Source organism: Bradyrhizobium sp. (genome assembly GCF_035935975.1).
GTDB lineage: Bacteria > Pseudomonadota > Alphaproteobacteria > Rhizobiales > Xanthobacteraceae > Bradyrhizobium.
Genome location: NZ_DASYWN010000062.1, coordinates 1 through 56,673, shown reverse-complemented (window position 1 = coordinate 56,673; position 56,673 = coordinate 1). Strand labels below are relative to the sequence as shown.

General features: G+C 65.9%; 49 protein-coding genes and 1 pseudogene (1 of these 50 only partly in view). 24 read left to right on the top strand and 26 right to left on the bottom strand.

Features of this window, described 5'->3' with window-relative positions; genetic code table 11:
• On the bottom strand, window positions 1-836 hold the 5' portion of the coding sequence (locus VGR99_RS38665) for an NAD-dependent succinate-semialdehyde dehydrogenase (RefSeq protein ID WP_326905196.1). The gene continues 658 nt to the left of window position 1, outside the view; the window shows 836 of its 1,494 coding nt (coding positions 1-836); its start codon is at window positions 834-836; the stop codon falls past the left edge of the window.
• Between the two features lie 108 nt (window positions 837-944).
• Window positions 945-1,265 carry a hypothetical protein gene (locus VGR99_RS38660; RefSeq protein ID WP_326905195.1) on the bottom strand — a complete coding sequence of 107 codons (321 nt, stop codon included), beginning with the start codon at window positions 1,263-1,265 and terminating at the stop codon, window positions 945-947.
• Between the two features lie 345 nt (window positions 1,266-1,610).
• Between VGR99_RS38660 and VGR99_RS38655 the strand changes: the two genes are divergently transcribed.
• Together VGR99_RS38655 and VGR99_RS38650 are read left to right on the top strand one after the other, a co-directional pair.
• Entirely contained in the window at window positions 1,611-2,804 is a 1,194-nt protein-coding gene (locus VGR99_RS38655) for a serine hydrolase domain-containing protein (RefSeq protein ID WP_326905194.1), read from the top strand.
• A gap of 109 nt (window positions 2,805-2,913) precedes the next feature.
• A complete protein-coding gene (locus VGR99_RS38650) occupies window positions 2,914-4,620 on the top strand; it encodes an AMP-binding protein (protein WP_326905193.1) in 1,707 nt (568 codons plus the stop codon).
• Window positions 4,621-4,793: 173 nt separating this feature from the next.
• Here the strand turns inward: VGR99_RS38650 and VGR99_RS38645 are convergent, their stop codons facing one another.
• Window positions 4,794-5,795, bottom strand: coding sequence for an adenosine kinase (locus VGR99_RS38645; protein WP_326905192.1), 1,002 nt, complete (start codon window positions 5,793-5,795; stop codon window positions 4,794-4,796).
• Window positions 5,796-5,921: 126 nt separating this feature from the next.
• On the opposite strand from VGR99_RS38645, the gene murJ reads away from it, so the two are divergent.
• The 4 genes from murJ to VGR99_RS38625 all read left to right on the top strand — a co-directional run bounded on the left by murJ (window position 5,922) and on the right by VGR99_RS38625 (window position 9,942).
• Window positions 5,922-7,454: a murein biosynthesis integral membrane protein MurJ gene (murJ, locus tag VGR99_RS38640; protein ID WP_326905191.1), complete on the top strand. Its 1,533-nt coding sequence runs from the start codon at window positions 5,922-5,924 to the stop codon at window positions 7,452-7,454.
• 92 nt (window positions 7,455-7,546) lie between these two features.
• A complete protein-coding gene (gene trpS, locus VGR99_RS38635) occupies window positions 7,547-8,599 on the top strand; it encodes a tryptophan--tRNA ligase (protein WP_326905190.1) in 1,053 nt (350 codons plus the stop codon).
• A gap of 107 nt (window positions 8,600-8,706) precedes the next feature.
• Entirely contained in the window at window positions 8,707-9,201 is a 495-nt protein-coding gene (locus VGR99_RS38630; protein WP_326905189.1) for a universal stress protein, read from the top strand.
• Between the two features lie 171 nt (window positions 9,202-9,372).
• Window positions 9,373-9,942, top strand: coding sequence for a NifU family protein (locus VGR99_RS38625; protein ID WP_326905188.1), 570 nt, complete (start codon window positions 9,373-9,375; stop codon window positions 9,940-9,942).
• 19 nt (window positions 9,943-9,961) lie between these two features.
• Here VGR99_RS38625 and VGR99_RS38620 read toward each other — a convergent pair whose 3' ends face one another.
• From VGR99_RS38620 to VGR99_RS38600, 5 genes are all read right to left on the bottom strand, one after another.
• On the bottom strand, window positions 9,962-10,915 hold the full coding sequence (locus tag VGR99_RS38620; protein WP_326905187.1) for an IS110 family transposase: 954 nt from the start codon (window positions 10,913-10,915) through the stop codon (window positions 9,962-9,964).
• Window positions 10,916-11,229: 314 nt separating this feature from the next.
• Window positions 11,230-11,421 (bottom strand): hypothetical protein, encoded by a 192-nt coding sequence (locus VGR99_RS38615; protein ID WP_326905186.1) that lies wholly within the window; start codon window positions 11,419-11,421, stop codon window positions 11,230-11,232.
• A gap of 105 nt (window positions 11,422-11,526) precedes the next feature.
• Window positions 11,527-12,435 carry a S49 family peptidase gene (locus VGR99_RS38610; protein ID WP_326905185.1) on the bottom strand — a complete coding sequence of 303 codons (909 nt, stop codon included), beginning with the start codon at window positions 12,433-12,435 and terminating at the stop codon, window positions 11,527-11,529.
• Window positions 12,436-12,651: 216 nt separating this feature from the next.
• Window positions 12,652-13,413, bottom strand: a complete 762-nt coding sequence (locus tag VGR99_RS38605; protein ID WP_326905184.1) for a tRNA1(Val) (adenine(37)-N6)-methyltransferase — start codon at window positions 13,411-13,413, stop codon at window positions 12,652-12,654.
• Complete coding sequence (locus tag VGR99_RS38600; RefSeq protein WP_008131471.1) at window positions 13,406-13,633, bottom strand: DUF2007 domain-containing protein; 228 nt, start codon at window positions 13,631-13,633, stop codon at window positions 13,406-13,408. Before VGR99_RS38600 ends, VGR99_RS38605 begins: the two co-directional genes overlap by 8 nt.
• A 133-nt stretch (window positions 13,634-13,766) precedes the next feature.
• Between VGR99_RS38600 and VGR99_RS38595 the strand changes: the two genes are divergently transcribed.
• From VGR99_RS38595 to VGR99_RS38575, 5 genes are all read left to right on the top strand, one after another.
• Window positions 13,767-14,774, top strand: coding sequence for a polyprenyl synthetase family protein (locus VGR99_RS38595; RefSeq protein ID WP_326905183.1), 1,008 nt, complete (start codon window positions 13,767-13,769; stop codon window positions 14,772-14,774).
• Between the two features lie 512 nt (window positions 14,775-15,286).
• Complete coding sequence (locus VGR99_RS38590; RefSeq protein WP_326905182.1) at window positions 15,287-15,802, top strand: helix-turn-helix domain-containing protein; 516 nt, start codon at window positions 15,287-15,289, stop codon at window positions 15,800-15,802.
• Window position 15,803: 1 nt separating this feature from the next.
• Window positions 15,804-17,066 carry a beta-ketoacyl-ACP synthase II gene (gene fabF / locus VGR99_RS38585; protein WP_326905181.1) on the top strand — a complete coding sequence of 421 codons (1,263 nt, stop codon included), beginning with the start codon at window positions 15,804-15,806 and terminating at the stop codon, window positions 17,064-17,066.
• Between the two features lie 44 nt (window positions 17,067-17,110).
• Window positions 17,111-17,743 (top strand): LysE family translocator, encoded by a 633-nt coding sequence (locus VGR99_RS38580; RefSeq protein WP_326905180.1) that lies wholly within the window; start codon window positions 17,111-17,113, stop codon window positions 17,741-17,743.
• Window positions 17,736-18,614: an alpha/beta hydrolase gene (locus VGR99_RS38575; RefSeq protein ID WP_326905179.1), complete on the top strand. Its 879-nt coding sequence runs from the start codon at window positions 17,736-17,738 to the stop codon at window positions 18,612-18,614. The genes VGR99_RS38580 and VGR99_RS38575 overlap by 8 nt, the downstream gene beginning before the upstream one ends.
• 83 nt (window positions 18,615-18,697) lie before the next feature.
• Here VGR99_RS38575 and VGR99_RS38570 read toward each other — a convergent pair whose 3' ends face one another.
• Window positions 18,698-19,588, bottom strand: a complete 891-nt coding sequence (locus tag VGR99_RS38570; RefSeq protein WP_326905178.1) for a LysR family transcriptional regulator — start codon at window positions 19,586-19,588, stop codon at window positions 18,698-18,700.
• Between the two features lie 101 nt (window positions 19,589-19,689).
• Here VGR99_RS38570 and VGR99_RS38565 point away from each other — a divergent pair, with 101 nt between their 5' ends.
• Window positions 19,690-20,625 carry an AEC family transporter gene (locus tag VGR99_RS38565; protein WP_326905177.1) on the top strand — a complete coding sequence of 312 codons (936 nt, stop codon included), beginning with the start codon at window positions 19,690-19,692 and terminating at the stop codon, window positions 20,623-20,625.
• A gap of 217 nt (window positions 20,626-20,842) precedes the next feature.
• On the opposite strand, the gene VGR99_RS38560 is transcribed toward VGR99_RS38565, so the two are convergent.
• From VGR99_RS38560 to VGR99_RS38550, 3 genes are all read right to left on the bottom strand, one after another.
• Entirely contained in the window at window positions 20,843-21,727 is an 885-nt protein-coding gene (locus VGR99_RS38560; RefSeq protein ID WP_326905176.1) for a 4-(cytidine 5'-diphospho)-2-C-methyl-D-erythritol kinase, read from the bottom strand.
• A 25-nt stretch (window positions 21,728-21,752) separates the two neighbouring features.
• Complete coding sequence (locus VGR99_RS38555; protein ID WP_326905175.1) at window positions 21,753-23,549, bottom strand: tetratricopeptide repeat protein; 1,797 nt, start codon at window positions 23,547-23,549, stop codon at window positions 21,753-21,755.
• Between the two features lie 301 nt (window positions 23,550-23,850).
• A complete protein-coding gene (locus VGR99_RS38550) occupies window positions 23,851-25,512 on the bottom strand; it encodes an electron transfer flavoprotein-ubiquinone oxidoreductase (RefSeq protein ID WP_326905174.1) in 1,662 nt (553 codons plus the stop codon).
• Window positions 25,513-25,648: 136 nt separating this feature from the next.
• Here VGR99_RS38550 and VGR99_RS38545 point away from each other — a divergent pair, with 136 nt between their 5' ends.
• Window positions 25,649-26,455 (top strand): uracil-DNA glycosylase, encoded by an 807-nt coding sequence (locus VGR99_RS38545; protein ID WP_326905173.1) that lies wholly within the window; start codon window positions 25,649-25,651, stop codon window positions 26,453-26,455.
• A gap of 153 nt (window positions 26,456-26,608) precedes the next feature.
• Here the strand turns inward: VGR99_RS38545 and VGR99_RS38540 are convergent, their stop codons facing one another.
• The 4 genes from VGR99_RS38540 to VGR99_RS38525 all read right to left on the bottom strand — a co-directional run bounded on the left by VGR99_RS38540 (window position 26,609) and on the right by VGR99_RS38525 (window position 30,722).
• Window positions 26,609-28,117 (bottom strand): glycosyltransferase family 39 protein, encoded by a 1,509-nt coding sequence (locus VGR99_RS38540; RefSeq protein WP_326905172.1) that lies wholly within the window; start codon window positions 28,115-28,117, stop codon window positions 26,609-26,611.
• A gap of 99 nt (window positions 28,118-28,216) precedes the next feature.
• The gene (locus VGR99_RS38535; protein WP_326905171.1) at window positions 28,217-29,002 is read right to left on the bottom strand and encodes a ribonuclease HII; all 786 of its coding nucleotides are present in this window, start codon (window positions 29,000-29,002) and stop codon (window positions 28,217-28,219) included.
• 73 nt (window positions 29,003-29,075) lie between these two features.
• On the bottom strand, window positions 29,076-29,531 hold the full coding sequence (locus VGR99_RS38530) for a VOC family protein (protein WP_326905170.1): 456 nt from the start codon (window positions 29,529-29,531) through the stop codon (window positions 29,076-29,078).
• 24 nt (window positions 29,532-29,555) lie between these two features.
• Window positions 29,556-30,722 carry a PA0069 family radical SAM protein gene (locus VGR99_RS38525; protein ID WP_326905169.1) on the bottom strand — a complete coding sequence of 389 codons (1,167 nt, stop codon included), beginning with the start codon at window positions 30,720-30,722 and terminating at the stop codon, window positions 29,556-29,558.
• Window positions 30,723-30,932: 210 nt separating this feature from the next.
• Between VGR99_RS38525 and VGR99_RS38520 the strand changes: the two genes are divergently transcribed.
• Together VGR99_RS38520 and VGR99_RS38515 are read left to right on the top strand one after the other, a co-directional pair.
• Window positions 30,933-33,320 (top strand): phosphoketolase family protein, encoded by a 2,388-nt coding sequence (locus tag VGR99_RS38520; protein ID WP_326905168.1) that lies wholly within the window; start codon window positions 30,933-30,935, stop codon window positions 33,318-33,320.
• A gap of 4 nt (window positions 33,321-33,324) precedes the next feature.
• Window positions 33,325-34,506 (top strand): acetate/propionate family kinase, encoded by a 1,182-nt coding sequence (locus VGR99_RS38515; RefSeq protein ID WP_326905167.1) that lies wholly within the window; start codon window positions 33,325-33,327, stop codon window positions 34,504-34,506.
• A 626-nt stretch (window positions 34,507-35,132) separates the two neighbouring features.
• Here VGR99_RS38515 and VGR99_RS38510 read toward each other — a convergent pair.
• Window positions 35,133-35,315: pseudogene (locus VGR99_RS38510) on the bottom strand (hypothetical protein); the annotation flags it as partial.
• 114 nt (window positions 35,316-35,429) lie between these two features.
• On the opposite strand from VGR99_RS38510, the gene VGR99_RS38505 reads away from it, so the two are divergent.
• Both VGR99_RS38505 and VGR99_RS38500 read left to right on the top strand, forming a co-directional pair.
• Entirely contained in the window at window positions 35,430-37,358 is a 1,929-nt protein-coding gene (locus VGR99_RS38505) for a hypothetical protein (RefSeq protein ID WP_326905166.1), read from the top strand.
• A 10-nt stretch (window positions 37,359-37,368) separates the two neighbouring features.
• Window positions 37,369-38,979 carry a PEP/pyruvate-binding domain-containing protein gene (locus VGR99_RS38500; protein WP_326905165.1) on the top strand — a complete coding sequence of 537 codons (1,611 nt, stop codon included), beginning with the start codon at window positions 37,369-37,371 and terminating at the stop codon, window positions 38,977-38,979.
• Here VGR99_RS38500 and VGR99_RS38495 read toward each other — a convergent pair.
• On the bottom strand, window positions 38,973-39,812 hold the full coding sequence (locus tag VGR99_RS38495) for an RMD1 family protein (protein ID WP_326905199.1): 840 nt from the start codon (window positions 39,810-39,812) through the stop codon (window positions 38,973-38,975). The genes VGR99_RS38500 and VGR99_RS38495 overlap by 7 nt on opposite strands.
• A 305-nt stretch (window positions 39,813-40,117) precedes the next feature.
• On the opposite strand from VGR99_RS38495, the gene VGR99_RS38490 reads away from it, so the two are divergent.
• From VGR99_RS38490 to VGR99_RS38480, 3 genes are all read left to right on the top strand, one after another.
• A complete protein-coding gene (locus VGR99_RS38490; protein ID WP_326905164.1) occupies window positions 40,118-40,693 on the top strand; it encodes a glycosyl transferase in 576 nt (191 codons plus the stop codon).
• A 64-nt stretch (window positions 40,694-40,757) separates the two neighbouring features.
• A complete protein-coding gene (locus tag VGR99_RS38485; protein WP_326905163.1) occupies window positions 40,758-41,687 on the top strand; it encodes a helix-turn-helix domain-containing GNAT family N-acetyltransferase in 930 nt (309 codons plus the stop codon).
• A 128-nt stretch (window positions 41,688-41,815) separates the two neighbouring features.
• Window positions 41,816-42,133 (top strand): hypothetical protein, encoded by a 318-nt coding sequence (locus VGR99_RS38480; protein ID WP_326905162.1) that lies wholly within the window; start codon window positions 41,816-41,818, stop codon window positions 42,131-42,133.
• Window positions 42,134-42,181: 48 nt separating this feature from the next.
• Here VGR99_RS38480 and moaB read toward each other — a convergent pair whose 3' ends face one another.
• Window positions 42,182-42,745 (bottom strand): molybdenum cofactor biosynthesis protein B, encoded by a 564-nt coding sequence (gene moaB, locus VGR99_RS38475; RefSeq protein ID WP_326905161.1) that lies wholly within the window; start codon window positions 42,743-42,745, stop codon window positions 42,182-42,184.
• A gap of 162 nt (window positions 42,746-42,907) precedes the next feature.
• On the bottom strand, window positions 42,908-43,855 hold the full coding sequence (gene ypfJ / locus VGR99_RS38470; protein WP_326905160.1) for a neutral zinc metallopeptidase: 948 nt from the start codon (window positions 43,853-43,855) through the stop codon (window positions 42,908-42,910).
• Window positions 43,856-44,269: 414 nt separating this feature from the next.
• Here ypfJ and VGR99_RS38465 point away from each other — a divergent pair, with 414 nt between their 5' ends.
• The 3 genes from VGR99_RS38465 (at window position 44,270) to VGR99_RS38455 (ending at window position 46,768) form a co-directional block, all read left to right on the top strand.
• Window positions 44,270-45,400, top strand: a complete 1,131-nt coding sequence (locus VGR99_RS38465; RefSeq protein WP_326905159.1) for a site-specific DNA-methyltransferase — start codon at window positions 44,270-44,272, stop codon at window positions 45,398-45,400.
• A 211-nt stretch (window positions 45,401-45,611) separates the two neighbouring features.
• On the top strand, window positions 45,612-45,938 hold the full coding sequence (locus VGR99_RS38460) for a hypothetical protein (RefSeq protein WP_326905158.1): 327 nt from the start codon (window positions 45,612-45,614) through the stop codon (window positions 45,936-45,938).
• Between the two features lie 143 nt (window positions 45,939-46,081).
• Window positions 46,082-46,768, top strand: a complete 687-nt coding sequence (locus tag VGR99_RS38455) for a glutathione S-transferase family protein (RefSeq protein ID WP_326905157.1) — start codon at window positions 46,082-46,084, stop codon at window positions 46,766-46,768.
• Between the two features lie 70 nt (window positions 46,769-46,838).
• Here VGR99_RS38455 and VGR99_RS38450 read toward each other — a convergent pair whose 3' ends face one another.
• The 6 genes from VGR99_RS38450 to VGR99_RS38425 form a co-directional block, all read right to left on the bottom strand.
• Window positions 46,839-48,848 carry a HAMP domain-containing methyl-accepting chemotaxis protein gene (locus tag VGR99_RS38450; protein ID WP_326905156.1) on the bottom strand — a complete coding sequence of 670 codons (2,010 nt, stop codon included), beginning with the start codon at window positions 48,846-48,848 and terminating at the stop codon, window positions 46,839-46,841.
• Window positions 48,849-49,183: 335 nt separating this feature from the next.
• On the bottom strand, window positions 49,184-51,193 hold the full coding sequence (locus VGR99_RS38445) for a methyl-accepting chemotaxis protein (protein WP_326905155.1): 2,010 nt from the start codon (window positions 51,191-51,193) through the stop codon (window positions 49,184-49,186).
• 273 nt (window positions 51,194-51,466) lie between these two features.
• Window positions 51,467-54,013: an HWE histidine kinase domain-containing protein gene (locus VGR99_RS38440; protein ID WP_326905154.1), complete on the bottom strand. Its 2,547-nt coding sequence runs from the start codon at window positions 54,011-54,013 to the stop codon at window positions 51,467-51,469.
• On the bottom strand, window positions 54,010-54,594 hold the full coding sequence (locus tag VGR99_RS38435; protein WP_326905153.1) for a biliverdin-producing heme oxygenase: 585 nt from the start codon (window positions 54,592-54,594) through the stop codon (window positions 54,010-54,012). The genes VGR99_RS38440 and VGR99_RS38435 overlap by 4 nt, the downstream gene beginning before the upstream one ends.
• Before the next feature lie 133 nt (window positions 54,595-54,727).
• Window positions 54,728-54,862 carry a DUF1127 domain-containing protein gene (locus VGR99_RS38430; RefSeq protein WP_326905198.1) on the bottom strand — a complete coding sequence of 45 codons (135 nt, stop codon included), beginning with the start codon at window positions 54,860-54,862 and terminating at the stop codon, window positions 54,728-54,730.
• A gap of 86 nt (window positions 54,863-54,948) precedes the next feature.
• On the bottom strand, window positions 54,949-55,392 hold the full coding sequence (locus VGR99_RS38425) for a nuclear transport factor 2 family protein (protein WP_326905152.1): 444 nt from the start codon (window positions 55,390-55,392) through the stop codon (window positions 54,949-54,951).
• 91 nt (window positions 55,393-55,483) lie between these two features.
• Here VGR99_RS38425 and VGR99_RS38420 point away from each other — a divergent pair, with 91 nt between their 5' ends.
• Window positions 55,484-56,407: a LysR family transcriptional regulator gene (locus VGR99_RS38420; protein WP_326905151.1), complete on the top strand. Its 924-nt coding sequence runs from the start codon at window positions 55,484-55,486 to the stop codon at window positions 56,405-56,407.
• Window positions 56,408-56,673 lie beyond the last annotated feature (266 nt).

Genomic DNA, 56,673 nt, shown 5'->3' with positions numbered 1-56,673 from the left:
AACACCACGAAGGGCGCATTGCCGCCGAGCTCGAGGCCGAGCCGCTTCACGCCGACGGAGGCCTGCTGGTAGAGAATCTTGCCGACCGCGGTCGAGCCGGTGAAGCCGACGAAGCGCACCGCCGGATGCTCGCACAGCACCTTGCCGATCGGCGGCGCGTCACCGGTGATGATGTTGAGCACGCCCTTGGGGATGCCGGCCTTCTCGGCGAGCACGGCCAGCGCCAGCGCCGACAGCGGCGTCTCGTTGGCGGGCTTCAGCACCACGGTGCAGCCCGCGGCCAGCGCCGGCGACACTTTTCGCGTGATCATGGAGTTCGGGAAATTCCACGGCGTGATCGCGCCGCAGACGCCGATCGGCTGCTTGATCGCGAGCAGCCGCGCATCGGGCCGCTGCGAGGGGATGGTCTCGCCATAGACGCGGCGGGCTTCCTCGGCGAAAAACTCGATATAGGCGGCGCCGATGTCGACCTCGCCGAGCGCCTCGGAGAGCGGCTTGCCCTGCTCGGAGGTCAGGATCAGCGCGAGATCCTCGCGGTTGGCGGTGATCAGCTCGAACCATTTGCGCAAGATGTTGGAGCGCTGTTTTGCGGTGTGCTTGGCCCAGGCCGGAAACGCACGCTGGGCGGCCTCGACCGCTCTGGTGGTGTCGTCGGCCCCAAGCTGCGGGACCTTGGCAAGCTCGACGCCGGTGGCGGGGTTGTTGACGGCGAAGACCGGCGTGCCGACCCAGGCGCCGTCGATATAGCAGGCCTCCTTCAGCAGCGAGGGGTCCTTCAGCCGGTCGCGCAGGGTGGCGGTGGCTTGCGTGGCGCGGGCGGCGGCGGTCGGGGTCATGGCGTTACTCCCTGGGGGCGATCGGATCGGCCCGGAATATAGGGGCAGGCGGTGCGCAATGCACCGCCCCGCAACGCACATCAGATGGGAGCTAAGCTAGGAGCGGCCTTAGGCCGCGCCGCTCATATAGGTCTCGCGCCGGCCGATCATGCGCTCGGCGGCCGCCTTGGCATCGGCCTTCGAGGAGGTCGCGCAGGTCCGGTATTCGAGATCGGGCGCATCAGAGGTGTCGCGGCGACCGAACCAGTTTTTCGAGCCGACCGGCAGCAGCGCCAGCGACTGCGCCAGATTGTCGACCGCGCCGAACGAATACAGCGCGCCGGTGCCGGCGATACGGACCTCGTAAATACCGGGCGAGATCGGCGCCTCGAGGTTGTCGCCCCGTCCGGGACGGGGATAGCGCTTCCATTCGCTCCAGGTCGAAATCATTTGAGATCCCCTCGCGGTCGTGACCGACCGCCAACATTTGCATCAAGTGTTAACTTCGGCCGCGGCTCGGCCCAAGGCCAAACGCCGCAACGCACAAAATGTTTCAAGTATTTCAAACACTCGAAACATAACGCCGAGCCCATCCGAGGTCACGGCGAAATGCAGCCATCCACCGCAGATTGTGACGGACTATTGCAGGTCAGCCCCCTTCTCGTCCTGCGCGGGACGCAGGCCGTCAAGTCACGACATCGCGACCGGTGCGGGCATCTGGACGCGCTTGCCGCGCGACGCGTGCGGGAGGACAATCGATCGCTTCCAACAATAATCAAACCGGAGGAAACGCGTATGCAAAGCAAGGCCCAGATCGACGAGATCCTGCGCAAGACGAGCGACGCCAAGGAGATTCCCGGCGTCGTCGCGATCGCCGCCAGCGGTAGCGACGTGATTTACCAGGGCGCATTCGGCAAGCGCGACCTGTCGAAGCCCGATGCGATGACGGCCGACAGCGTGTTCTGGATCGCCTCGATGACGAAGGCGGTGACGTCGGCGGGCGCGATGCAGCTGGTCGAGCAGGGCAAATTGTCACTGGACGCAGAGATCAGCGAGGTGCTGCCCGATCTCGCCAAGCCGCAGGTGCTCGAAGGCTTTGACGCCAAGGGCGAACCGAAGCTGCGGCCGGCCAAGACCGCGATCACGTTGCGCCAGCTCATGACCCACACCGCCGGCTTCGCCTACGATATGTGGAACGGCAATCTCGGCATCTATCTCGAAAAGACCGGAACGCCTGGCATCATCACCTGCCAGAACGCCGCGCTGAAGACGCCTGTCATGACCGATCCCGGCACACGCTGGGAATACGGCACCAATATCGACTTCATCGGCAAGGCCGTGGAGGCCGTCAGCGGCAAGCGGCTCGACGCCTATCTGCGCGACAATATGTTCGCGCCGCTCGGCATGTCCGACACCGGCTTCAAGATCACCGACGACATGCGCAAGCGCCTCGTCGGCATGCATGCCCGTGGCGAGGACGGCCAGCTCGCCGCGATGCCGTTCGAGCTCGAGCAGAACCCGGAATTCCACATGGGCGGCGGCGGCCTCTACTCGACTGCCGGTGACTACATCAAGTTCACCCAGATGATCCTCAACAAGGGCCGCGGCAACGGCAACCAGGTGCTCAAGGCCGAGACGGTCGCCATGATGGGGCAGAACCAGATGGGCGATCTCAACATGACCAAGCTTGCGACGGCAGCGCCGATGTATACCAACGACGTCGATCTCTATCCCGATCAGGTGAAGAAATGGGGCCTCAGCTTCATGATCAACACCGCCAAGACCGCGGAGGGTCGCAGCGCCGGCAGCCTCGCCTGGGCCGGCCTTGCCAACACCTATTACTGGATCGATCCCGCGCGCGACGTTACCGGCGTGATCCTGATGCAGCTTTTACCGTTCGCGGACGCGAAATGCCTGCAGGCTTTCGCGGGATTCGAACGTGGCGTCTATGCCGGGCTCGATGCGGGCAGCGGCAAGAAGGCGGCCTAGCCACTTAGTATGAGGCGCGCAACGTCACGCGCCTTCCCGGCAAGGGATAACCTCGTGCCCCAAAGCCAACGGCTTCAGGGCACGAGGCACCAATCTTGAGGAGACGAAGGTGGCGGACGGTCTTGCAGGCAAAGCCGACAGTTACGTTTGCGGCGTCTCGGACGCGCCGCTGCTCGGCGACACCATTGGCCGCAGTCTCGACCATGCGGTGCGGCAATGGGGCAGTCGCGAGGCGCTGATCTCGCCCAGCCACGGCGTGCGATGGACCTGGACGGAATTCGCCGAGCGGGTCGACGCGCTCGCCGCCGGCTTTCTCGCGCTCGGTCTTGCGCGCGGGGATCGGATCGGCATCTGGTCGCTGAACCGGCCGGAATGGACGCTGACCCAATTCGCCGCCGCCAGGGCCGGCCTGATCCTGGTGACGATCAATCCCGCCTACAGGCTCAGCGAGCTCGAATTCGCGCTGAAGAAGGTCGGCTGCGCCGCGATCGTCACCGCGACGGCGTTCAAGACTAGCCAATACATGGAAATGCTCAACACGCTGCTGCCGGAGCTGGCGAGCGCCAGGCCCGGACAGTTGCAGGCGGCGCGGCTGCCGGCGTTGCGGATGGTGATCCAGATCGGCGGTCCCGCAGCATCCGGCACGATCCCTTTCGAGGACGTCGCACGCATGGGCAAAGCGGAGCATCGCGAGCAGCTTGCCACGCTCGGCGCCGCGCTTCAGTTCGACGATCCCGTCAACATCCAGTTCACCAGCGGCACCACCGGCTCGCCCAAAGGCGTGACGCTGACGCATCACAACATCCTCAACAACGGCTACTTCACGGGACGCGCGATGCGCCTGACGGAAGCGGATCGCATCTGCATTCCCGTGCCGCTCTATCATTGCTTCGGCATGGTGATGGGCAACCTCGCCTCCGTCACGCTCGGCGCGACCATGGTCTATCCCGGCGAAGGGTTCGATCCGCTGGCGACGCTGCGCGCGGTCGAGCAGGAAAAATGCACCGCGCTGTATGGCGTGCCGACCATGTTCATCGCCGAGCTCGATCATCCCGAGTTCAAGACGTTCAACCTGAAATCGCTGCGCACCGGCATCATGGCGGGCGCGCCCTGCCCGATCGAGGTGATGAAGCGCGTCAACACCGAGATGAACATGAGCGAGGTCACCATCGCCTACGGCATGACCGAGACCAGCCCGGTCAGCTTCCAGAGCGCGACGGACGACCCGCTGGAACGGCGCGTCTCCACGGTCGGGCGGATTCATCCGCATGTCCAGGTGAAGGTCGTCGATCTCGAAGGCAGGATCGTCAAGCGCGGCGAACGCGGCGAGCTCTGCACCCGCGGCTACAGCGTCATGCTCGGCTATTGGGAGGAGAAGGAAAAGACCGGCGACGTGCTCGATGCCAATGGCTGGATGCACACCGGCGATCTCGCCACCATCGACGACGCGGGCTATTGCAACATCGTCGGCCGCATCAAGGACCTGGTGATCCGCGGCGGCGAGAACCTCTATCCGCGCGAGATCGAGGAATTTCTGTACCGTCACCCCAAGATCCAGGACGTGCAGATCTTCGGCGTGGCCGACACCCGTTATGGCGAGGAGCTCTGCGCCTGGATCCGCGTCAGGCCGGGCGAGACGCTGACCGCCGAGGAGGTCCGCGCCTTCTGCGACGGCCAGATCGCCCACAACAAGATCCCGCGCTACGTCGAGTTCGTCGACGAATTTCCGATGACCGTGACCGGCAAGATCCAGAAATTCGTGATGCGCGAGGCCGTGGAGCAGCGGCTGGGATTGAAGGCGGCCAAGACGGCGTGAGGGGTTTTGCGCTGCCGCTCCGATCTCGCTGTCATTCCCCGCGAAAGCGGGGAATCCAGTACGCCGCGGCTTCTCAGCTAAACCACCGGCGTCTCTGGAATACTGGATCGCCCGCCTTCGCGGGCGATGACAGTTGTGAATGAGGCGCGCCTGCCTCGCGTTATCAGCGAGCCCTAAACCGTCAGCCCGCGCTGCTGGGCGAGCTGCTTCAGCGACACCTGCGGACGGGCGCCGATGTGCTGGATGACTTCGGCGGCTGCGAGCGCGCCGAGCTCGCCGCACTGCTTGTGCGACAGATTGCGCGAGAGGCCGTAGAGGAAGCCGGCGGCGAAGAGATCGCCGGCACCGGTGGTGTCCACCAGTTGCGTGATCGGCGAAGCCGGCGCTGCGACGGCGTCGGTCGGCGTCACCACCACGCAACCCTTCTCGCTGCGGGTGACCACACCGAGCTTGACGTCGTTGCGGAGCTGCTTGAGCGCGGTGTCGAAGTCCGAGGTCATGTAGAGCGAATGCAGCTCGGACTCGTTGGCGAACACGATGTCGACGGTACCGTTGCGCATCAGCCCCAGGAACTCGTCGCGATAGCGGTCGACGCAGAAGGAATCCGACAGCGTCAGCGCCACCTTGCGCTTGGCCTCGTGAGCGATCCCGGCCGCCTTGACGAAGGCGTCCTTGGCGTTCTTGGGGTCCCAGAGATAGCCCTCGAGATAGACGATGCCGGCAGCGGCGATCTCGGCCGGATCGATGTCGGCGGGCGAGAGGTCCTGCGCGGCGCCGAGATAGGTGTTCATGGTGCGCTCGCCGTCACCCGTGACCAGGATATAGGAGCAGCCGGTGGCGGGGCCGTCCGTGGCAGCGGGCGTGTTGAAGGCAACGCCGGCGGCGCGGATGTCGTGGACGTAGAGCTTGCCGATCTGGTCGTCCTTGACCTTGCCGACATAGGCGGCGCGCGCCCCCAGGCTGCCGATGCCGACGATGGTGTTGGCGGCAGATCCCCCCGAGACTTCCGTCGCCGGGCCCATGTCGCTGTAGATGGCGGCGGCCCGCGCCTCGTCGATCAGGGACATGCTGCCCTTGGTCATGCCGTGCTTGGCCAAAAAGGCCTCGTCGGTCCTGACCAGCACGTCGAACAGCGCGTTGCCGATGCCGAGAACGTCATATTTCACGTCAGCCATTCACCTTGATCCTGTTTGCCGGATTGCGAACCCAGAGGAAATCCGCTTCCTGTCGGCCTGAAATCTGGCTCGCGGCCTATCACGACCGGCCCTTCGCGGGCAAGCAACGGTATTATAACAACCCCGATGATCCGCTCCTTCCTGACCGTCTCGACGGGAACATTGGCCTCGCGGCTGCTGGGCTTTGCCCGCGATTCCCTGATCGCGGCACTGCTCGGCACCGGAGCGGTGGCGGATGCGTTTCTGGCTGCTTTCCAGCTCGTCAATGTGGTGCGGCGCCTGCTCAGCGAAGGGGCACTCAATGCGGCGCTGATCCCGGCCTGGCTGCGCGTCCGGGAGCGCGATGGCGAAAGGGCCGCATCGGCCTTCGCGGGGCGTGTGCTCGGCACGGTCAGCGTGTCCCTGATCGCGATCTCGATCGTCATTGCGCTTCTGATGCCGCTGATCGTCACGATCATCGCGCCCGGCTTCCTCGGCAGCGGCACGCTCGACCTCGCGGTCCAGAATGCGCGGCTGATGCTGCCCTATCTCGCCTTCGCCGGACCGGTCACGGTGCTGATGGGGCTGCTGAACGCGCAAGGCCGCTTCGCTCTCACGGCGTTCTCGCCGCTGCTGTTCAACATCGCGCTGATCGCCGCGATCGGGCTGCTGCTGGTCTGGCACGCGGATGCCGGCTTCGCCGCGTGGATGCTGGCCGCGACTGTCGGCGTGGCCGGGCTGCTGCAATTACTGATGTTGCTGTCGCAGCGAAGTGCAAGCCTCGCGGCGCCGCTGCGTGTCAGCTTCGACAAGGAAATGCGCGGCTTCTTCGCCAAGGCGATCCCCGGCATGATCGCGAGCTCGGGGCCGCAATGGCTGATGATCGCCGGTGCGATCATCGCCTCCGCGACGCCCTCCGCCGTGTCCTGGCTCTATTTCGCCAATCGCCTGATCGAGCTGCCGCTCGGCATCGTCGGCGTCGCCATGGGCACGGTGCTGGTGCCGGAGCTGACGCGCGCCGTCACCAGCGGCGACCGCGACGCCGTGGCGCATGCGGAATCGCGCGCGCTGGAGCTCGCGACAGGGCTGGCGCTGCCCGCCACGCTTGGCCTCGCCGTGCTGGCCGAACCGATCGTGCGGCTGCTGTTCGAGCATGGCGCGTTCGGCCCGGATGACAGCACGGCCACTGCGCATGCGCTGATGTGGCTGGCGCTGGGCCTACCGGCCCATGTGCTGATCAAGGCACTGTCGCCGGCCTTCTATGCCCGCAGCGACACCATGACGCCGCTGCTCGCCACGGCCAAAGGCTTTGTCGTCGCGATTGCGCTGGCCGTCCTGCTCGGCCATTTCTTCGGCGCGAGCGGGATCGCCGCGAGCATCGCGGCCGGCGCCTGGAGCAGTGCGCTCTCGCTGCTCCGGAAAGGCACCGGCGAGTTCGGCTTCTCGGTCGACGCCGCCGCGCGAAAGCGGCTGCCGCGGATCGTGCTGGCCGCGGCCACCATGGGCGCCCTGCTCTGGCTGACCGCCGGTCTGATGCCCTCGGACGCGCACGGCCTCATCCGTTTCATCGTGCTGGGCCTGCAGATCGGCGCCGGGATCGCCGTCTACGGCCTGCTGCTGCAAATCCTCGGCGCCGCCTCCTTGCGTGAGGCGGTTAACGCGCTGAAGCGGCCCGCCTAGCCGGCCTCGGCCCGCGGGGACAAGCGAATTACCCTTGACGGGGCAGCGCCGCTGTTGGAAACGACGGCCGCTACCCCTAAGGAAAGCTTGCCATGCCATTCGTTGAACGGGTCTTTTCGGGCGTCCAGCCGACGGGCAATCTGCACCTCGGCAATTATCTCGGCGCGATCGTCAACTTCGTGAAGATGCAGGAAACCCACAACTGCATCTATTGCGTCGTCGACATGCACGCGATCACGCAAGGCGTGGACGTCTGGGGCGGGCCGGTCGAGCTCGCGCGCAACACCCGCGAGGTGACCGCGGCGTTCATCGCCAGCGGCATCGATCCGAAGAAGCACATCGTATTCAACCAGAGCCAGGTCTCGGGCCACGCCGAGCTCGCCTGGATCTTCAACTGCGTCGCGCGCATGGGCTGGCTCGGCCGCATGACCCAGTTCAAGGAGAAGGCCGGCAAGGACCGCGAGAACGCCTCGGTCGGGCTGTTCGACTATCCCGTGCTGATGGCCGCCGACATTCTGCTGTACCGCGCCACCCATGTTCCAGTCGGCGAGGACCAGAAGCAGCATCTCGAGCTCTCGCGCGACATCGCGCAGAAGTTCAACAACGATTTCGCCGACTCCATCCGCGCCCAGGGCGCCAACGACGGCCTGTTCTTCCCGCTGCCGGAACCCCTGATCACGGGACCGGCGACGCGCGTGATGTCCTTGCGCGACGGCACCAAGAAGATGTCGAAGTCGGATGCGTCCGACAATTCGCGCATCAATTTGACCGACGACGCCGACACCATCGCGCAGAAGGTCCGCAAGGCGAAGACCGATCCGGAGCCGCTCCCGTCCGAGGAGAAGGGCCTGGAAGCACGTCCCGAGGCCGACAATCTCGTCGGCATCTTCGCCGCACTGTCCGGCCGCTCCAAGGCCGACGTGCTGCGCGAATTCGGCGGCGGCCAGTTCTCCAGCTTCAAGAACTCGCTGGTCGAGCTGTGCGTCACCAAGCTCGCGCCGATCGCCGGCGAGATGAAGCGCCTGGTCGCCGACCCCGGCCATATCGACGCGATCCTGAACGACGGCTCCGACCGGGCCCGCGCCATCGCCGAAGAGACCATGAACCGCTCGAAGGACATCGTCGGCTTCATCCGCCGGCGCTGATCATCGCACAAGCGAAACCGGCCTGCGCCACGGCGCCGGCCGCTTCTCCCCTCCCCAAGCGTGAGGGAGTGTGGCAGCATGTCTCTCGTGCACATTCCGGGACATGCATGACCAGCAAGCGACTTTGCTTCGAGCCGGGTCACAAGCCCAAATGCCTCGTCATCGTCGATGACACCGCCGAATGGGATCGCGCGGTCTATTACGCCAGCCGCTGGGCGATCCGCGCCGGTGGCGGCGTGGTGTTGCTGCGCATCATCGAGTCCGAGCAGCAGAGCCAGGAATGGCTCGGCGTCGCCGACATCATGCGCGCCGAGGCGCAGGAAGCAGCCGAAGCCGCGCTCGACCGCGCCGCCGGGAGAGCCAACGGCATCGCCGCGATCACGCCGGAACGGGTGATCCGTGAAGGTGACGCGATGGAACAGCTGCTCGCGGTCATCGACGAGGATCCTGATATCGCCACGCTGGTGCTCGCCGCCAATCCCGGCGCGGAAGGGCCCGGACCGCTGGTCAACCTGCTTGCGCATGAACTGGGCACGTTCCCGGTGCCGGTGACGATCATTTCGGGCGCGCTCAGCGACCAGAGCGTGGATTCGCTGTCGTAGGCAGTTGGGTCCTTCGCCTCTGCCCCTCAGGGGAAGGGGAAGATGCGCCTTAACCCGCTGAAATAACAGCGAAACGACCGCCCTTCCCCTTGACCGTGCGTTCCCCGTCGCCATCTGCTAGTGGATAGGACACACGCGCCGGCCTTGAACCGGCGACGTCTGGAGAAAACCATGTTCATTCAAACCGAAGCCACCCCCAATCCCGCCACGCTGAAGTTCATTCCCGGCCGCGTCGTGGTCGACGGCAGCCCGATGGAATTTGCGAGCCGTGAATCAGCCGCACGTTCGCCGCTCGCCGAAAAGCTGTTCGACGTGCCCGGCGTCACCGGCGTGTTCTACGGATCGGATTTCATCACCGTGACCAAGGCGAGCGGTGAATGGCAGCAGCTCAAGCCCGCGATCCTCGGCGCCATCATGGAGCACTACATGTCCGGCGCGCCGCTGCTCGCCGACGGTGCAGCTGCAAGCGATGTCGAGCTCGACGACGAGGACGAGTTCTTCGACGAGTCTGACGCCGAGACGGTCGACATGATCAAGGACCTGATCGAGACGCGCGTGCGGCCGGCGGTCGCCAATGACGGCGGCGACATCACCTTCCGCGGCTTCAAGGACGGGATTGTCTATCTCAACATGAAGGGCGCCTGCTCCGGCTGCCCGTCATCAACCGCAACGCTCCAGCACGGCATTCAGAACCTGCTGAAGCATTTTGTGCCCGACGTGGTCGAAGTCCGGCCGATGTGAGCAGGTGCTGTAGCAACCATTAAACGCCGAGGAGTTTTTCGGTCCACGGCGTGCCTCGTTGCAGGACGGTATTGGCATAGATCAGGAGCTTTCGCGCGCAGGCGATGAGAGCGGCGTTGTGGGCCTTTCCGGCTGCCGTGAGGCGTGCATAGAGGGCCATAACGGCCTTATTCCATCGGAAGGCGGCCGGCAGGGCGGCGGCGAACAACGAGCGTCGCAGACGGGCTCGACCGCCGGCGATGCGGCGCTGGCCTTTGTGTTGTCCGCTGTCATTGTCGAAGGGAGCCAGCCCGGCGAGGGCTGCGGCCTGCTCGCGACTGATACGCCCGAGTTCAGGCATGCGGATCAGGAGGGCCAGCGCGGTGCGCTCACCGATGCCGGGAATGCTGAGCACCAGGTCAAGACGAGCAGCGAGATCGTGGTGAGCGCGCAATTGCTTGGCGATGTTGTGGATCTGGGAGAGCCGGCGTGCCTTCAACCGGGCAATGTCATCCAGCACGAGGCGGCGCAGCCCGGGCTCCGTCATATGCTCCAGACGGGTCTTGAAGCGCTTGATGTCCTCCTCGGCCTGCTCAAGGAAGGTGAGCTGCTCGGCGAGTTCGGCCAGACGCGGGTCCGGCGCGTCCCTGACCTGCTCGAGTGAGGCCGTGAAGGTCGCAATCAGCGCGGCATCCAGCTTGTCGTTCTTGGCGCGCCGCAACCGTGCGCGGCCGAACGCCTTGACCTGGATCGGCTGAAGGACCAGCACGATGAAGCCGGCGGCACGCAGATGCTCCACCACGCCACGCTCGTACCCGCCGGTCGCCTCGATCCCGACCCGCCTCACGCCAGCTTTGGTCAGCAGTTGCGTCAACCTGCGCCAGCCAGGCAGGTCGTTGGCGACCTCCCAACACCCGCTTTGGCCATGGACCGCGATGTCGAGCTTGTCCTTGGACGTATCGATCCCCGCCGTCGTCGTGCTAGTCTTTGCCATCTTCGTCGACCCTGCCTTGTGAAGCGAACCTAATTGTTCCGGCAACCATCCGGGTCCGATGAAGCTGCTGGCGCGATCCTGCTACGGGGCAGCCACAAACTGCTCAGGGTGGGCGCGATCCGATCGCCAGCGGCCTGCCGCGGTCGCAGCTGCGGCAGGCCATTCCTCTCGGAATGCACCGACAATATCTGATTGCGCTATTACAAGGGTGGGCAAAAGCGCATCGCGCCGTGCCCACCATCTTTCCCGGATTACGGCGCGGTGGTGGGCACGCTTTGCTTTGCCCACCTACGGCACCTATCGAGTTGAGAGCGCTAGCCCGGACGATAAGCTCCGGTCACGGGGTCACGCTTCAGCGTCTGGATATCCCCCATGCGGGCGGCCTCGGCGACGCGCGACAGGCGCATCTCCTCCAGCTCGTGGTTGATCCGGACAGCGGTCTTGTAGGCCCAGCGGACCACGGCAAGCCCGCCCAGCACGCCCGCAAAAGCGACGAACGGCGGCATCTGTCGATCCTTGTCTAGTGCTCAGCCCCCACGTGCATATTCGCGCAGTCCGGGCCGCACCGCAATTGGCTCAGTCCGGACCAAATGGCGCGGGATGGGTTTCGCCTAGAACCCGAATTTCGCCCAAATCGCCCGCGTCTCGACCGCCGAGATCAGATCGTCCGGCAGGCCGGCCATTGATTCCATGGCCGAAAGCTGCCCCGCGCCCGGCGCTTTCCGGCCGAGAAGGCCGGAGAGCAGGCCGGTCGGCTGGGCAATCACGGGGGTGAGAACCTTCTCGCCATAGCGGGCACGAAGAGTTGAGCGGAGATCGCCGATGCTGTCGGCAAGCCCGAGTGCGATCGAGCTCTCGCCGGCCCAGTATTCTCCGGTGAACAGCGTGTCGTCGCTGCCCTTCAGCCGCGCGCCGCGGCTCTCCTTCACCAGCGAAATGAAGATCTGGTGGATCTCGCGCTGGATCGTCTTGAGCTTGGCGACGTCATCCGGGTTTTCCGGGAGGAACGGATCGAGCATCGCCTTGTGCGTGCCGGCGGTGTAGAGGCGCCGCTCGATGCCGAGGCGCTTGATCGCCTCCTGGAAACCGAAGCTGCCGCCGACCACGCCGATCGAGCCGAGGATCGAAGAGGGATCGCAGATGATCTCGTCGCCGGCGCAGGCGATCATGTAGCCGCCGGAGGCCGCGACGTCCTCGACGAAGACGAGCACCGGCAGCTTCTTCTCCGCCGCGAGCTGCTTGATGCGCAGGTAGATCTGGCGCGACTGCACCGGCGAGCCGCCGGGCGAGTTGATCACCAGCGCCACCGCCTTGGCGTTCCGGTACGAAAACGCGCGCTCCAGCACCCGTGCAACGCCGGCCAGCGACATGCCCGGGCGCAGCGGCGTCACCGCGCCGATCACGCCCGACAGCCGCACCACCGGCACCACCGCCGCGCCGGGGCGGAAGCGCGCCGGCAGATAGCTCATAAGCTTGTCGGCCAGGCCGGAACTCTCTCGATCGTTCAATTGTTCGGCCATGCCGTTACCTCTGGTTAAGCATTTCTTATCACGCGAGTGTCATTGAAAGTGCCTGGAACGTGTTTTGCAGTTTGCCCGTTGGGAAGCTGCAATAAGGCAGCGGAGGAAACGCGATGAAGATTTACCTGCTGATGCTGCTGATGTGCGCGCTTTTCACGGCGATTCGCTTCACATCCGCGCAAGAGCAGCAGTCGGAATCGCTTCCGCAGTGAGCCGTCACGGCTCAGCCAGCGGCAACACCGCCCTCCCCTCCAGAATCTCTGTCACCTCTTTTTTAGGCACACGTGACTCCTCGTTCAGCATGAGGGCCGGCAGCAATCGCGTCGGCGCCCGGCCGCCCTTGACCGCGCGCACCAGCACGCGGATCGCTGGCCGTCCTGCTTCGCCATGAACGGGCAGGATGACAAGGCTGCCGAAGCCGCGTGACAGCGCTGCCAGGACGTCCGCGATCCCATCTGCACGCCAGATCAAGGTCAGCGCGCCATTCGATCGGAGGATGCGCCGCGCTGCATGCACCCACGCATGCAGTGTCTCCTCCGTCGCCACATGCGCGGTGTGGCGGGACTGATCCGGCGAGCCGCGATGGCGGGCGGGGTCGTTGAAGGGCGGGTTCGTCAGCACCACGTCGACGCTGTCAGGCGCAAAGCCACAGGCCGCAAACGCCTGCGCATCGGCCGTGACGTCGAGCACGATCGCCTCGGCGGCAATTCCATTCGCCGCCGCGTTGGCGCGCGCGAGCTCCGCCAGTTCCGGATCGATCTCGACCAGGCTCAGCCCGATACCGGCGACGCGCCGGGCAAGCGCCAGCCCGGCCGTGCCGATGCCGGCGCCGAGATCGACCACCCGGTCGCCCGCCTGCGCCTGCGTTGCCGCCGCCAGCAAAATGGCATCGTGCCCGGCGCGATGGCCGGAGCGCCGCTGCTTCAGCCGCAATTGCCCGCCGAGAAAGGCGTCCTCGGTGAGGTCGGCCTCAATCATCGCCGCGCAGTTCGTGGCTGAGGCCGGCCTCGGTCAGGAGCGCCCGCGCCTCCTGGGCATCGTCCTCATGGACCAGGATTCGCCGCGGCAGGATGCCCAGCGAGCCCTCGATGATGCTCATGTTCTGGTCCAGCACCAGATGATGGATGTTGGCGCCGTCGAGCAGCGCGCCGATCGCCGACACCAGAACCATATCGTTGGTCCGAACCAGTTCACGCAAAACGCAGGTCTCCTGCCTGAAGGGGGCTAAAGCGGCAAATGTCAATGGTTCCACGGGCCTTGCCGCATGCGCCGCCAGTTTCTATTGTATTTCCATCAGAATAGCCCTTCCGGGGCAAATATTGGAGACCGGCGTGGCCGTCATCGTACCTTTCGAAACTCCCGGCGCGTCGATCGAAGAGCTGGTTGCCCTTGTCGCCCCTGACATGGAGCGCGTCAACGCCACCATCCTGTCGCGCACCGGCTCCGACGTCACCATGATCCCGGAAGTGGCCAACCATCTGATCTCCTCCGGCGGCAAGCGTCTGCGGCCGATGCTGACGCTCGCCATGGCCAACCTCGCCGGCTACACCGGCGACGGCCACATCAAGCTAGCGGCTAGCGTCGAGTTCATGCATACCGCGACCCTGCTCCACGACGACGTCGTCGACGAGAGCGAGATGCGCCGCGGTAAGCTGTCGGCGCGCATGCTCTGGGGCAATGAGGCGAGCGTGCTGGTCGGCGACTTCCTGCTGGGACAGGCGTTCCGCATGATGGTCGAGGTCGGCTCGCTGCGCGCGCTCGACATCCTGTCCGCCGCCGCCGCCACCATCGCCGAGGGCGAGGTGATGCAGCTTGCCGCCGCCAAGAACACCGCGACCACCGAGGACGAATATCTCGCCGTGATCCGCGGCAAGACCGCCGAGCTGTTCGCAGCGGCTTGCGAGGTCGGCCCCGTCATCGCCAACCGTCCGAAGGCCGAGCAGACCGCCTGCCGCTCGGTCGGCATGAATCTCGGCATCGCCTTCCAGCTCGTCGACGACGTGCTCGACTATGGCGGCAAGAGCGCCAAGCTCGGCAAGAACACCGGCGACGATTTCCGCGAGGGCAAGATCACCCTGCCCGTCGTGCTCGCCTTCCGCCGCGGCAACGACACCGAGCGCGCGTTCTGGATCAAGGCGCTCGAGCGCGGCGAGATCGGCGACACCGATCTCGATCACGCCATCGGCCTAATGAACAAGCACCGCACGCTGGAAGACACGCTCAGCCGCGCCCAGCACTACGGCGCCATGGCTGTGGACGCACTGGCGCTGTTCCCGTCCTCGCCGATGAAGAGCGCGCTGGAGCAGGTGGTGGCGTTCTGCCTGGCAAGGTCGCATTGAGCGACAGCGCCAACACTTCTATCGCTTCCGCACCACCATTGGCCCCGTCGTCCTGACGCGCGAGGCATGGGACGCAACGCGTCCCATGGGGAGCCTCGAAGGATGCACGGCCGAGCTGCACCCGGGCCGTTCGCCCTTCGAGGCTCGCTCCGCTCGCGCCTCAGGGTGACGGCGATAGATTTGCGCGCGCTGCTCCTTCTCGTGTCCCGGACGCGCTGCAGCGTGAAACGCTGCTGCGCAGAGCCGGGACCCACGCGACACCCAGCGATCAGCAATGTGGGCCCCGGCTCTGCAGCGCACCGCTGAAGGAGCGCTGCGCTGCGTCCGGGGCACGAGAGTGGCTATCCGGCGGCAGCCACGCGGGGCACCCACCGCAAGACCAAACATCACATCGTCGCTCGCTTTCCTCTCCACCGAACCACCACCATCTTCTCACCATACCTTCCACCCACACAAGCCGAGGATCGGTCAGTGACTTGCATTTTGCAAGTAACTGACCTACCTTCCACCGCATGCAGCCCAAATCCCCATCCATGCTGGAATGCCCGGTCGGCCGCGCCGTGGAGACGGTCGGGGAATGGTGGAGCATTTTGATCCTGCGGGATGCGCTTCAGGGCGCAACCAGGTTCGACGAGTTCCAGCAAAGCCTCGGGATCGCACCGAACATCCTATCGCGGCGGCTCGCCCATCTCACCGAGAGCGGCATGTTCGTCCGCCGCCGCTATCAAGAACGCCCGCCTCGCTACGAATATGTGCTGACGGACAAGGCACGGGATTTCTTTCCCGTGATCGCGACGCTGCTGGCCTGGGGCAACAAGCATCTCGCCCCCAAAGGCGAATCGATCGTTCTGGCGAACCGCAAGGATAGTCGCCCGTTCGCTCCGATCGTGGTCGACGCCGCCGACATGCAGCCGATCACCCTCGCCAATGCGGTCGTCATCGCAGGCCCCCGCGCCAGCCGCGGCATGCGCGCGCGGCTCACCTCGCTCAAAGCCATGAACCCGGCCGTCGCGCCGGCCGGAGACTGACATGCGTCGTATCGTCGTGACTGGCATGGGCGCGGTGTCGCCGCTCGGCTGCGGTGTCGAATTGTCGTGGCGCCGGCTGCTGGCCGGCCAAAGCGGGCTGCGCCCCCTGCCCGAATGGGCGCAGACGCTGCCGGCGCGCATCGCCGGCCTCGTGCCGGACAAGGCCGATGACTCCGAGGGCGGCTTCGATCCCGCGCAGGCTGCTGCGCCAAAAGACCAGCGCAAGATGGACCGCTTCATCCTGTTCGCGCTGCTCGCCACCGCGGAGGCGGTCGCGCAGGCCAAATGGATGCCACAGGACGCCGCGGCACTGGAGCGAACCGCGACCATCATCGCCTCCGGCGTCGGCGGCTTCCCGGCGATGGCGGAAGCCGTGCGCATCACCGAGCAGCGCGGCGCGCGCCGGCTCTCGCCGTTCACGATCCCCTCGTTCCTCGCCAATCTCGCTGCCGGCCACGTCTCGATCAAATACGGCTACAAGGGCGCGCTGGGCACGCCGGTCACGGCCTGCGCCGCCGGCGTGCAGGCGATCGGCGATGCCGCGCGCATGATCCGCGCCGGCGAGGCCGATGTCGCGATCTGCGGCGGCGCGGAAGCCTGCATCGACATCGTCAGCCTCGGCGGCTTTGCAGCAGCCCGCGCGCTGTCGAGCTCCTTCAACGACAACCCCGCGCGCGCCTCGCGCCCGTTCGATCGCGACCGCGAGGGATTTGTCATGGGCGAAGGCGCCGGCATCCTCGTGATCGAGGATCTCGAGCATGCGCTGGCGCGCGGCGCGACGCCGATCGCGGAGATCATCGGCTATGGCACGACGGCGGACGCCTATCACATGACGTCAGGCCCACCCGACGGCGACGGCGCCCGCCGCGCGATGGAGATCGCGCTCCGGCAGGCCAAGCTTGATCCCGCGGAACTGCAGCACCTCAACGCGCATGCGACCTCGACGCCGGCCGGCGACGAGAGCGAGCTTGGGGCCATCGCCGCGCTGTTCGGCCGCAATCGCGGCATCGCGGTCAGCGCCACCAAATCGGCCACCGGCCATCTGCTCGGCGCCGCCGGCGGGCTGGAGGCGATCTTCACCATCCTCGCCTTGCGCGACCAGATCGCGCCACCGACGCTCAATCTCGAAAACCCGGATGCGGGCGCCGACGGTATCGACATCGTCGCCGGTAGCGCGCTGCCGATGCCGATGCTCAACGCCATCTCCAACGGCTTTGGCTTCGGCGGTGTGAACGCCAGCGCGATCTTCCGCCGCATGGGCTAAACGACGGGCCTTGCAATCGTGGCACGCTGCGCTACGAAAACAGGATGATCGACACGAATTTCTGGCTGTTCCTGGCTGCTGCCTGTCTCATCGCCGCCGTTCCCGGGCCCGGCATTTTCTACGTCGCGGCACGAACCTTCTCCGAGGGACGCGCCAGCGGCTTTGCCTCGACCGCCGGCACGGCGCTGGGCGGACTGGTTCATGTCGTCGCGGGCAGCCTCGGCATCTCCGCGATCATCCTGGCCAGCGCGGAGCTGTTCGCCGCGGTCAAATTCGTCGGCGCGCTCTATCTGGTCTGGCTCGGCATCAAGACCTTTCGCAGCGCCGGCCGCGCGCTGTCGCTGGAGAGCGAAGCCGTCGGCGACAAGCGCGCGTTTCGTGACGGCGTGCTGGTCGAGGCGCTGAACCCGAAGACCGCGGCGTTCTTCCTCGCCTTCATTCCGCAGTTCCTCGACCCCGCGGGATCGAGCCCGACGCTGCAGTTCATCATGCTGGGTGCGATCTCGGTGACGCTGAACACGCTCGCCGATGTCGTCGTCGTGCTGATGGCCTCCGCGACGCGCACGCAATTGATCGGGCGGCCGCACCTGATGCGGCGCCTCACCCAGGGTTCCGGCGTCTTCATCGCCGGCCTCGGCCTCTCGCTCGCACTGGCGCGGCGGCCGGCCAATGGCTAGCCCCCCGCAAGACCGCTTCTATGAATCGCACGGCCTGCGGCTGCACTACGCCGATTGGGGCAACGAGAATGCACCGGTTGCCATCCTGGTTCACGGCGGCCGCGATCATTGCCGGAGCTGGGACGTCATCGCCCGCTCGCTGCAGCCGCATTTCCACGTGGTCGCGCCCGATCTGCGCGGCCATGGCGATTCCGACTGGACCAAGGGCGGCAGCTACGCGCTGACCGAGTATGTCTACGACCTCGCCCAGCTCGTCCGCAGCCTCGGCGCGCCTCAGGTCACGCTCATCGGTCATTCCATGGGCGGCATGGTGAGCCTGATCTTTACCGGATCCTTCCCCGAGCTGGTCACAAAGCTGGTGGTGCTCGACGGCGTGACGATGCTGCCGGATTCGCCGAAGCCTCCGGTGCATGAGCGCATCGGCAAATGGGTCGGCCAGCTCGACAAGCTGCACGACCGCACGCCGCGCCGCTATGCGACCCTCGAAGCTGCGGCGGCGCAGATGGTGCTGCACAACAAGCGCCTGTCCCGCGACCTCGCGCTGCATCTCGCCACCCACGGCGCGCGGCAGAACGAGGACGGCACCTATAGCTGGAAGTTCGATCCCTATCAGCGCACCAGCGCGCCGCACCGGCTCTGGCCGGACGACCACGTCGCATTGTGGTCGCGCATCACCTGCCCGACGCTGCTGCTCAATGCCGGCGAAAGCTTTCTGGCCGGCGCGAGGGGGGCAAGCCTGCAGCGATATTTCCCGCAGGCGCGCATCGAGACCATCGCCGGGGCGGGACACTGGCTGCAGCATGACAAGCCGCAAGAGGTGCTGGGAGAGATCCGATCGTTTCTCGGGCTTGCCGAAGAAAGCAACGTCTAGCTCAACTGCCGTAGCCCGCATGAGCGTAGCGACATGCGGGACGGCGCGAGGAAGAATCCCGGATATCGCTTCGCTCATCCGGGCTACGGATCGTCGCTAATATCGCTGCGCGCTTCCGCCAGAAATGGCGCCAACGCCGGATTGAGATTGCCCGGCCGCCAAGCGACCACGTGCTCGATGATCGGCGCATCTTCGAGATCGCAGAACGCCAGGTTCGCAATTCCGAGCTTTGCCATCGACTGCGGCACCAGAGCGATCCCGAGATTCTCCGTGACGAGGCTTACGATGGTCTGCTGCAGCTCGACCTCGAGCCTGAACGTCGGCTCGAACCCGCCCGAGCGGCAATAGCTCACGATCGACTGGCGTAGTTTCGGTGCCACTTCGGCTGGTGCTGCAATGAAGGCTTCGCCACTGAGCTGTCCCGCTGCGATCGTCGTCTTCGAGGCGAGCGGATGGCTGGCGTGGACCGCAAGGCTGAGCGGTTCGCGAAAGATGACCTGGGTGGCCAGACCGCGCACGGGACCGGGATCGAACAGAATCGCCGCATCGAAGCGCCCGGTCAGCACCGCGTCGCCCAGGATCGCGGGGATCACCTCGCGCAGCTCGACACGCACGCCCGGATGGCTCGCCATGTAGCGCCGCATCAGGCCCGGCAGGACCGTATAGGCCGCGTGCATCATGAAGCCGACGGAGAGTTCGCCGAGCTCCCCGCGCTCCGCCATGCGTGCGTTCTGGCACGCCTGGTCGAAACTGATCAGCACCGCCCGTGCGTCCTCCAGGAAGCGCCGGCCGGCGGGAGTCAGCGTCGTGCGGCGCGATTGGCGGTCGAACAGGCGGACCCCAAGGTCCTTCTCCAGGGTCGCGATCTGCCGGCTGAGCGGGGGCTGGCTGATGTGGAGGCGCTCGGCGGCGCGGCCGAAATGCAGCGTCTCGGCCACAGCCACGAAGTAGCGCATCTGTCGGATGTCGATCATATTTATACCGAAAAGGTATGGAGCATCGCAGCAATCAGTATTGGATGATATCAATCCGTTTGGATAGGCCTAATTCGCCCTTCCAAGACTAGGCGTTCCCAATGCTCTCCACCCTTGCGGCCGTTCTCCCCATTTTCGCGCTCATCTTCGCCGGCTGGCTCGCCCGGCGGATCGGCGTCCTCGGTCCGCACGCGTCAGGCGAGCTGAACCGCTTCGTCGTCTATCTCGCGCTTCCGGCCCTGCTGTTCGACATCGTCGCGCATGCGCAATGGGCCGAGGTCTGGCAGCCGCGCTTCATCGCCGCCTTCGGCATCGGCGCGGCGCTGGTGTTCTGCCTGACCATCGCCGTTCGGCTGCGCAGCCCGCGACATCTCGCCGACGCCGCGATCGACGCCCTGAATGCAGGCTATGCCAATACCGGCTTCGTCGGCTTCCCCCTGGCCCTCGCCGCACTCGGGCGCGAGGCTCTGGCGCCGACGCTGATCGCAACGATCATCACGGTCTGCGTGCTATTCGCGATCGCCATCGTCCTGATCGAGACCGGGCTGCAAACCGAGAAGCGGCGCAGGCACCTCGTCACCAAGGTCGGCGGCTCGCTGATCCGTAATCCCCTGCTCGTCGCTCCCGCCGCGGCCGCGATCGTGCCGATCGCCGGTCTCAGCGTGCCCGATGCCGCCGAGAGTTTTCTCAAGCTCCTCGGTGGCGCAGCTTCACCATGTGCGCTGGTCGCGCTCGGCCTGTTCCTCGCGACCAGGCGCGAGAGCTCCGAAACGCATGTCGGATCGGCGGCGCTGCTCGTGAGCTTCAAGCTCGTGCTTCAGCCAGCTGTCACCTGGGTGATGGCAACCGCCGTGTTCGGCCTCTCACCGCTGCTCACGCACACGGCGGTGCTGCTGGCCGCGCTTCCGACCGGTACGGGTCCGTTCATGCTGGCGGAGTTCTACAAGCGCGAGGCGGCGATGACGTCGAACGTCATTCTGGCGTCGACGGTCACGTCGATCCTGACCATCAGCGGATATCTCGCGCTGGCCAAGTGAGCTGGCAAAGTGATCGTGGATCGTACGGTGGGCAAAGCGAAGCGTGCCCACCACTTTCAATGCGTGACGTCGATGCATGGTGGGCACGGCGCTATCGCGCCCCACCCTACGGCAGTCTCGTAGCCCGTATGAGCGCAGCGACATGCGGGAAGCGCGAGGAAGAATCCCGGATATCGCTTCGCTCATCCGGGCTACGGCACCGTATTCGCGGAAAGACCTAGCTCAACGTCCCCGCATGCACCCACCAGCCGGGGTGATCGCGCCGGATCCTTTCGGCGGCAGCATGGGCCTCGGTGGGCGCGCCGTAGATCGCAAAGCAGGTCGCGCCGGAGCCGGACATGCGGGCGAGCTTGACGCCGGCGGAGTCGCGAAGAGCGTCCAGCACCTCGCCGATCACGGGCTCGATCCGCAGCGCAGGCGCTTCGAGATCGTTGGCGACGGTTTCGAGAACCTCGACCCAGTCGGCAATCGACCCGCCCTCCTCCGGCCACGCGGGCGCGTCGAGGACAGCGGTGGCGCCGACCAGCAGCTCGCCGTTGCGCAGGCCCAGTTCCTGGAACACGTCCTTGGTGGCGACAGGCACGCGCGGATTGACCATCACGCAGGGCATGGTCGGCAGTGCGAGCGGCAGCAATTGCTCGCCGACGCCGGTCATGTCGCAGGCGCGCGAGAACAGGCACACCGGCACGTCAGCGCCGGTCGCGAGCGCGACCTTCTGAAGCCTGGGATCATCGAGCGACAGATTGTTGAGACGCGCCAGCAGCCGCAGCGCCGCCGCGGCATCCGCCGAACCGCCGCCGATGCCGGCGGCAACCGGAAGCACCTTGTCGAGCGCGAAGGCGCCCAGCTTCAGGTTCGGCACGGCTTCGGCCAGGAGCTTGGCGGCCTTGAACACGAGATTGTCGGAGGTCTCGCCACAGGCCGCGGCGAGCGGCCCCGTGGTGGCGAGCTTCAGCTCGCCGCCCGGCTCCAGCGTGAGCCGGTCGGCGCAATCCGCAAACGCGACCACGCTTTCGAGATCATGATAGCCGTCGGCACGACGGCCCACCACGCGAAGGCTCAGATTGACCTTCGCGCGCCCTTCCTCAATCAACGCCGGCATTGGCGATCTACCCCCAAACGCACTCTCAACCGCCCTTGCCGTCGTCCTTCTTCTTGTCCGCCTGCGCGGCCGAAGAGTTCGAATTGTCGTCGGTCATGCCGTTGGCGATCTTGGCCTCGATCTTCGGAAGCTCTTCCGGCTCGGGCTTGAGATCGCGCGCATGCGCCCACTGGAACTTGGCTTCCAGCGTGCGGCCGACGCGCCAATAGGCATCGCCGAGGTGATCGTTGATGGTGGGATCCTCGGGCTTGAGGTCGATCGCGCGCTCGAGGTTCTTCACCGCCTCTTCGTAATTGCCGATGCGGTAATAGGCCCAGCCGAGGGAGTCGACGATGTAGCCGTCGTCGGGACGCTGCTCGACGGCACGCTTGATCATCTTCATGCCTTCGTCGAGGTTCACGCCCTGGTCGATCCAGGAATAGCCGAGATAGTTGAGGACGTGTGGCTGGTCGGGCTGCAGCTCGAGCGCCTTCTTCATGTCGGCTTCGGCCTTGCTCCACTGCTTGGAGCGCTCCTCGCAGATGCCGCGATAATAGTACCAGACGCTGTTGGCCTTGTCGTTGCCGGCCGGCAGCACCTCGATGCCCTGCGAATAGGTCGCGCCGCAATCGCCGAATCGCTTGCGGCCGCGCTCGATGTTGCCGAGCGCCATGATGGCTTCGAGATCCTTGGAATCCTCTGACGTCACGCCCTTGAGGATCTTGATCGCCTCGTCGGTGCGGTCAGCGGAGTCGAGGTCGATGGCGAGCTGGATCTGCGCGTTGCGCTTCAGCGGCGAGGTCGCCGGCACGCGCTCATAGACCTTGATCGCCATCTGCGGCCGCTTCACCGATTCATAGAGATCGGCGAGCGAGAGCAGCGCCAGCGGATGGGTCGGCTGCAAATAGAGCGAGAGCTGGAGATAGACCAGCGCCAGATCCTCGCCGCCGCGGCGGGTCAGCGTGGCGCCGATGCCGTAGAGCGCCTCGGCCGCGCCGGCTTGCGCGGAATCGACCAGCGGCGGCAGCTTCTTGCCGGCCTTGGTGTCGCGCAGGCCTTCCACGATCAGCGGATGACGGGCGAGCTTCTTGTCGAACGCCTGATAGACGGTGGTCGCGGCGGCCGCATCCTTGTTGCGCGACAGCCAGCGCGCATAGGCCTCGGTGACGCGCAGCATGGAATCGTCGAGCTTGTAGGCGCGCTCGAAGCGGGTCCCGGCGTCCTTCTCCTTGCCGGAGAGCTCGAGGATCATGCCGGCATGGAGATCTTTGAACAGCGGATACCATTCCGGACCTGCCAGCTTGTCGATGGTGGCGACGCCGCCCTTGGCGTCGCCGGCGCCATAGGCGGCCCAGCCCGACAGCAGCGTGGCGACGAGATCAGTGATCGGACCGCGGATCGACTGGTTGATGTTGCTCTGCGCGGACGCGTACTTCTTCGTCTTGAGATCGTGCACGCCGACGACAAGGCGCGCGACGCGGTTGGTCTTGTCGATGGTGAGAATGCGCTCGGCGAGCTTGACCGCCTCGTCGATGTCACCGTCGGCGACCGAGGAGATGAAGGCGCGGTCGAGCAGCTCATTGTTCTTGGGGTCGGTGCGCAGGGCCGAGCGGTAGAATGCTGCAGCCGAGGCCGCGTCGCGCTCGACGCTGGCGTGGCGGGCGGCGAGATAGCTGCCGGCGGTGGTGAGCGACTTCAGATCGTTTCGGGTCGGAAACTGCGCCGCCGTGTCGGACGGATGGTCCGGCGTCTGCGCCAGGACCGCGCCGGGGACCGTCGCGATCGCGGTGCCCACGAGGGCGATGGCGGCAACAGTCCAGCGGTTGAAACGATTTGAGAACATCAGGGCTCGCCTTGAGTTGGTAGTGCCTGGGTTTGCAGCAGAAGGCCGCCTCGCATGCGAACGCGACCGGTGGCATCGACCCGGAACCGTCGGGCCGACAATGCCGGTTTTGGCGCTTCACCGCAAGGATTCGGGCATGCGATCCCCTGCGCACGCCCCAAATCGGCCGACAACGCCCCAAGACGCTGCCAGTATGGCCTTATCGTGGCCGGGGGCCCTCACCGCAGCCCTGTTCTCACGCGAACGTGCGTCACAATGCCGGGGCACGTCACATTGGCCCCGGCCTGATCCAACTTCCGGTTTACATCGCCTCGTAGTTCGGGCCACCGCCGCCTTCCGGGGGAACCCAGGTGATGTTGCCGTTGGGGTCCTTCACGTCGCAGGTTTTGCAGTGGACGCAATTCTGGGCGTTGATCTGGTAACGCGGGCTCGAGCCCTCCTCGACCCACTCATAGACGCCGGCCGGGCAGTAGCGATTCGAGGGACCGGCGAACACGTCGTGCTCGGAGGTCTTCTGCAGGTTCATGTCGGCCACCTTCAGATGGACCGGCTGGTCCTCTTCATGGTTGGTGTTGGACAGGAACACCGAGGACAGCTTGTCGAAGGAGATCTTGCCGTCCGGCTTCGGGTAGTTCTTCGGCGCGTGCTGCTTGGCCGGATCGAGCGTCTTCCGGTCGGGCTTGGCGTGCGACAGCGTGCCGAACAGCGAGATGCCGAACAGCTGATTGGTCCACATGTCGATCGCGCCGAGGGGCACGCCGATGAAGGTGCCGAACTTCGACCACAGCGGCTTGACGTTGCGGATCCTGAAGAGGTCCTTGCCGACCGCGGAATCGCGCCAGGCGTTCTCGTAGGCGACGACCTCGTCATTGGCGCGGCCTTCGGCGAGCGCGGCGGCGACATGCTCGGCGGCAAGCATGCCGGTGCCCATCGCGTTGTGCACGCCCTTGATGCGGGGAACGTTGACGAAGCCTGCGGCGCAGCCGACCAGCGCGCCGCCCGGGAAGGTCAGGCGCGGCACCGACTGGTAGCCGCCTTCAGTGATGGCGCGCGCGCCATAGGCCAGACGCTTGCCGCCTTCGAACACGTCGCGGATCGAGGGATGGGTCTTGAAGCGCTGGAACTCGTCGAACGGCGACAGATAGGGATCGTCGTAGTTCAGGTGCACGACGAATCCGACCGCGACGCGGTTGTCGTCGTAATGATAGAGGAACGAGCCGCCGCCGGTCGAATTGTTGAGCGGCCAGCCGAACGAGTGCTGGATCAGGCCTTTCTTGTGCTTGGCCGGATCGATCTGCCAGACTTCCTTCAGGCCGATGCCGAACTTCGGCGGCTCGCTCTTGGCGTCCAGCGCGAACTTCGCGATCAACTGCTTCGACAGCGAGCCGCGCGCGCCTTCGGCAAACAGCGTGTACTTGCCGAGCAACTCCATACCGCGGGTGTAGGAATCCTTGTGCGTGCCGTCCCTGGCGATGCCCATGTCGCCGGTCGCGATGCCGCGCACCGCACCGTTCTCGTCATAGAGCACTTCGGTCGCGGCGAAGCCCGGGTAGATCTCGACGCCGAGCGCTTCCGCCTTCGGCGCAAGCCAGCGGCAGACATTGCCGAGCGAGCCGATGTAGCAGTGATGATTGTCCATCAGCGACGGCATCGCGAAGCCCGGCAGCTTGATGCGGTTGTCGCCGAACATCCAGTAGAAGTGGTCGTCCTTGACCTGCGTCTTCAGCGGACAGTCGGGATCCTCGCGCCAGTCGGGGATCAGCTTGTCGAGCGAGATCGGATCGATCACCGCGCCGGACAGGATGTGCGCACCGACCTCGGAGCCCTTCTCCACGACGACAATGTTGAGATCGGCGTTGATCTGCTTCAGCCGGATCGCCGCGGCCAGGCCCGAGGGGCCGGCGCCGACGATGACGACGTCGAATTCCATGGATTCGCGCGGGGGAAGTTCTTCGGTGCTCATCTGATCTCAGCCCTTGAGACGGTTCCTTGTCATTTGCGCTCCCTTGTTTCCGATTTTTCCGGGTAGGACAACCACGGAAATGCGTTCCGGTGGGATGCAAGGCGCCTTAAGATGAACTAATAGTCTGACTTTCCGAATGATCCCAGAGCCCGCACCCACCGTCCGAGAGCTTCTCGCCTTCTATCTGGAGGCCGGGGTCGACTGCGCGCTCGCGGAGGAACCGATCGACCGCCTGGCGGAATTGGACGCGCCGCCCCCGGCCCCGCGCGCGGCTCCGCCGGTCGAGGCGCCGCGGCCAGTCGCCGCGCCCGCGGTGATGCGCGGCGAGGCCGCACCTGCGCCCGACATCGCCATCGCCTCTGCGCGCGAGGCGGCGCGCACCGCGCCGACGCTCGAGGCGCTACGCGAGCTGATGCAGAGCTTCGAGGGGTGCGCGCTGAAACACACCGCGACGCGGCTGGTGTTCGCCGACGGCAATCCGCAGGCGCGCATCATGTTCGTCGGCGAGGCGCCGGGCCGCGACGAGGACATCGAGGGACTGCCCTTCGTCGGCCGCAGCGGCAAGCTGCTCGATCTGATGATCGGCGCGATCGGGCTCAACCGCACCACCGCCTATATCGCCAACGTCATTCCGTGGCGTCCGCCCGGCAACCGCACGCCGACGCCGCAGGAGACGCAGATCTGCCTGCCCTTCATCCAGCGCCAGATCGAGCTGGTGAATCCCGACGTGCTGGTGACGCTCGGCAATCCCTCGACGCAGACGCTGCTCTCGACCCGCGAAGGCATCATGCGCACGCGCGGGCGCTGGTTCGAATACGAGACCGGGCAGCGCACCATCCGCGCACTACCGACCTTTCACCCGGCGTATCTGCTGCGCTCGCCGTCGTACAAGCGGCTGGCCTGGCAGGATCTGCGCGCGATCGCGAAGGTGCTGGCGGGGTAATGCGCTCGTGTCCCGGACGCGATGCAGCGCGATAGCGCTGCTTCGCAGAGCCGGGACCCAGAAAGCAACACAGCACGATGCGGCGAAATGGGCCCCGGCTCTGCAGCGCACCGCCAAAGAGGCGCTGCGCCGCGTCCGGGGCACGAGACCTACCTACATCCCCTTCGGCCGCACGATGGCCCAGCCGATGCGCAGCAGTTGCTGACGTCCCATCACCAGCCATTCGAAGGCGCGCGGCACTTCCGGCACGATGCCGGGGAAGCGCGCCAGGATTTCCGGCGGCGGGGTGCCGGCGGTGTCGGAAGCGCGCCAGACCACGACGCCGCCGGTCTCGCTGAACCTGGCCTGGCTCATCCATGGGGTGCGCGCGGGCTGGGCGTCCATGAAGAGATGCGGCCGGCCGGAATGCAGCGTGATCAGGCTCGCAATCTCCGTCTCGCCGGCCACCGCGCGCAGGCGGTGATTGGTGCGGCGGGCAAAGCTTTCGTCGAAGAAATCCGAGATCGCGCGCGCCGGCATCGAGGTCGCGATCTCGTTGGCGCCGGTCCAGGGCAGGAACAGCACGGCAAGCACGACGCCGAGCGCGGGCGCCACGACGGCGGCGGCCCACACCGTGCGCAGCATGCGCGCGCGGCGCATCGCGATGAGGTCGCCGGCCGTCACCACCACGGCAAGTCCGGACAATACCAGCACGACACCGGCACCGCCGACGACGGCATCGAGCCCGAGCACGCCCGAGATCAGCACCGCACCGAGCGCCGGCGCCAGCGCGAAGAAATAGACGAAGTTGCGCGCGAGCGGCTCGACCGGCGGGCGGTAGATGATCGGCGCCTCCTCGCCCTTGGCGATGAACAGGCCGGTGTTGAGGAAGGTCAGCGCGGGGATCGCGGCCGCACCGAGCACGAGGCCGCCGAGCAGCCAGGCCGCATGGATCGCGCGGGCGTTCAGCTCCTCGACTTGCGGCAAGGTCGGCAGCACCAGCGTCTCGGCGCGCATCAGCCAGACCGCATAGGGCATCGCCAGCACTGCGACGACGATCAGCGCGAACAGCGGATCGAGCGCGCGCAGCGTACGGCGGCCGCCGGCGGTCGAGACGGCGAAGATCACGAGCAGCAGGAGGAGGAAGATCGCCGCCGGCGTGGTGAGCAGCAACAGGCCCGCCTCGATCGACCAGGCGAACCAGGCATTGCCGCGGCGCTGGCCGATGATCTGCCAGGAGTGCAGCAGCAGCAGCGCCCAGAGCGGCCGCGCCAGCACCAGCGGGCCGAAGTCGAGCGCGGGCGAGGAGAAGGCCAGCACCGTCATGGTCAGGAGCACGGCCAGCACCGCCTGCTGCGAGCCGACCACGGCGCGGGAGAGATGATAGAGCGCGATGAAGGTCGCGATCTCGCAGAGCTGGGCGAGCACGTAGACGCCGAACATGTGACCGCCGGCGGCGCGATAGGCGATGTCGGCGAGCCAGATCGGCAAGGGCGGGCCGAGATCCGTCCCGACCTGGTATTCCCTGCCGAAGGCCAGCAGGGTCGCCAGCGTGCCGGGCGGGCTGCGGTAGAACACCAGTGCCACGAACAGCCACATCGCCGCCTGGAGTAGCACGACGATCCATACGATCAGCCGCGGCCGGGCGCGAATGAGCTCGATGACCAGGGAGGTAAACCGCATTCAACGCCCGAAAGATGCAGCCAACCCGTCCAGCCGGCCCTATTCGCTCACATCCATTTTGATAATGGGCGCCACGCGATGTGGCAACGACAGTCTGCGCTAGAGACCCGCTGAAGCATCGATTTCAACGCTGGTCTCCACCTGCACCTCGACTTGGGCGACCTCGAACAGATCCTGCACCGGCTCGACGGTCCAGGGCATGTGCTTGGCGCGGGCAGCCGCAACGGGGGCGAAGAAGCTGCGGTGGTGGATGGTGGGGCCGAGGCGGTCGAGCGCGGCGAGGTGCTCGGGCACGCCGTAGCCCTTGTGCTGCTCGAAGCCGTAGCCCGGGCAGTCCTGCGCCAGCGCGCACATCAGCCGGTCGCGCGTCACCTTGGCGACGATGGAGGCGGCCGCGATCGACAGCACGATACCGTCGCCGCCGATCACGGCCTCGCAGTCGCACGCCGTGTCGAGCCGGTCGCGGCCGTCGACGAAGACATGGCGGGGCGCCTCGGGCAGCGCCACCACGGCGCGCTTCAGCGCCCATAGCGAGGCGCGCAGGATGTTGTCACGATCGATTCGCGCAGGCGAGGCCACGGCCACCGAGACCTGCGCGGTGGCGCAGATCTTGTCGAACAGTTTTTCGCGCTCTTCAGCTGTCAGGCGCTTGGAATCGTCGATGCCGCGCGGGATGCGGTCGGGAGCGAGAATCACCGCGGCCGCCACCACCGGGCCGGCGAGCGGGCCACGGCCGGCCTCGTCGCAGCCCGCGACCGGCCAGACCCCGCGCTTGATCAGCGCCCGCTCGCGGCGGAAACTCGCCTTCACCGGCGCAGCTCTCTTCGCGGCGGCTTTCTTTGGCGCGTCGTTGGCCGGCTTTTTGGCGGACTTGTCCCGAATCATGGCCGGGATCGTGCGCAAGCCGCCTCGCCCGCGCAACCGGGAACCCCTGATAATTCCCGTTATTCAGGCCGCCCTACTCCGCCAGATGCACCCGCCGGTCGTCGCCGACATCGATGCCGGGCGCGACCACGACCTCCCAGGGATAGCCGTCGGGATCGGCGAAATAGCCGGAATAGCCGCCGTAATCGGTCTCGTGCGCGGCCTTCAGCAGCTTCGCGCCCTTGCCGAGTGCGAAGGCCAGCACCGCATCGACCTCCTCGCGTGTCCGGCAGTTCCAGGCGAGCGTGATGCCGCGGAAGGCCGATGGCCTCGGATCGTCGGGCAACTTGGCGTCGGCCGCGAGCAGATCCCAAGGATAAAGGGCGAGCACCGGACCGCCGGTATCATAAAACGCAACCGCCTCTCCGGTCGCCTTCAGCCGGCGCGCAAAACCGAGCGCGTCGTAGAAGGCGATGCTGGCCCTGATGTCGCTGACGCCGAGCGTGATGACGGTGAGCCTCGGCACAGGCCCCCGCAATTCCTTACTCATGCTACGCCTCTTCCATTTCGTCTCTCAGAACAGGCTGAGCTGCTCGCCGTTCTGCTTCGGCCGCGCAAAGTGATCCGTGGTCAGCTTCGAGCGGCGCTTGTTCAGGCCGAGCCTGTCGCAGGCAATCTCGAAGCGACGGCCGATGGTCCAGGCCATCGGTCCGGTGCCCTTCATCCGCTCGCCCCATTTGGCGTCGTAGTCGCGGCCGCCGCGCATGTCGCGGATCAGCGTGAAGACGTGGCGATAGCGGTCCGGATAGTTCGCCATCAGCCATTCGCGAAAGAGATCGCGCACCTCCAGCGGCAGCCGCAGCAGCACGTAGGAGGCCTCCTTGACGCCGGCATGGGCGGCGGCGTCAAGAATGCGCTCGATCTCGGAATCGTTCAGCGCGGGGATCACAGGCGCGACCATCACGGTGGTCGGAATGCCGGCGTCCGAAAGCTGCTTCAGCGCCTCGAGCCGCTTCGGCGGCGTCGCGGCCCGCGGTTCCATGGTGCGCGCGAGCTTCGGGTCGAGCGAGGTGACCGAGATCCCGACCTTGGCGAGGTTGCGCTTGGCCATCCGCGCGAGAATGTCGATGTCGCGCACCACCAGCGCGGACTTGGTGACGATGCCGACGGGATGGCCGGTACGCTCCAGCACCTCCAGAATGCCGCGCATGATTTTGCGCTCGCGCTCGATCGGCTGATAGGGATCGGTGTTGGTGCCGATCGCGATCATCCGCGGCTCGTAGCCGGCGGCCGCAAGCTCCTTCTCGAGCAGCGCGGGCGCCTCGGGCTTCACGAACAGCTTCGACTCGAAATCGAGCCCCGGCGACAGGCCGAGATAGGCATGGGTCGGCCGCGCGAAGCAGTAGACGCAGCCGTGCTCGCAGCCGCGATAGGGATTGATCGAGCGATCGAAGCCGATGTCGGGGGAATCGTTCCGCGTGATCACCTTGCGCGAGGTGTCGACCGCGACCGTCGTCTTGAACGGCGGCAGCTCTTCCAGGCTCTGCCAGCCATCGTCGAAGGCGACGCGTGCCTCGGCCTCATAGCGGCCGCTGGCGTTGGACTGCGCGCCCCGGCCTCGCCTGCGGGCGCGGTCGATGGCGACGCCAAGCTCGGGAAAGTCAGAGTCCGCACCCGCCGGCTCGGAGGGCGCCTTGACCGGCGGGTGCTTGAGAGCATGAGAGGATGCTGCTGGACTCATGCAGCCAAGATAGCACGTGAAAGGAACAAATCAAGAACACAAACAAAAAACGTGAAAACAACCCCATGCACAGTAGCGCTGCCCAAACTTCGCGCGCCGACTTTTGACCTCACGCAACACCGCGTGAGCCTGATCCCGTTTGATGCGGCCGACGGATCGATCTCGCCGGAACTCGGTTGATGACGATCCCGGGTGAAGGTCGGCAGGAACATGACAAATCAACAACAATCGGCCGTGGCGAGCAACGACCTCGATCTCCTCGATCGCTACTGGCGCGCGGCGAACTATCTCTCCGTCGGGCAAATCTATCTCCTGGACAATCCGCTGTTGCGCGAGCCGCTGCGGCCCGAGCACATCAAGCCGCGTTTGCTCGGCCATTGGGGCACGACGCCCGGCCTGAACTTCATTTATGCCCACCTCAACCGCGTCATCCGCGCGCTCGATGTCAGCGTGCTCTATGTCTGTGGTCCCGGCCATGGCGGCCCGGGCATGGTCGCGAACACTTATCTCGAAGGCAGCTACAGCGAGATCTATCCGAACATCCCGCGCGATGCGGACGGATTGCGAAAACTATTCAGACAGTTCTCCTTCCCCGGCGGGATTCCGAGCCACGCCGCGCCGGAAACACCGGGCTCGATCCACGAGGGCGGCGAACTCGGCTACGCGCTGGTGCATGCCTATGGCGCGGCGTTCGACAATCCCGACCTGATCGTCGCCTGCGTCGTCGGCGACGGCGAGGCCGAGACCGGACCGCTGGCGGCGTCCTGGCACTCCAACAAGTTCCTCAATCCCGCCCATGACGGCGCGGTGCTGCCCATCCTGCATCTCAACGGCTACAAGATCGCCAACCCGACCGTGCTCGGGCGGATGCCCGACAGCGAGATCCGCGATCTCTTCCGCGGGTTTGGCCACGAGCCGCTGTTCGTCGAAGGTGACGATCCCGGATTGATGCACCAGGCCATGGCGGACGCGTTCGATGTCGCGTTCGCCAGCATCCGCTCGATCCAGCAGCACGCCCGCGACGGCCGCAAGGCAGTCGAGCGGCCGCGCTGGCCGATGATCGTGCTGCGCAGCCCGAAGGGCTGGACCGGCCCGAAGGAGGTCGACGGCAAGAAGGTCGAAGGCTTCTGGCGCGCGCATCAGGTTCCCGTTGCGAGCTGCCGCGAGAACCCGGCGCATCTGAAAATCCTCGAAGACTGGATGCGCAGCTACGAGCCGGAAAAGCTGTTCGACAAGGACGGCGCGCTCATTCCCGAGCTTCAGGCGCTGGCGCCCGACGGCATCCGCCGCATGGGCGCCAATCCGCACGCCAATGGCGGGGTGCTGAAGAAGGAGCTGAAGCTGCCGGACTTCCGCAGTTTCGCGGTCGACGTGCCGCAACCCGGCGGCGTCACCGGCGAGGCAACGCGCGAGCTCGGCAAATTCTTGCGCGACGTCATCCGCCTCAACGCCGGGGAGCGCAATTTCCGCATCATGGGCCCGGACGAGACCGCATCAAACCGGCTGGACGCAGTGTTCGAGGAGACCGAACGGGTCTGGATGGAGCCGATCGAACCTTACGACGTGCATCTCGCGCAGGACGGCCGCGTGATGGAGGTCTTGAGCGAGCATCTCTGCCAGGGCTGGCTCGAGGGCTACCTGCTCACCGGACGGCACGGTTTCTTCTCCTGCTACGAGGCTTTCATCCACATCGTGGATTCCATGTTCAACCAGCACGCCAAGTGGCTGAAGGTGACGCGGCATCTGCCGTGGCGGCGCCCGATCGCCTCGCTCAACTATCTCCTGACCTCGCATGTCTGGCGCCAGGACCATAACGGCTTCAGCCATCAGGATCCGGGCTTCGTCGACCTCGTCGCCAACAAGAAGGCCGACATCGTCCGCATCTATTTCCCGCCGGATGCCAACACCCTGCTGTGGATCGCCGATCACTGCCTGCGCACGTACAATCGCATCAACGTCATCGTCGCCGGCAAGCAGCCGGCGCCGCAATGGCTGTCGATGCAGGAGGCCGCCACGCATTGCGATGCCGGCATCGGCATCTGGACCTGGGCCGGCAACGAGGACGCGAATGGCGAGCCCGATGTCGTGATGGCCTGCGCCGGCGACGTGCCGACACTGGAGACTCTCGCCGCCGTCGACCTGCTCCGCAAGGCGCTGCCGGACCTCAAGATCCGCGTCGTCAACGTCGTCGACCTCATGACGCTGCAACCGAGCGAACAGCATCCGCACGGCCTGTCCGACCGCGACTTCGACAGCCTGTTCACATCCGACAAGCCCGTAATCTTCGCCTATCACGGCTATCCCTACCTCATCCACCGCCTCACCTATAACCGCACCAACCATGCCGGCATGCATGTGCGCGGCTTTGCCGAGGAAGGCACCACGACGACGCCGTTCGACATGGTCGTGCTCAACGAGCTCGACCGCTATCACCTCGCGATCGAGGCGATCGAGCGCGTGCCGGGGCTTGCGACCAAGGCCGCGCAGGTCAAGCAGCAGTTCCGCGACAAGCTGATCGAGCATTCCCGTTACGTGCGCGAGCACGGCGAGGACATGCCGGAAATTCGCGACTGGGTCTGGCCAGGCAAGACGGGCTGACGTCGTGACGGCGTCGGTCCTCGTTCTCAATTCGGGCTCGTCGAGCATCAAGTTCGGCCTGTTCGATATCTCGGCGGGCGAGCCTGCCTTGCTCTGCAAGGGCCTGCTCGACGAGCACGAGACAAAGCCCCGGCTCGTGGTGAAGGGCCCCGCGGGCGAGGATCTGTTCGCGGCGCAGAGGGACGCGGCGGATGCGGACAGCGACCATCTGTTCGACGAGGTGCTCGGCTTCATTGAAGATCATTTCGGCAAAGGCCGCTTGCGCGCCGTCGGCCATCGCGTGGTCCATGGCGGTCCGGACTATTCCGGCCCGGTCGAGCTGACGGACGATGTCTACGCAAAGCTGGAGGCGCTCACGCCGCTGGCGCCGCTGCACCAGCCGCGTTGCCTCGAACCCGTCCGCGCCATCGCCGCAATCAGGCCCGAGCTGACGCAGATCGCCTGTTTCGATACCGCCTTCCATCACGGCATCACGCCGCCCGCGAGCCGCTTCGCGATCCCGCGGCGCTTCGAGGAACGCGGCCTCCGGCGCTACGGCTTTCACGGCCTCTCGTTCGAGTATATTGCGGGCCGGCTCGCCGCAATCGCACCCGAGCTCGCGGCCAAGCGTACCGTCATCGCGCATCTCGGCAACGGCGCGAGCCTGTGCGCCCTGCGCGACGGACGCAGCGTCGACACCACGATGGGACTGACGCCGCTCGACGGCCTCGTGATGGGGACGCGAAGCGGCACGATCGATCCCGGCGTGCTGCTCTATCTGCAGCAGCACGAGAAGATGAGCGTCGAGGACGTCCAGCACCTGCTCTATCACCAGTCCGGCCTGCTCGGCGTCTCCGGCATCTCCGCGGACATGCGCACGCTGCTTGCCAGCCGCGAGCGTGCCGCGCGCGACGCCGTCGACCTCTTCACCTTCCGCGCGGCGCAGGAGATCGCGATGATGGTGACCACGCTCGGCGGCCTCAACTGCCTCGTCTTCACCGGCGGCATCGGCGAGCATGCCGGGGAAATACGCAACGCGATCGGCGAGCGCCTCGCCTGGCTCGGCGTGCGCATCGATGCGGCTGCGAACGATGCCACGCGCGAGCGGATCGGCAGTGACGACAGTGCCGTCGATGTGTTCGTCATTCCAACCAACGAGGAGCTGACGATCGCACGGCATTGCGCGGCGGTGCTACGAGCGAGCTGAGAGGCCCGTTCGGCCACTGCCGAAACGATCATGGTGCGCAAAGCAGGTGAGTTCGCCATCGCTTCGAGCACCATGTGTCGAGCGCGTCGGGCCGCTCAGTACGGAGAGTATCCGCCCGGGCAAACATAGTTTCCGTAAGCGTCATAGCCGCAGCCGCTGCGGTAGTACGAACCCGCCGCAGCCGCGCCGACCGCGGCGGCCCCCACTGCCGCCGCACCGACGCCGTAGCGGTATCCGCGATACCCCGCATACGCACCGCGATAGCCGTAGCGCCCACCGCGCACGGCGACCGCACCGCCCCGGTATCCGCGAGCCGCGACCGCGCCCCCGCGGTAGCCTCCTGCGCGCACGGCACCGCCGTGGTAACCTCCAGCACGCACGCCGGCGGCACGGCCGCCGCGGGCAGATGCGTCATCGGGAGTGAAAGTGACCAGCAGCATCGCTGCGGCCGCCGAAGCGATGAGAACTCGACGCAACATCAGCGTACTCCTTCTTCGAGAGAGGAATCCGCGGAACCTGCCCATCGCGTTGACCGCGGGTCCGGCCGAAGTCTCGTGCGCTGGAGCTTCGCGCCCTTGATTTGGATCAAGCCGAAACGTTCATCTGCGTGAACGACTGTTCCTCCTTCACGCCGCCTGCACGAAAGCGCGCAACCCGAACTCGAGTGTCCCGGACCATATCTGGACACACCCGATCACCACCTCGACCAGGATCAGCACCACCACTGCGATTTCGAGCCGCAGCGAACGCTGGGTATCGATGATGTCGGTCAGCGCATCGGCCGTCTCCGCAACGACGGTGAGTTTGCGACGCGCTGCTGCGCGAGCACGGACTTCTATGACGGAATCATGAATGATCTAGCGCAACAGCCGCTGCGCCGCTTCACGGCATAGTGCGGGCATCAAACGTTGTGCGGACAGATCATGAAAACCCAGATCATCGAAGAGCTCGGACAAGGCGACATCCTGTTGCCCGCGCTGGTGGCCGAAGGGCTCGCCGCCAACGACCGCATCAAGGTGCGGATGAGCGCGCTGCAGGAAGCGGCCCATCATGCGCAGGAGCCTGGCCGGCCGGCGAGCAACCTTGGCGTCGAGAGTCAAACCGCCGGCATTGCTGCGGCAGGTATCGCGGCCCTGATCGGCGGCGCACACCTCGTCGGGAAGGACCGGCTCGCGGCCCCCGACCTTGCGAAGCTGATGCAGGAGATTGCGGACGACGCCGCGACCATGATCCGCGCGGTCGCCGCCGACACGGCGAGCGAGGGCGACAAGGCGCAGGCGCGGCTCGATGCGATCCGCGCCGCCGGCCTGCTCGATGCCACCGGCGAGATCGCGATGTCCCGCATCGCGCGCCTGACCGGCGTTGCCGAAACGGCGGGCGACAGCCTGCACCGCCTCGTGATGGATCTGCACAAGCAGCTCAACAGGCTCGCGGCGAGCTGCTCCGAAGAAGCGCTCGATGGCGCCCACGTGTTCGGCCTGCATAGCGAGGACCGCGCCGCGGTCGCGGCCTTCATGAAAGGCCTGAACGGCACGCGCGACCTCAAGTTCAATCATCCCGGCCTCGACACCGTGGCGACGCGCGCCGGCGGCCGGCTGCTGATCCAGAACGACATCGGCACCACCGACGCCCATGTCGTCGTGATCGCGGTGAAGAAGAACGCGGTCACCGTCACCTACACCGACGTGCACCTGGCGCGGGCGAAGTTCTTCATCTCGCTGTTCGACGAGTTCGACGCGACCTGGAGCGGCCTCGACCGTCATACCGCCGCAGGTCTCGGCGAAGACGATTCCTTCTATCTCGTCACCGGCCAGTTCGAGTCCACCCATGCCGCCGATCGCAACGAATTCCTCGCGGCCGCCGGCGCCGCGCTGGTCTTCCTGATCGACTGGAACAAGGCCCGCAAGCTGCTCCGCACCTGGGTCGCCAAGGACGACGCTGCGCGTATCCTGGAATGGGCGGCGCGTCACCGGATCGGCCACCGCGGCTTCCTCGAGCTCGGCGGCAACGACCTCCTTGGATCTGCGGTCCGCAACGCCGCGCCCTCGCGGATCGGCTTCGGCGAACGCCTCGACCAGGCGCTGGGCCGTACCGCGGCGATCGATTTCCTAAGAGCCTCGTTGCGCGCCTCCACCGAGGCACTGCTTGCGGGCCGCTCGGTCAGGACGGTCCGCGACCAGATCGAAGCCGATCTGATGCGGCACCTGGACCGCGTCGACGGCGCGCTGCTCGCGGCCGTGCTGCGTCAGATCGGCCTTGCGCAGGATCTCGTCGCCGCAATCGCGCGCCATATCGCAGCCCTCAGGGCCGGCCAGGCTGCTGACGGCACGCTGCTGGTGCAGCGCTGCGGCGCGATCGAGCAGAAGGCCGACCGTATCGCACTGGAAAGCCGCCAGGAGGTCGACCGCCTCAATGCCCGTCCTCTGATCGGCCAATTGATCGACCGCGCCGAGGAGGCCGTCGACGAGCTCGAACAGGCCGCCTTCATCGCCTCGCTGATGCCGGCCCGGTCGGATCATTCCCTGCTGGCCGCGCTGGCCGAGCTTTGCGCGGTGGCGGCGACCGCGACCGAGGTCGCCGCCACCGGCGTTGCCGCCGCGATGGACGTGCCGGAAGGACGGCGTGCCGATTCCGAGGACGCGCTCTCGGCCGTGACGCGCCTGATCGACGCCGAGCACGCCGCCGACAAATGCGAGCGTGCGACGACCGCGCTGGTGTTCCGCAGCGGCTTCGACGTCGCGACGTCGCTGTCGGTGATCGAGCTTGCCCGCGCCATCGAACGCGCTACCGACCGCTTCGCCGCGTTCGGCCATCTGCTCCGCCGTCACATCATGATCGATCTCGCAGCCTGAGGGAGTCCCCATGCATATCGTGCGTATCGGCGCCGAGGCGACCGAATTGCGGCCGGCCGAAGAGATCGGCGCCAAGGCTGCCAACCTCGCCCGCATGGCCGCACTCGGCCTGCCGGTGCCACCCGCCTTCGTCTTGCCGGTCAGGCTCTGCGCCGACATCATTGCCGGCCATGCCCACGCCAAACAGCATCTGCGCGACGGCCTGAAAGAGGGAATCGCGTTCCTGGAGCAGGCGAGCGGAAAGCGCTTCGGCGACCGCAGGCAGCCGCTTCTGGTGTCCGTGCGTTCGGGCGCGGCGCGATCGATGCCGGGCATGCTCGAGACCGTGCTCAACGTCGGCTGCACATCCGGTGCGGTGCACGGCCTGATCCGCGCCACCGGACGGCCGCGGCTTGCGTGGGATTGCCGGCGCCGTTTCCTCGAGAGCTTCGGCGAGACCGTGCTGGAGGTGGATTCGAGCGCCTTCGCTGCGTGCATCGCCGAACGGGTCGGCGCCGAATGCGCCGGGAACGATCGCGAGCTCGACAGCGAGGCGCTCGAGCGGCTCGCCGGCGACGAGCAGACGCTGCTCGAGGATCGCGCCGACGGCTGGCTCGACGACGCCTTCGCGCAGCTCGAAGCGGCAGCCGAGGCGGTTTACCGGTCCTGGACGAGCGAGCGTGCGTGCGCCTATCGCAGCCTGCAGAATCTCAAGGCGCTGGAAGGCACCGCCGTGACCGTGCAGGCCATGGTGTTCGGCAATGGCGGTCTTGCCTCCGGTGCCGGCGTGGCCTTCTCGCGCGACCCCTCGACGGGCGCACCGCGCCCGATGATCGACCTCGTGCTTGACGCGCAGGGCGAGGACGTCGTGTCCGGTCGCCGTGCGCCCGATACGGCCGAGGCGATCGCGCGCGAATTGCCGACGATCGAGCGCGAGCTCGGCGAGATCCTGCGGCGGCTCGAACGTGAATTCGCCGACGTGCAGGACGTCGAATTCACGGTCGAGAACGGCAAGCTCTGGATCCTCCAGACCCGGACGGCCAAGCGCACGCCGCGGGCCGCAGCCAGGATCGCGATCGATCTCGTGCATGAAGGGTTGATCGCGACCGATGAGGCCCTCACGCGCATCGCCCAGATCGACCTCGCCTCGCTCACCGAGACCACATTGGTTGCGCCCGGCACCCCCGCAACGACAGGCATCGGCGCCTCCGGCGGCATCGGGATCGGACGCGCGGCTTTCGATTCCGAAAGCGCGCAGCGGCTGTCGGCGATGGGCGAACCGGTCATCCTGCTGCGTCCCGATACCAGCACCGCCGACGTCGCCGGCTTTGCGGTTGCAGCCGGCATCGTCACGGCGGTCGGTGCGCGCACCTCGCATGCGGCCCTGGTCGCCCGCCAGATGGGCAAGCCCTGCGTGGTCGGCTGCCGCGAGCTCAGGATCGATCCGGTCGCGAAACAGGCCCGGCTTGGCGACGCGGTGCTCGCCGAGGGCGAATGGATCACGATCGAAGGAGATGCCGGGGCGCTCTATCTCGGACGCTGCGAGACGGCCGAGACACGCCCCGAGGCCGAGCTAGCCGAGATCGCCAGCTGGCAATCGCAGGATCGCCGATCCCAGCGCCCGCATGCCGCGGCTCAATGAACCCCCGACCATATCTGGACGCACCCGATCACCACCTCGATCAGGATCAGCACCACCACTGCGATTTCGAGCCGCAGCGAACGCTGGGTATCGATGATGTCGGTCAGCGCATCGGCCGTCTCCGCAATGACGGTGAGCTTGCGCTCGAGCGTGTCGAGCCGCTCCTTCAGCTCGTACTCGTCTTCGAGACGCGCATAGAGGCGGTCGAGCTGCGGTTTTTCCCAGAGCGCGTCGGGCTTTTCGGCTACCGCGACGCGGCCGGCGACGCGCTGCTGGACCAGCAATGCGTTGCCGATGAGCTGCAGGATGCCCTTGCGCCGCCGCGACGTGCGGCCCTTCTCGGCAAGCTCGCGCGCAAAGGGCTCGATGACGTCGAAGACCGCAGCGACACGCCGCTCGTCGCGCGCCAACGATGTGCTCTTGGCGAGCGCATCCGCGATCAGCAGCAGCCGTTCGTCGGAAAATTTCGAGAGGTTGATCGGCCCGCCCGGCTGAATCGCTTCGGCGCTCTCGTCCTTGCAGAGCTGCGCCTGCGCGATCTCCTCCTCGAAGGGGCTGAGCTCGCCGGTCACGCGGGACTTCAGGCTGTCGAGCAGCACCTTCTCCTCGGAGGGAAGAAGGCCGATCAGCACCACGACACCGTAGCGGAAGATCACGGCAAGGCCCGCATGAACGCGAAAGGCAGCGGGCGTCGAGGAGACCGCCGGACCGAGTTCGAGCCCCGACGGATTGATGCGTTCGCCCAGCATCACGGCGCGGATCCGCAAGGTTGGCGCGACGTCCGGCTTCGGCGATGCAGGCGTCGCAGACATGGGAAGTTGATCGGCGCTCATTGGACTCATCTCGCTCTGCGCAACGGCGGCTGCATGTTTTTCCCATCCGCGCGGGAACAGCGCCGTCACTCCAACGATATCAGCAGAGAAACACCCCGTTTGAAGCTCATCAAACGGAGAATCGCCGAAACATTCGGCAATCTGGCTACCCCGCACACGACATATTCGACTGAGGCGGGCTCGCTCCGGTTTACCATCGCACGTCGGGACACCGCCGAAAAGTTGCACTCGGCAGCGCAGCATGTTTATGACAACATCATAACGAGTTACGCTTCTCCCGAATTGCGGACATCGAAGTCTCAATCATGCTGAGCGTCATCATTCCGACCGAAGGCGTCGAGCAGACCGCGGTCGCAACTCTGGCCGCGCTGGTGCCTGGTGCTGCGGCGGGTATCATCAAGGAAGTCCTGCTGGTCGACGGCACCCGCAACGGCGTCATCGAGCGCGTTGCCGACGTCGCCGGCTGCCGTTTCGTCGATTGCGAGGGATCTACGCAAGGCGCGGCGCTCGCCGCCGGCGCGCGCGAGGCCCGTTCGCCCTGGCTGATGTTCCTTCCCGCCGGCGCGGTGCTGGACACGGGCTGGATCGACGAGACCGCCCAGTTCATCCAGTCCGTCGCGGCCAGCGGCCGCGATCGTGCGGCCGTGTTCCGCTATGCCCGCTCGCCCTACTCAGATACCGGCTTCCGCGACGTCCTGTGGTCCGTGGCGCGGCTGCTGGTCGGCCCCCTCAGCGGGCAGGGGCTTTTGATCGCGCGTGAGCATTACGACCGGATCGGCGGCTACCCGCCGCAAGCCCGCCGTTCCGAGGCGCGGCTACTCAGGCGGCTCGGCCGCTCGTCCCGGACGATGCTGCGCAGCCGGATCGTCATGGTCGCGTGAGGCCTCCTGATACTTGCCAAAGTCAAATAATTATTTGACAATAGCAAGGATTGAGGTATCCCCCATGCCATTCGACGGTATCGACGACCAGATCGCGGCGGTTCGCGCCTTCAACCGCTTCTATACCCGCAAGCTCGGTGTGCTCGACCAACACCTCGGCAAGAGCCCGTTCTCGCTCAGCGAGGCCCGCGTGCTCTATGAGCTCGCGCATCGCGACGACCTTGCGGCCAAGGAGATCGGCAACGAGCTCGGTCTCGACCCCGGCTATCTCAGCCGCATCGTCCAAAGCTTCGACGAGAAGGGGCTGATCACGCGAACGCCCCTGCCCGCGGATCGCAGGCAATACCAGCTCAGCCTCACCGCCAAGGGCCGCCAGACCTTCGCCAAGCTGAACCTGGGCTCGCAGAACGAGGTCGCCGCAATGCTGGCGCGGCTGTCGGCCGGCGATGCCACGCGGCTCACGCAGGCGATGGCGACCATCGAGACCGTGCTGGAGCCGCGTCAGAAGCAGCCGGCTTCCGTCGTACTGCGCAGCCATCGCGTCGGTGACATGGGCTGGGTCATCTCCAAGCAAGCGGCCGCCTATGCTGCGGACTACAATTGGGACATCAGCTACGAGGCGCTGATCGCCGAGATCTGCGCACAGTTCATCAAGAACTACGACGCCGCGCGCGAGCATTGCTGGATCGCGGAAGTCGGCGGCGAGCCGGTCGGCTCGGTCTTTCTGGTCAAGGCCACCGACGAGATCGCCAAGCTGCGGCTGTTGCAGGTGGAGAAGAAAGCGCGGGGGCTCGGTGTCGGCCGCGCGCTGGTCGAGCAATGCATCCAGGGCGCGCGCGAGCGCGGCTACAAGAGGATGACGCTGTGGACGCAGAGCATCCTGGTCGCCGCACGCGGCATCTATCAGAGCGCAGGCTTCAAGCTGGTGAAGGAAGAGAAGCACCACAGCTTCGGTGCCGATCTGGTCGGCGAGACCTGGGAGCGGGATCTATAAGCATCGGCAGCCGCTTCGCGGCATGAGCGCGCCGAACCTTGATTTACATCAAGTTCAAGAGGTCCCTCGACGCTGAACTGAGCAGCGCAGCGCTGCCGCGCCGCTCAGCGAGCCGAAGGAACAACGCGATGAAATATCAAGTCTGGTATATGAAACCGTCGTTTCTTCGCGGGGTCGTTGGAAATTCGCCCGATCCCGACGACCTCTCGGCTACTCACGTCCACCTCACGGACATCGAGGCCGATGACCGGGAAAATGTACTGCATCGGATGCGAGCGAACATCTGGTCACCCAACGGTGAGGCTCTCGATTTGCTTCGGAGCAAGGGACTGGAGCATACGACCATGACGATCGGCGACGTGCTCGTGGATGAAAGCGACGCTGTCTACCTCGTCACTGCCCTTGGGTTCAGCCGGCTGTCGAAACACGGTGAGCCGCCCCCATGATTGGGATCTCGGCCGAAACTCAAGACCTGTTCTTGCTCGACCCAGCGCTCACACCGTCGCGCCTTGTGCCTTCGGCCTGCGCAGATGCTCGTCCAGCCGCGGCATGATCTCGACGAAATTGCAGGGACGCGTGCGGTAGTCGAGCTGCGCGGCCAGAATGCCGTCCCAGCCGTCGCGGCAGGCACCGGGTGAGCCGGGCAGGCAGAAGATGTAGGTGGCGCCCGCGACGCCGGCGGTGGCGCGGCTCTGGATCGTCGACGTGCCGATCTTGGCGTGGCTCATCATGTGGAAAGCGATCGAGAAGCCGTCCATGCGCTTCTCGAACAGCGGCTCGATCGCCTCCGGCGTGACGTCGCGTCCGGTGAAACCGGTGCCGCCGGTGCTGATGACGACGTCGACGCCGCTATCTGCGATCCAGCGGCGGATCACGGCGCGGATCGCTTCGACGTCGTCGGTGACGATCTCCCGCGCGGCGAGGTGATGCCCGGCCGCGGTGAGGCGATCCGCGAGCGTCTGGCCGGATTTGTCATCGGCCAGCGCGCGCGTGTCGGAGACGGTGAGCACCGCGATGTTGAGCGGGACGAACTGTTTTGTCTCGTCGATGGAGGCCATTGCTTTTTCCTCTTGTGTCCCGGACGCGCTGCAGCGTGAAACGCTGCTGCGCAGAGCCGGGACCCATGCTCATGAAAACCTCAGAAGCGTCGGCATTGTGGGCTCCGGCTCTGCGCAGCAGCGTTTCACGCTGCAGCGCGTCCGGGGCACGGGCACCTGCGCCTACGCCCCGCTGCCGAACGTGTTGCACGCCTGCACCGTGCCCTGCTGGTAGCCGGTCATGAACCATTGCTTGCGCTGGGCGGCCGAGCCGTGGGTGAAGGAGTCGGGCACGACGCGGCCCGTGGCCTGGCGCTGCAGCGTGTCGTCGCCGATCGCGCTCGCCGTGGTCAGCGCGGCGTCGATGTCGCCGGGCTCGAGGAAGTTCGGACGCTTCTTCGCCTCGCGATTGACCCAGACGCCGGAGAGGCAATCGGCCTGCAGCTCGACCTTCACCTGGAGCGCGTTGGCCTCGGCCTTGCTGCCGGCCTGCTGCTGCAGCCGCGTCACGCGCGGAATGATGCCGAGCAGGTTCTGGATGTGATGGCCGGCCTCGTGCGCGATGATGTAGGCGGTGGTGAAGTTGCACGCCGACTTGCCGGAGCAGCCGCGGAAGCGCGTCTCGACTTCGCGGAAGAAGCCGGTGTCGAGGAAGATGGTGCGGTCCGGCGGGCAGTAGAACGGGCCCATCGCCGACTGCGCCATGCCGCAGCGGCCGCCATTGGTCGCGTTGCGGAACAGCACGACCTTCGGACCGGTATAGTTCTGGCCGTTGGCCTGGAAGATCTCGCTCCAGCGATCGTCGATCTCGCCGAGGATGCCGGCGATCATGCTGCCGACCTCGTCGGTCGGCGCGCCGCGCTTGGCCGAGGTCGAGGACGACTGGCGATCGGTCTGGTAGCTCGGCGCCTGGCCGCCGCCGGTGAGGATCTCGGCGCCGCCGATCAGGATGCGCGGGTCGATGCCGAAGGCATAGCCGAGCAGGCCGAGCACGATGATGGTGCCAATGCCGAGCCCGCCACCGCCCATCGGCAGGCCGAACCCGCCGCCACCGCCGCCGCCGAAGCCGCCACCACCTTCGTCGCGACGATCCTCGACGTCGTCGCTGCGGCGGAAATCATCGTAGCGCATGGCGGGTTTCCCTCAAGGTCGTCGGTTGGCGTCATTTGGGCGCAGAAACGCGAAAGCTCAACGCGCCACATACGTAAAATTTCCGTTGCCTTTATCAATAACGTGGTCGGCAAAAATTGCCTAGTGCGACAGTATGCGACCGCCAGCAATTTTTTCCGAGGCCAAGCAATTTTTTCCGAGAGAATTTTGGATTCTTTTGGGCAGCATCGCTGCTCTTGCAGCGCGAAGAAAGACAAAAAACACTGCAAAACACGGCAAATGCGATGAGCGATTCACGCGCGACGCATGATGAACGGTCTGCACACGAAAGCGGCGGGTTAAGTCGATTTTTACTTTGCCGCTGCAATGTACCGGTCAGTCGGTTGTTTGGTCCCGCGTCGCCGACAGCGTCGCCTGAGTCAGAGTTCTTGAGTCATGGTAGAGTCGCGTCGCGGGGCGTCTGCAAGGGCGCCCCGCACAAATTTCGAGTCTCCTTCGCATCGCATCATTCTCGGCGATTGCGTCGCCGAGATGTCGAAGCTTCAGGCAGGTAGCGTCGATCTGGTGTTCGCAGATCCGCCCTACAATCTTCAGCTCAAGGGCGATCTCAAGCGCCCCGACGAATCCCATGTCGATGCCGTCAACGACGACTGGGACAAGTTCGATTCATTCTCCGCCTATGACGATTTCACCCGCGCCTGGCTGCTTGCAGCGCGCCGCGCGATGAAGCCGTCGGCGACGATCTGGGTGATCGGCTCCTATCACAACATCTTCCGCGTCGGCGCGATCATGCAGGACCTCGGCTTCTGGCTCCTGAACGACATCGTGTGGCGCAAGTCGAACCCGATGCCGAATTTCCGCGGCCGCCGCTTCACCAACGCGCACGAGACCATGATCTGGGCCGCGCGCGACGAGAAGGCCAAGGGCTATACGTTCAACTACGAAGCGCTGAAGGCGGCGAACGAGGACGTGCAGGCACGGTCCGACTGGCTGATCCCGCTCTGCACCGGCGAAGAGCGCCTCAAGGGCGCCGACGGCAAGAAGGTGCATCCGACGCAGAAGCCGGAAGGCCTGCTCGCCCGCGTGCTGCTTTCGTCGTCCAAGCCCGGCGATCTCGTGATCGATCCCTTCAACGGCACCGGCACCACCGGCGCCGTCGCCAAACGCCTCGGCCGCTCCTATATCGGCTTCGAGCGCGACAAGACCTATGCCAAGGCCGCCGAAGCGCGCATCGCCAAGATCGAGCCGCTGCCGGAAGAAAGCCTAGCCCCGTTCATGACCGCGCGCGAAGCGCCGCGCGTCGCGTTCTCCGAACTGATCGAGCGCGGCATGATCATGCCCGGCACGAAACTGTTCGACGCCAAGAAGAAGCTCGGCGCGCTGGTCCGTGCCGACGGCGCCATCATGTTAGGCGACAAAGTCGGCTCGATCCATCGCATCGGCGCCGTGGCGCAAGGCGCGCAGGCCTGCAACGGCTGGACCTTCTGGCACGTCGAGACCAAGAAGGGTCTCAAGCTGATCGACGAGCTCCGCGCCGAGATCCGCGCCGGCATGGGGACGGAATAAATCCTCTCCGTCGTCATTCCGGGGCGCGCGCAAGGCGCGCGAGCTATGATGCGCAATTGCGCATCTGAGAATCCACCGAACCACAGCCTATGCCGCCCAATGGATTCCGGGCTCGCGCCAAGAGGCGCGCCCCGGAATGACGGCGCCTTGAAAGCCGCCACCGGCAGGACTAGATTCGCCAGATCAGCCCCGTCCTGACCGGTTTGCTCCCATGCGACGACAGTCCGAGACATTGCTGCTGGTGCCGCTGCTGCCGATCTTCCTGATCGGCATGTTTCCGATGTTCCTGATCGCCCTGCTCGGATTTTTCGGCCTCGCTTTGTTCGGCGTGCTGGTGATCTGCGTCGGGCTCGCCAGCAGCAACGAGGCGCATGACAATTTCAATCACGACGTCATCGTGCACGGCTATGCGCGGAGATCGGAGCGCGCGGCACGGGCGTCCGACATGCATCTCGCCAGCCGGCTCGGCTTGCGCCTGGAAGCGGTCGGCGCCGCGATGGTCCTTACGGCGGCGATCGGGCTTTGTTACGCCGGCTGATCTGCGTGGCGCGCAGATACCTCACGGCAAACTCGCCGGTTGCTCTCCCGCGACGGGTTCAGGCAAGAGAGGGGCGCCGGCGGCACTGACGCCGCGTTCGCTCTCGGCCAACCAACCCTTGCCACCCCTTGGGGAGATGATCGATGCTCAAATTCTATTTCAACGGCTCGCCGAACCCGACCAAGATCGCGCTCTATCTCGAGGAGTCCGGCCTGCCCTACGAGCCGGTGAAGATCGACACCCGCAAGGGCGAGCAGTTCACGCCCGAATATCTGAAGATCAATCCGAACGGCAAGGTGCCGGCGATCGACGATGGCGGCACGATCGTTTTCGACAGCAACGCCATCCTGCTCTATCTCGCCGAGAAGACCGGCAAGTTCCTGCCCGCCGCCAATGTGCGCGGCGAGACACTGTCCTGGCTGATGTTCATCGCCACCGGCGTCGGGCCGTATTCGGGTCAGGCCGTGCACTTCAAGCATTTTGCGCCGAAGGACCAGAATCACGACTACGCCCATAACCGCTACCAGTACGAGACCGACCGCCACTACAAGATCCTCGACAGTCACCTCGACGGCCGCCGCTACATGGTCGGCGACAGCTATTCGATCGTCGACATGGCGCTGTGGGGCTGGGCGCGGATGGTACCGTTCAAGCTCGGCGACGACGCCTTTGCGCGATATCCGAACGTCAAGCGTCTCGTGGACGAGATCTCGGCTCGCCCCGCGGCGGCGCGCGCGATCGCGCTGAAGGACAAGTTCACCTTCAAGGCGGAGATGGACGACGAGGCGCGCGGGAACATGTTCAAGCATATGACGACCAAGGTCGCCTGACCATCCATGCTTTCAACGCAGGTCCACGCGCGTGCGCGTGGACCTTTGCTTTTTGGGAGGTCCGCGCCGATCAGGCGGCGTGGACCGAGTTCAGGAACTTGCTGACTTCGAGCTTGAGGCGGTTGCTGTCTGAGGACAGCGAGCGCGCCGCCGAGAGCACCTGCGAGGAGGCCGAGCCGGTCTCGGAGGCGCCGCGCTGGACGTCGCCGATATTGGACGACACCCGCTGCGTGCCGTGGGCCGCCTGCTGGACGTTGCGGGAAATCTCCTGCGTCGCCGCACCCTGCTCTTCCACGGCAGCGGCCACCGCCGACGAGATTTCCGACAGGCGTTCGATGGTGCCGCTGATCTCCCTGATGGCGCCGACCGACTGCTCGGTCGCGACCTGGATGCTCGAAATCTGCTGGCCGATCTCGCCGGTCGCTTTCGCAGTCTGCTCGGCAAGCGCCTTCACCTCGGAGGCGACCACGGCAAAGCCGCGGCCGGCTTCGCCCGCGCGCGCCGCCTCGATGGTGGCGTTCAGCGCCAGGAGATTGGTCTGGCCGGCAATCGTGTTGATCAGCTCGACCACGTCGCCGATGCGGGCGGCCGCCTTGGAGAGCTCGCCGACGCGCTCGTTCGTCCTGCTCGCCTGGCCGACGGCCTCACCGGCGATGCGCGCCGATTCCTGCACCTGCCGCGCGATCTCGCTGACCGAGGAGGACAGTTCCTCGGTCGCCGAGGCCACCGCCTGCACGTTGGCCGAGGCCTCCTGCGAGGCGCTGGCGACCTCGGTGGACAGATCCTGGGCGCGCGAAGCGGTCGTGGTCAGCGTGCCTGCGGAGGCTTCGAGCTCGTTCGACGCCGAAGACACCGTGTTCACGATCTCGCCGACCGCGCGCTCGAACTGGTTGGCAAGGTTTCTCATGTCCGCCTTGCGGCTCTCGGCCTGCCGGGCCTCGACCTCGACCTGCTCGTGGCGCAGGCGCTCGGTCTCAACCATGCTCTCCTTGAACACCTGGATCGCCTTGGCCATGTCGCCGATCTCGTCGCGATTGCCACGGCCGGGAATCTCGACCTTGAGATCGCCGCTCGCGAGCCTGCCCATCGCACGCGTCATGACGGTCAACGGTCCGGCGATGCTGCGGCCGATCAGGAAGGCGACGAGGGCACCGAAGAGAACGGCGAGACCGCCCGCCATCTGCTGAATCCACGTCGTGTTGGCAATGACGCCATCGGCGGTCGCGCGCGATTTCTGGTAGTCGGCCTTCAATCCGGTCTCCGCCACCTTGAGCTTGTCGACGCTTTCGCTGATCAGGGGCGCGATCTCGTTGCGGTAGATTTCATCGGCCTGGAGGATTGCGGCGGAGGTCGTCTCGAAGGCGCCCTTGTAGGCCGCAAGTGAACTCTTCACCGGCCCGAATGCGGCCTTGACCTCGTCCGGCAGACCGGCCCCCTCCAGTGACTTGAGCGCTTGCTGCGCCCGATCGACATTGGTCCCGAAGGTCGCCGGCCCCTTTGCGTCCCGGACGGCGAGGAAGCGCCAGTTTGCGACACGAACCAGCAGGATCTTGGATTCGAGATCGGCGACGGGAGCGAGCACGCTGGTATCGCCGGTTTCACGGGCGGCGTCGACCAGCTTGCCGGTGCTGGCGGTCAGTTGGTCGCCGCCGGTCAAGAGAATGGCCTTGCCCTTGCTCGTCTCGTTGACCACGGCGCCCATGCGTTCGCGCAGGGCCTTCATCTTCCCGATGTCGCCGACCATGCCGTCGTAGATCCTGAGCCGCTCCTCCGAGATCGTCGACTGGGCCGCAGCCCGCAGCAGCTCGACCGTGGCGGCCTCCCGCTCCGCGGCTTCCTTGAAGGCGGGCTCGTTGGCGTCATAGATGTAGCGCAGGTTCGCGCGCCTGAGCGCCTGGAGGTTGATCGAGATTTCCTGGACGCGCGCCGTATTGTCCGAGAGCGTGGACAGTCGCGTCATCTGGGCCTGGACGGCCCACAGATTCCAGACTGCGACCACGGCCATGATCAGACCCATGGCCACCAGAAGCGAAAACCCGGCGTACAGACGACCCCGGATCTTCAAACGCAAGCTCGGCATGTTCGCTGTCCATCCATTGAAAGAGAAACGGAGCAACCGAACGCTTCTTCAGACTGCATGAACACATCAATGCAATCAAATCAGGCTTCGTGCTGCGTCGTCACACAATGCGGAACAATCGTTAATTGACGTTGTATTTTACCGGCGCTGAATACGGATAAGTCACCGCAAGATCGGGTGAGAGCGATGATCGACCGCACAGGAATTGCGCAGCTTCCGCTCGCTGCATACAGCGGACCACCGTTACGGCCTGATCGCGCCACGTCATCGAAAGGTCCACGCGCATGCGTGGACCTTTACGTTCGAATCGCTTGCGTTTGAAGTGACCTCGAAGCTCAGGCGGCGTGGACCGATTCCAGGAATTTTGCGACTTCCTGCTTCAAGCGGCTGCTGTCTGAAGACAGCGAGCGCGCTGCCGAGAGCACCTGCGAGGAGGCCGAGCCGGTCTCGGAGGCCCCGCGCTGCACGTCGCCGATATTGGACGAGACGCGCTGGGTGCCATGGGCCGCCTGCTGGACGTTGCGGGAGATCTCCTTCGTCGCCGCGCCCTGCTGCTCCACGGCGGCGGCAACCGTCGAGGAGATCTCCGACAGCCGCTCGATGGTGCCGCTGATCTCCCTGATGGCCCCGACCGACTGCTCGGTGGCGGCCTGGATGCTGGAGATCTGATGGCCGATCTCGCCGGTCGCTTTCGCCGTCTGCTCGGCAAGCGCCTTCACCTCCGAGGCGACCACGGCAAAACCGCGGCCGGCATCGCCCGCACGCGCGGCCTCGATGGTCGCGTTCAACGCGAGGAGATTGGTCTGGCCGGCGATCGTGTTGATCAGCTCGACCACGTCGCCGATGCGGGCGGCAGCCTTGGAGAGCTCGCCGACGCGCTCGTTGGTCCGGCTCGCCTGGCCGACGGCCTCGCCGGCGATGCGCGCCGATTCCTGCACCTGGCGGGCGATCTCGCTGACCGAGGAGGACAGCTGCTCGGTCGCCGAAGCAACCGCCTGCACGTTGGCCGAGGCCTCCTGCGAGGCGCTGGCGACCTCGGTGGACAGGTCCTGGGCGCGCGAGGCGGTCGTGGTCAGCGTGCCTGCGGACGCTTCGAGCTCGCTCGACGCCGACGACACCGTGTTCACGATCTCGCCGACCGCCTGCTCGAACTGATCGGCGAGCCTGACCATATCCTTCTTGCGGCTCTCGGCCTGCCGCGCCTCGACCTCGGTCTGCTCGCTGCGCATGCGCTCGGTCTCGACCATGTTGTCCTTGAACACCTCGATCGCCTTGGCCATGTCGCCGATCTCGTCCTTCTTGCCGCGGCCGGGAATCTCGACCGCGAGATCGCCGCCGGCGAGCAGCCCCATCGCGCGCGTCATCGCGGTCAGCGGGCCGACGATGCCGCGGGCGATCAGGAAGGCGACGACCAATCCGAACAGCGTGGCAAGGCCGCCCGCGATCTCCTGCACGGTCGTGGTGCCGTCGATCACGGCCTCGGCCTGGCTGCGCGAATCCTTGTAGTCCTTCTTGAGGGCGGCTTCGGCGACCTTGAGCTTGCCGATGCTCTCGACGATGAGGGGTGCGAGATTCTTGTGGTAGATCTCGTCGGCCTGGAGCATCGCCGCCGAGGTGGTCTCGAACGCGGATTTGTAGATTCCCAGCGAGGTCTTCACCGGCGCGAGCGTGGTGCGCAATTCGGTTGCCTGCGGGCTCTTCTCGAGCGCCGCGAGCCGCTGCGAGGCGCGGTCCACATTGGTCCTGAAATTGGCCGGACCCTTGGTGTCGCGCAGGGCCAGGAAGCGCCAGTTCGCGATCTGGACGAGCAACAGCCTGGATTCGAGGTCTGCGACCAGGGACGCGGTGTCCTCGTCGACGGCCGCGCGCGCCACATCGCTCAGCTTGTTCATCTTGACGGTCAGTTCGTCGCCGCTCGGCAGCAGCGTGGCCTTGCCCGTCCGCGCCTCGTTCACGGCATCGCCGAGATTGTCGCGCAGGCTTTTCATCTTGGCGATGTCGGCGATCAGATCGTTGTAGAGCTTGCGCCGCTCCTCGGAGGCCGTGCCCTTGGCGCCGACCTGCAGCAGCTCTGTCGCCGCCGCCTCGCGCTCGGAGGCCTCCTTCATCGCCGCTTCATTGGCGTCGTAGATGTAGCGCAGATTGGCGCGCTGGATTGCCTGAAGGTGGGTCGAGATCTCCAGAACCCGCGCGGTGCTGTCCGAGAACGCCGAGGCTTTTGCGACCTGGTCCTGCACTGACCGCAAATTCCAGATGGCAACCACCGCCATCACAAGACCAACCGCCACCAAAGCCAGGAAGCCGGCATAGAGACGGCCCCTGATCCGCAAACGAAAGCTCGGCATTCCCACTATCCACCCAGATGCATGTGACTTCGGATGGACGCACAACTCCGGCGATCGTCACGGCCACCCCGGGCAGCCACGCGTCGCGCCTAGCACGACTCACGCTGCACTGCGACACAATGCGGGACACTTGTTAATTGAACCTTCTAATTTTACGCGCATGTCTGCATAGCTCAGCACAAACTCTGCTGATTTTATCGGCAGCTGCGCAAGACATCGGCGCGAGGCCCGCAGACGCGTGCAGAGTGCTGCATGTGACGTCGAGATGAATGTTTATTGAGCGGCCGCCTGCGTCAATTTGCCAAGCGCATTCTCGACCACTTCCAGCGTGTAGGGTTTTTGGACCACCGGCGCCGAGGCCAGATCCACCGGGATCGGCGCGCGCTCGCCATAGCCGGTCGCGAAGATGAAGGGCACGCCGATCTCCTTCAGCTTCTGCGCCACCCTGATGCTGCTCTCGTTGCCGAGGTTGAGATCGAGCAGGGCAAAGCTCGGGCGGGTCCGCTCGATCGAGCGCAGGGCCTGGTCCACGGTCGCCGCGGTGTCGACGTGACGGGCACCGAGGTCGAGCAGGATGACCTCCGCGGCCATGGCGATGATCAGATTGTCCTCGACGATCAGCGCCGTGTCGGAAATCCGGTTACGGGCGGCTTGCTGCTCTTCTATGCGCATGGCGGCTCCTGCGATTGATGGCACCAGCTCGACGAAATTGGGGGGAATGACGAATTTGGCCTGGACCCCGAGCAGGTCGAAACGAATCTCGGCCTCGCCCTTGAGGTCGAACGGCACCGAGCGCTCGATGATGGTGGTGCCGAAGCCGCGGCGGGAGGGCGGCTGCACCGGCGGGCCGCCGCTCTCCTTCCACTCGATCTCAAGGCTCGAATTCGGATCGAGCCGCCACACCACCTCGACCTGCCCGGTGGAATCGGCCAGCGCGCCGTATTTGGCGGAATTGGTCATCATCTCGTGCACGACGAGCGCGAGCGTCGCGAACGCCTTGGGATCGAGCGCGACGTCGGGCCCGCCCATCTTCACCCGGCCCGCGCGCGAGCCGAGATAGGCGCCGGCCTCGGATTCGACGAGGGTGCGCAGCGCGACCGGCGCCCAGTTGAGGTTGGTGATCTGGTCGTGGGCGCGCGCCAGGGCCTGGATGCGACCGCCGAGCACGCCGGCGAACTCCTCCACGCTCTTGGCGGTGTCCTTGCTCTGGGCCACCAGCGCACGGACCAGGCTCAGGATGTTGCGGACGCGATGATTGAGCTCCGCGATCATCAGCTCCTGCCGCTCCTGCGCGCCGCGGCGCTCGCGCGCGGCCAGGTCGGACAGTTGCAGGATGACCTCGAGCAGCGTGACGCGCAGGCTCTCGGCGATGCGGATGTCGGCCGCCGACCACGGTTTCGATTGGCCGGCCACAGTCTCCTGCCAGAGCTCAAAGCTCTTGCGCGGCGTCAGGCGCGGCCCGTTCGGCCCCTCCTCATAGACCTTCTCGGGCGCACCCGCCCAGGTCACCGACCGCAGCACCTCACGGCGGAAGAAGATCAGGCAGTCGCGCGGCGTGCGCGAGATCGGGATGGCGAGGAAGCCCGCCGCCCGGTCCCTGAAGGATTCGGCCGAGGCATAGACCTTGGCGATCTCGGCGCTGGCGCAGATCCGGCCCGGCGAGGTCCGGTTGATGAAGGCGACCAGCTCCTTCACCTCCTCCTCGGTCGGCGTCTCGCCGTCGAGCGTGATCTTGTTGTCGGACCAGACCGCCGCGCCGTCGCACGCGATCATCTTGCGGAAGTCGCCGACGAAATCGACGATGGCGCGCCGGCTGTGCTCATGCGAGGCCGCGCTCTCGATCAATCGCTCCTGGACCTGATGGGCGCGCGCCTCGTAGGCGACGTCGCCCTCGCGCTCGCGTCCCTCTACGATCCAGGAGAACATCTGGCCGAACAGTTCGGACGCGGTGCGCTTCTCGAACGAGATGTAGCGCGGCGAATAATGGTGGCAGGCGAACAGGCCCCACAGCTTGCCGTCGCGCAGGATCGACACCGACATCGAGGCGCCGACGCCCATGTTGCGCAGATATTCGATGTGGATCGGCGAGACCGAGCGCAGCACGCTCATGGAGAGATCGAGCAGCCCGGCATTGTGCGTGGCGGTCGAGATCAGCGCGGCAGGCCTGGCGTTGATGTCGGCGATGATGCGCAGCCAGTTGCGCTCATAGAGGATGCGGGCCTGCTTGGGGATGTCGGAGGCCGGATAGTGCAGGCCCAGAAACCGCTCGAGCCCCGCCTCAGCGGCTTCCGCAATCACCTCGCCAGATCCGTCCGGGTGGAACTGATAGACCATGACGCGGTCGAAGCCGGTCAGCACCTTGAGCTGTCGCGCCGCCTCGCGGGCGAGCTCGGTCATGCCGCGCGTCTTGCGGATGCGCTCCAGCATCAGGCGCACGAGCTCGCCGGAATTGACGCCGGACTCGCTGACGCTTGGCTCCGCCTCGATGACGAGATAGGCGCCGGAGAAATGGATGGAGACGTCGTAGAGCGGCTGGCCGGCCTGCAGCTCGACACCGAACAGGCGTTCGGTCGCATCCGGACCGCTGAGGTGGTCGACGCGGCTGCGGATCATCTCGACCGCAGCCTCCGAGAAGACACGCGACAGCGGCTGCTGCAGCAAATCGGCGACATCGGTGCCGACGAAGCTGCCGACATTGTCCGAGGCCATGCAGATCGTGAAGTCCGACAGCACCGTGATCAGGAAGCCGAACGGCTGGACGCTGCCGGGAATGTGGATCGGCTCGCGATCGCAATTGGTGAGATTGACCGCCTCGTTCATGCGCGATCCGCCGCCAGCTCGAACGCGGCGAACGCAGCACCCGCAGAAGCGATCGCCTCGTCCTCGTCGTACCCCTCGCCGCCTGCGAGCTTCGCCAGAAAGCTCTGCCAGAGCCGTTTGCCGGCGCCGTGGCTGAGATAGGCGGTTGCTTCGCCGACCCGCGGATCGGCTGAATCCGCAACGGTCTTGAGCAGGAATTTCGCGCCGAGCCGGGAGCCTTCCAGCACGTACATCGTGCCGAGCACGCCGCTTGGTGTCATCGGCGACACCGACACGCTGGCATGCGCGTCCCGGCCGAGCCGTTCGAGATCTGCCGAAATCGCAGCGCTACGCGCCCGCTCCGGCCAGTCCGGAAACATTTTGGCGACGCCGGACTCTACGAGGGCCGCTTCGAGCGGCAGCAGGGCGCCGGCACTTGCCTGGAGGAAACGGCGATAGCCGGAAAACACGGTAAGATCGAATGAGGACAATTGCGCATCGAGCTCCCGGTGCGCCGCCGCAGTCGCGTCTCTCAATCGTTCGCGGAGTCCGGGAAAGCTGCGGCCCACTCGTGTCGAAACGTCCGAAGCCCCAGCCAGCATGAAATTCCCAACGCGCGCAAAGCCAGGGGCGCAATTGCCCCGGAAGCGAAGAAACGCGCGCGGGACTCAAAGGTTCCGGGTTTAGGATTGGAAAAAGCGGAGGCGGGGCAACAGGCCCCACCTCCACCTTTCTCTATCTTCGCCGCCGGGGCTTATGCAGCTCGTACTCGATCTCCGCTCGGGTCATCCCGCAATCATGAAGCTCCCGTTCGGTCATGGCGGCGAGGTGGTGCCGATCCCGGGATCGCTCTCGCCTGATGCGAACCATCTCGACCAGCGCCCGCCAGGCCCGCAGGACCATCGCCGATGGCAACGCGCGCAACCGGCGGGCAGACGTGAGGTCACTCGACCCGCTCAGCTCGCGGCCCGCACCGGCGATTGCGGAAACGGACCGAGCGCCTTCTCGGTCAGCACCGAGTCGCAGTACTCGCGGATCTCCTTGATCTTGCCGTCCTCGAACTGGAACACGAGGCAATAGTCGTTGTCGTAACGCACGCCCTCGGGCGTGACGTTGTCGCCCCTGGCCTCCACCACAACGATGTCGCCGTCGGCGATGAAGCGTTCGGCGACCGTGCGCGTCCGGTCACGCAGGCGGGTGCGCACATAGCCGTGCAGATCGTTGATGATCGCGTCCTTGCCCGTGAAGGTGCGCGACCAGGAATACTGGCCGGTCACGACCCATCTGGCGTCGTCGGCAAGGCTTGCGATGAACAGGGAGCGGTCGCGCACAGCCGGATCGGGGCTGGCGGCGGCGGCAAAAATATCCTGCATCAGTTTCTTGTTGGTGCTCGCGCTCATGGCGGCATCTCCGTTTGGTGGCAACACGGAGAGCATCGCCGCTCGAGGAGAATTCTTCAAATCGATAACGGATATGATATCTATTCGTCCCATGAATTTGAATTCGCTCGACCTCAATCTATTGACCGCGCTCGACGCGCTACTGCGCGAAGCCAATGTCAGCCGCGCGGCCATGAGGATCGGCCTGTCGCAGCCGGCGACGAGCCACGCGCTGCAGCGCCTGCGCGACATCTTCGGCGATCCGCTCTTGGTGCGCACCGGCGCGCGGATGGAGCTGACGCCGCGGGCACAGGCGCTGCGCACGCCGCTCGCGCAGGCGCTCGACCAGGTGCGCGGGCTGTTCGTGCCGGAGGAATTCGATGCCGCAAGCAGCGAGCGGCCATTCCGCCTGATGATGCCGGATCTCGCGGTCGAACTGTTGATGCCGCCGCTGATGGAGAAGGTGACGCGCCTTGCGCCCAACGTCCGCATCGACGTGGTGCCATGGCGGGGACCTGCGATCTTCCACGCCGAGTTCGCCCGCACCATCGACCTCGTGATCTCGACCGGCAACGCGTTCAAGGGCTTTCACCGCCAATTGCTCTACACCGACAGCGATGCGCTGGCGGTGCGGCGCGGCCATCCCGCAGGGCCCAAGCTGAAGCGGCGTGAGGCGTTCCTGGCCGCGCGCCATGTCGGCGTGATCATCCGCGGCAACCGCGAGGATCTGATCGACACCTGGCTCCACACCAAGGGCATCGAACGGCATATTTCGCTGGTGGTGTCGGGCTATCTCGAAGCCCTGCACGTCGCCGCCCGCACCGACCTCGTCGCCTTCGTGCCGCGCCGGCTGATCACGGCGCTGTCAAGGCAGCTCGGCCTCGTCACGGTCGTGCCGCCGCTCGACCCCGGGATCGACGAGCAGTTCATGTTCCATCCGACGCGGGCGCAGATGGACCCGGGCTCGATCTGGCTCAGGCGGCTGATGCTGGAGACGGGGCGGGAGCTGGAGCAAGGCAAGCGCAAGCTGCCGTAATTTCGTAGGGCGGATTAGCCCGCGGCTGCGCGAAGCGCAGTCCGCCGGCGTAATCCACCAACTTCGTCCTGCGATCGCTGAAGCAAGGTGGGTTACTCTCGCGACTGCGCTTCGCGCAGCCGCGAGCTAACCCACCCTGTACCTTTCTCGCGTTCGGCGTCAGTCTACCGATATAGACTGGACACACGGGCCGATCCGCCGTGAGCTGCCTAATCCACCTGTGCCATGAGCACCTGCGTAGGACCTGCGCCGCGGTGGAACGGCTG

Excerpts from the sequence above, each read along its gene's own strand:
- VGR99_RS38490 (WP_326905164.1), top strand. The coding sequence starts at position 40,118 with ATGCTGAGCGTCATCATTCCGACCGAAGGCGTCGAGCAGACCGCGGTC.
- moaB (WP_326905161.1), bottom strand. The coding sequence starts at position 42,745 with ATGGCCTCCATCGACGAGACAAAACAGTTCGTCCCGCTCAACATCGCG.
- VGR99_RS38520 (WP_326905168.1), top strand. The coding sequence starts at position 30,933 with ATGACAAATCAACAACAATCGGCCGTGGCGAGCAACGACCTCGATCTC.
- VGR99_RS38525 (WP_326905169.1), bottom strand. The coding sequence starts at position 30,722 with ATGAGTCCAGCAGCATCCTCTCATGCTCTCAAGCACCCGCCGGTCAAG.
- ypfJ (WP_326905160.1), bottom strand. The coding sequence starts at position 43,855 with ATGCGCTACGATGATTTCCGCCGCAGCGACGACGTCGAGGATCGTCGC.
- VGR99_RS38420 (WP_326905151.1), top strand. The coding sequence starts at position 55,484 with ATGAATTTGAATTCGCTCGACCTCAATCTATTGACCGCGCTCGACGCG.
- VGR99_RS38430 (WP_326905198.1), bottom strand. The coding sequence starts at position 54,862 with ATGGTTCGCATCAGGCGAGAGCGATCCCGGGATCGGCACCACCTCGCC.
- VGR99_RS38615 (WP_326905186.1), bottom strand. The coding sequence starts at position 11,421 with ATGCCGCCGTTCGTCGCTTTTGCGGGCGTGCTGGGCGGGCTTGCCGTG.
- VGR99_RS38580 (WP_326905180.1), top strand. The coding sequence starts at position 17,111 with ATGATCGACACGAATTTCTGGCTGTTCCTGGCTGCTGCCTGTCTCATC.
- VGR99_RS38435 (WP_326905153.1), bottom strand. The coding sequence starts at position 54,594 with ATGCTGGCTGGGGCTTCGGACGTTTCGACACGAGTGGGCCGCAGCTTT.
- VGR99_RS38590 (WP_326905182.1), top strand. The coding sequence starts at position 15,287 with ATGCAGCCCAAATCCCCATCCATGCTGGAATGCCCGGTCGGCCGCGCC.
- VGR99_RS38505 (WP_326905166.1), top strand. The coding sequence starts at position 35,430 with ATGAAAACCCAGATCATCGAAGAGCTCGGACAAGGCGACATCCTGTTG.
- VGR99_RS38465 (WP_326905159.1), top strand. The coding sequence starts at position 44,270 with ATGGTAGAGTCGCGTCGCGGGGCGTCTGCAAGGGCGCCCCGCACAAAT.
- VGR99_RS38530 (WP_326905170.1), bottom strand. The coding sequence starts at position 29,531 with ATGAGTAAGGAATTGCGGGGGCCTGTGCCGAGGCTCACCGTCATCACG.
- VGR99_RS38620 (WP_326905187.1), bottom strand. The coding sequence starts at position 10,915 with ATGGCAAAGACTAGCACGACGACGGCGGGGATCGATACGTCCAAGGAC.
- VGR99_RS38480 (WP_326905162.1), top strand. The coding sequence starts at position 41,816 with ATGAAATATCAAGTCTGGTATATGAAACCGTCGTTTCTTCGCGGGGTC.
- VGR99_RS38610 (WP_326905185.1), bottom strand. The coding sequence starts at position 12,435 with ATGGCCGAACAATTGAACGATCGAGAGAGTTCCGGCCTGGCCGACAAG.
- VGR99_RS38645 (WP_326905192.1), bottom strand. The coding sequence starts at position 5,795 with ATGGCTGACGTGAAATATGACGTTCTCGGCATCGGCAACGCGCTGTTC.
- VGR99_RS38485 (WP_326905163.1), top strand. The coding sequence starts at position 40,758 with ATGCCATTCGACGGTATCGACGACCAGATCGCGGCGGTTCGCGCCTTC.
- VGR99_RS38445 (WP_326905155.1), bottom strand. The coding sequence starts at position 51,193 with ATGCCGAGCTTTCGTTTGCGGATCAGGGGCCGTCTCTATGCCGGCTTC.
- VGR99_RS38545 (WP_326905173.1), top strand. The coding sequence starts at position 25,649 with ATGATCCCAGAGCCCGCACCCACCGTCCGAGAGCTTCTCGCCTTCTAT.
- VGR99_RS38560 (WP_326905176.1), bottom strand. The coding sequence starts at position 21,727 with ATGCCGGCGTTGATTGAGGAAGGGCGCGCGAAGGTCAATCTGAGCCTT.
- VGR99_RS38500 (WP_326905165.1), top strand. The coding sequence starts at position 37,369 with ATGCATATCGTGCGTATCGGCGCCGAGGCGACCGAATTGCGGCCGGCC.
- VGR99_RS38495 (WP_326905199.1), bottom strand. The coding sequence starts at position 39,812 with ATGAGCGCCGATCAACTTCCCATGTCTGCGACGCCTGCATCGCCGAAG.
- murJ (WP_326905191.1), top strand. The coding sequence starts at position 5,922 with ATGATCCGCTCCTTCCTGACCGTCTCGACGGGAACATTGGCCTCGCGG.
- VGR99_RS38555 (WP_326905175.1), bottom strand. The coding sequence starts at position 23,549 with ATGTTCTCAAATCGTTTCAACCGCTGGACTGTTGCCGCCATCGCCCTC.
- VGR99_RS38460 (WP_326905158.1), top strand. The coding sequence starts at position 45,612 with ATGCGACGACAGTCCGAGACATTGCTGCTGGTGCCGCTGCTGCCGATC.
- VGR99_RS38605 (WP_326905184.1), bottom strand. The coding sequence starts at position 13,413 with ATGATTGAGGCCGACCTCACCGAGGACGCCTTTCTCGGCGGGCAATTG.
- VGR99_RS38630 (WP_326905189.1), top strand. The coding sequence starts at position 8,707 with ATGACCAGCAAGCGACTTTGCTTCGAGCCGGGTCACAAGCCCAAATGC.
- VGR99_RS38655 (WP_326905194.1), top strand. The coding sequence starts at position 1,611 with ATGCAAAGCAAGGCCCAGATCGACGAGATCCTGCGCAAGACGAGCGAC.
- VGR99_RS38450 (WP_326905156.1), bottom strand. The coding sequence starts at position 48,848 with ATGCCGAGCTTGCGTTTGAAGATCCGGGGTCGTCTGTACGCCGGGTTT.
- trpS (WP_326905190.1), top strand. The coding sequence starts at position 7,547 with ATGCCATTCGTTGAACGGGTCTTTTCGGGCGTCCAGCCGACGGGCAAT.
- VGR99_RS38540 (WP_326905172.1), bottom strand. The coding sequence starts at position 28,117 with ATGCGGTTTACCTCCCTGGTCATCGAGCTCATTCGCGCCCGGCCGCGG.
- VGR99_RS38425 (WP_326905152.1), bottom strand. The coding sequence starts at position 55,392 with ATGAGCGCGAGCACCAACAAGAAACTGATGCAGGATATTTTTGCCGCC.
- VGR99_RS38660 (WP_326905195.1), bottom strand. The coding sequence starts at position 1,265 with ATGATTTCGACCTGGAGCGAATGGAAGCGCTATCCCCGTCCCGGACGG.
- VGR99_RS38440 (WP_326905154.1), bottom strand. The coding sequence starts at position 54,013 with ATGAACGAGGCGGTCAATCTCACCAATTGCGATCGCGAGCCGATCCAC.
- VGR99_RS38575 (WP_326905179.1), top strand. The coding sequence starts at position 17,736 with ATGGCTAGCCCCCCGCAAGACCGCTTCTATGAATCGCACGGCCTGCGG.
- VGR99_RS38550 (WP_326905174.1), bottom strand. The coding sequence starts at position 25,512 with ATGAGCACCGAAGAACTTCCCCCGCGCGAATCCATGGAATTCGACGTC.
- fabF (WP_326905181.1), top strand. The coding sequence starts at position 15,804 with ATGCGTCGTATCGTCGTGACTGGCATGGGCGCGGTGTCGCCGCTCGGC.
- VGR99_RS38455 (WP_326905157.1), top strand. The coding sequence starts at position 46,082 with ATGCTCAAATTCTATTTCAACGGCTCGCCGAACCCGACCAAGATCGCG.
- VGR99_RS38565 (WP_326905177.1), top strand. The coding sequence starts at position 19,690 with ATGCTCTCCACCCTTGCGGCCGTTCTCCCCATTTTCGCGCTCATCTTC.
- VGR99_RS38535 (WP_326905171.1), bottom strand. The coding sequence starts at position 29,002 with ATGATTCGGGACAAGTCCGCCAAAAAGCCGGCCAACGACGCGCCAAAG.
- VGR99_RS38570 (WP_326905178.1), bottom strand. The coding sequence starts at position 19,588 with ATGATCGACATCCGACAGATGCGCTACTTCGTGGCTGTGGCCGAGACG.
- VGR99_RS38625 (WP_326905188.1), top strand. The coding sequence starts at position 9,373 with ATGTTCATTCAAACCGAAGCCACCCCCAATCCCGCCACGCTGAAGTTC.